44 protein-coding genes, 1 tRNA gene and 1 pseudogene are annotated in these 45,809 nt (G+C 61.5%); 34 read left to right on the top strand and 12 right to left on the bottom strand.

What is annotated here, in order from left to right; translation table 11 throughout:
• Positions 1-67 precede the first annotated feature (67 nt).
• The 20 genes from P0D71_RS33665 (at position 68) to P0D71_RS33570 (ending at position 18,790) form a co-directional block, all read left to right on the top strand.
• Complete coding sequence (locus tag P0D71_RS33665; RefSeq protein WP_091800672.1) at positions 68-1,084, top strand: NAD(P)H-quinone oxidoreductase; 1,017 nt, start codon at positions 68-70, stop codon at positions 1,082-1,084.
• A gap of 121 nt (positions 1,085-1,205) precedes the next feature.
• Positions 1,206-1,985 carry a triose-phosphate isomerase gene (gene tpiA / locus P0D71_RS33660; RefSeq protein WP_408483669.1) on the top strand — a complete coding sequence of 260 codons (780 nt, stop codon included), beginning with the start codon at positions 1,206-1,208 and terminating at the stop codon, positions 1,983-1,985.
• Between the two features lie 82 nt (positions 1,986-2,067).
• Positions 2,068-2,445: a preprotein translocase subunit SecG gene (secG, locus tag P0D71_RS33655; RefSeq protein WP_091795823.1), complete on the top strand. Its 378-nt coding sequence runs from the start codon at positions 2,068-2,070 to the stop codon at positions 2,443-2,445.
• 112 nt (positions 2,446-2,557) lie between these two features.
• Positions 2,558-2,642, top strand: a tRNA-Leu gene (locus P0D71_RS33650).
• A 163-nt stretch (positions 2,643-2,805) separates the two neighbouring features.
• Positions 2,806-3,165, top strand: coding sequence for an NADH-quinone oxidoreductase subunit A (locus P0D71_RS33645; protein WP_013339872.1), 360 nt, complete (start codon positions 2,806-2,808; stop codon positions 3,163-3,165).
• Positions 3,166-3,228: 63 nt separating this feature from the next.
• A complete protein-coding gene (locus P0D71_RS33640) occupies positions 3,229-3,708 on the top strand; it encodes a NuoB/complex I 20 kDa subunit family protein (RefSeq protein ID WP_006052903.1) in 480 nt (159 codons plus the stop codon).
• 21 nt (positions 3,709-3,729) lie between these two features.
• Entirely contained in the window at positions 3,730-4,332 is a 603-nt protein-coding gene (locus tag P0D71_RS33635; RefSeq protein WP_091795820.1) for an NADH-quinone oxidoreductase subunit C, read from the top strand.
• Positions 4,333-4,341: 9 nt separating this feature from the next.
• Entirely contained in the window at positions 4,342-5,595 is a 1,254-nt protein-coding gene (locus P0D71_RS33630; protein WP_091795817.1) for an NADH-quinone oxidoreductase subunit D, read from the top strand.
• Positions 5,596-5,725: 130 nt separating this feature from the next.
• Positions 5,726-6,211, top strand: coding sequence for an NADH-quinone oxidoreductase subunit NuoE (nuoE, locus tag P0D71_RS33625; RefSeq protein WP_007175612.1), 486 nt, complete (start codon positions 5,726-5,728; stop codon positions 6,209-6,211).
• Positions 6,208-7,536: an NADH-quinone oxidoreductase subunit NuoF gene (gene nuoF, locus P0D71_RS33620; RefSeq protein ID WP_408483668.1), complete on the top strand. Its 1,329-nt coding sequence runs from the start codon at positions 6,208-6,210 to the stop codon at positions 7,534-7,536. The genes nuoE and nuoF overlap by 4 nt, the downstream gene beginning before the upstream one ends.
• 132 nt (positions 7,537-7,668) lie before the next feature.
• Positions 7,669-10,002, top strand: coding sequence for an NADH-quinone oxidoreductase subunit NuoG (gene nuoG, locus P0D71_RS33615; protein WP_408483667.1), 2,334 nt, complete (start codon positions 7,669-7,671; stop codon positions 10,000-10,002).
• Positions 10,003-11,067: an NADH-quinone oxidoreductase subunit NuoH gene (gene nuoH, locus P0D71_RS33610; RefSeq protein WP_091795808.1), complete on the top strand. Its 1,065-nt coding sequence runs from the start codon at positions 10,003-10,005 to the stop codon at positions 11,065-11,067.
• A 15-nt stretch (positions 11,068-11,082) separates the two neighbouring features.
• Positions 11,083-11,571: an NADH-quinone oxidoreductase subunit NuoI gene (nuoI, locus tag P0D71_RS33605; protein WP_007175608.1), complete on the top strand. Its 489-nt coding sequence runs from the start codon at positions 11,083-11,085 to the stop codon at positions 11,569-11,571.
• Between the two features lie 171 nt (positions 11,572-11,742).
• Positions 11,743-12,432, top strand: a complete 690-nt coding sequence (locus tag P0D71_RS33600; protein ID WP_091795805.1) for an NADH-quinone oxidoreductase subunit J — start codon at positions 11,743-11,745, stop codon at positions 12,430-12,432.
• 20 nt (positions 12,433-12,452) lie between these two features.
• Entirely contained in the window at positions 12,453-12,758 is a 306-nt protein-coding gene (gene nuoK, locus P0D71_RS33595) for an NADH-quinone oxidoreductase subunit NuoK (RefSeq protein WP_006052894.1), read from the top strand.
• A 17-nt stretch (positions 12,759-12,775) separates the two neighbouring features.
• Positions 12,776-14,863 (top strand): NADH-quinone oxidoreductase subunit L, encoded by a 2,088-nt coding sequence (gene nuoL / locus P0D71_RS33590; protein ID WP_408483666.1) that lies wholly within the window; start codon positions 12,776-12,778, stop codon positions 14,861-14,863.
• A gap of 14 nt (positions 14,864-14,877) precedes the next feature.
• Positions 14,878-16,368, top strand: a complete 1,491-nt coding sequence (locus P0D71_RS33585; RefSeq protein ID WP_408483665.1) for an NADH-quinone oxidoreductase subunit M — start codon at positions 14,878-14,880, stop codon at positions 16,366-16,368.
• Positions 16,369-16,392: 24 nt separating this feature from the next.
• Complete coding sequence (nuoN, locus tag P0D71_RS33580) at positions 16,393-17,865, top strand: NADH-quinone oxidoreductase subunit NuoN (protein ID WP_091795795.1); 1,473 nt, start codon at positions 16,393-16,395, stop codon at positions 17,863-17,865.
• On the top strand, positions 17,865-18,161 hold the full coding sequence (locus P0D71_RS33575) for a DUF2818 family protein (protein ID WP_091795792.1): 297 nt from the start codon (positions 17,865-17,867) through the stop codon (positions 18,159-18,161). The genes nuoN and P0D71_RS33575 overlap by 1 nt, the downstream gene beginning before the upstream one ends.
• A gap of 44 nt (positions 18,162-18,205) precedes the next feature.
• Complete coding sequence (locus P0D71_RS33570; protein ID WP_408183490.1) at positions 18,206-18,790, top strand: NUDIX domain-containing protein; 585 nt, start codon at positions 18,206-18,208, stop codon at positions 18,788-18,790.
• Positions 18,791-19,055: 265 nt separating this feature from the next.
• Here the strand turns inward: P0D71_RS33570 and P0D71_RS33565 are convergent, their stop codons facing one another.
• Positions 19,056-20,231 carry a winged helix-turn-helix domain-containing protein gene (locus tag P0D71_RS33565; RefSeq protein ID WP_408483664.1) on the bottom strand — a complete coding sequence of 392 codons (1,176 nt, stop codon included), beginning with the start codon at positions 20,229-20,231 and terminating at the stop codon, positions 19,056-19,058.
• 285 nt (positions 20,232-20,516) lie between these two features.
• Here P0D71_RS33565 and P0D71_RS33560 point away from each other — a divergent pair, with 285 nt between their 5' ends.
• The 10 genes and pseudogenes from P0D71_RS33560 to P0D71_RS33515 all read left to right on the top strand — a co-directional run bounded on the left by P0D71_RS33560 (position 20,517) and on the right by P0D71_RS33515 (position 29,627).
• Positions 20,517-21,320 (top strand): N-acetylmuramidase domain-containing protein, encoded by an 804-nt coding sequence (locus P0D71_RS33560; protein ID WP_408468201.1) that lies wholly within the window; start codon positions 20,517-20,519, stop codon positions 21,318-21,320.
• A 164-nt stretch (positions 21,321-21,484) separates the two neighbouring features.
• Positions 21,485-24,070, top strand: coding sequence for a glycoside hydrolase family 18 protein (locus P0D71_RS33555; RefSeq protein ID WP_408483663.1), 2,586 nt, complete (start codon positions 21,485-21,487; stop codon positions 24,068-24,070).
• A gap of 109 nt (positions 24,071-24,179) precedes the next feature.
• Entirely contained in the window at positions 24,180-24,569 is a 390-nt protein-coding gene (locus tag P0D71_RS33550) for a putative holin (protein WP_408483662.1), read from the top strand.
• Positions 24,570-24,803: 234 nt separating this feature from the next.
• Positions 24,804-25,050, top strand: a pseudogene (locus tag P0D71_RS33545) (hypothetical protein).
• A gap of 53 nt (positions 25,051-25,103) precedes the next feature.
• The gene (locus P0D71_RS33540; protein WP_408183503.1) at positions 25,104-25,628 is read left to right on the top strand and encodes a helix-turn-helix transcriptional regulator; all 525 of its coding nucleotides are present in this window, start codon (positions 25,104-25,106) and stop codon (positions 25,626-25,628) included.
• A gap of 223 nt (positions 25,629-25,851) precedes the next feature.
• The gene (locus P0D71_RS33535; RefSeq protein WP_408183506.1) at positions 25,852-26,277 is read left to right on the top strand and encodes a DUF1178 family protein; all 426 of its coding nucleotides are present in this window, start codon (positions 25,852-25,854) and stop codon (positions 26,275-26,277) included.
• Positions 26,278-26,325: 48 nt separating this feature from the next.
• Entirely contained in the window at positions 26,326-27,522 is a 1,197-nt protein-coding gene (locus P0D71_RS33530) for an acyl-CoA dehydrogenase family protein (RefSeq protein WP_408183510.1), read from the top strand.
• A gap of 10 nt (positions 27,523-27,532) precedes the next feature.
• Complete coding sequence (locus tag P0D71_RS33525) at positions 27,533-28,660, top strand: acyl-CoA dehydrogenase family protein (RefSeq protein ID WP_408483661.1); 1,128 nt, start codon at positions 27,533-27,535, stop codon at positions 28,658-28,660.
• Between the two features lie 35 nt (positions 28,661-28,695).
• Positions 28,696-29,154, top strand: a complete 459-nt coding sequence (locus tag P0D71_RS33520; RefSeq protein WP_408183513.1) for a MaoC family dehydratase — start codon at positions 28,696-28,698, stop codon at positions 29,152-29,154.
• Positions 29,151-29,627, top strand: coding sequence for a MaoC family dehydratase (locus P0D71_RS33515; RefSeq protein WP_408183516.1), 477 nt, complete (start codon positions 29,151-29,153; stop codon positions 29,625-29,627). Before P0D71_RS33520 ends, P0D71_RS33515 begins: the two co-directional genes overlap by 4 nt.
• 133 nt (positions 29,628-29,760) lie before the next feature.
• Here P0D71_RS33515 and P0D71_RS33510 read toward each other — a convergent pair whose 3' ends face one another.
• The 5 genes from P0D71_RS33510 to P0D71_RS33490 all read right to left on the bottom strand — a co-directional run bounded on the left by P0D71_RS33510 (position 29,761) and on the right by P0D71_RS33490 (position 35,357).
• Positions 29,761-31,020, bottom strand: coding sequence for an acyl-CoA dehydrogenase family protein (locus tag P0D71_RS33510; protein WP_408483660.1), 1,260 nt, complete (start codon positions 31,018-31,020; stop codon positions 29,761-29,763).
• A 127-nt stretch (positions 31,021-31,147) separates the two neighbouring features.
• Positions 31,148-32,254, bottom strand: coding sequence for a phosphotransferase (locus tag P0D71_RS33505; protein WP_408483659.1), 1,107 nt, complete (start codon positions 32,252-32,254; stop codon positions 31,148-31,150).
• Positions 32,255-32,274: 20 nt separating this feature from the next.
• A complete protein-coding gene (locus tag P0D71_RS33500; RefSeq protein WP_408483658.1) occupies positions 32,275-32,991 on the bottom strand; it encodes a histidine phosphatase family protein in 717 nt (238 codons plus the stop codon).
• A 21-nt stretch (positions 32,992-33,012) separates the two neighbouring features.
• On the bottom strand, positions 33,013-33,801 hold the full coding sequence (locus tag P0D71_RS33495) for an oxepin-CoA hydrolase, alternative type (protein WP_408183524.1): 789 nt from the start codon (positions 33,799-33,801) through the stop codon (positions 33,013-33,015).
• Positions 33,798-35,357 (bottom strand): 3-hydroxyacyl-CoA dehydrogenase, encoded by a 1,560-nt coding sequence (locus P0D71_RS33490; RefSeq protein ID WP_408483657.1) that lies wholly within the window; start codon positions 35,355-35,357, stop codon positions 33,798-33,800. Before P0D71_RS33490 ends, P0D71_RS33495 begins: the two co-directional genes overlap by 4 nt.
• A gap of 138 nt (positions 35,358-35,495) precedes the next feature.
• On the opposite strand from P0D71_RS33490, the gene P0D71_RS33485 reads away from it, so the two are divergent.
• Positions 35,496-36,143 carry a glutathione S-transferase family protein gene (locus P0D71_RS33485; RefSeq protein WP_408483656.1) on the top strand — a complete coding sequence of 216 codons (648 nt, stop codon included), beginning with the start codon at positions 35,496-35,498 and terminating at the stop codon, positions 36,141-36,143.
• A 106-nt stretch (positions 36,144-36,249) separates the two neighbouring features.
• Here P0D71_RS33485 and P0D71_RS33480 read toward each other — a convergent pair whose 3' ends face one another.
• The gene (locus P0D71_RS33480; RefSeq protein WP_091795737.1) at positions 36,250-37,422 is read right to left on the bottom strand and encodes a pyridoxal phosphate-dependent aminotransferase; all 1,173 of its coding nucleotides are present in this window, start codon (positions 37,420-37,422) and stop codon (positions 36,250-36,252) included.
• Positions 37,423-37,564: 142 nt separating this feature from the next.
• Positions 37,565-38,062, bottom strand: a complete 498-nt coding sequence (locus tag P0D71_RS33475) for a putative toxin-antitoxin system toxin component, PIN family (protein WP_091795734.1) — start codon at positions 38,060-38,062, stop codon at positions 37,565-37,567.
• Between the two features lie 57 nt (positions 38,063-38,119).
• Between P0D71_RS33475 and yaaA the strand changes: the two genes are divergently transcribed.
• Together yaaA and P0D71_RS33465 are read left to right on the top strand one after the other, a co-directional pair.
• Complete coding sequence (yaaA, locus tag P0D71_RS33470; protein ID WP_408483655.1) at positions 38,120-38,902, top strand: peroxide stress protein YaaA; 783 nt, start codon at positions 38,120-38,122, stop codon at positions 38,900-38,902.
• Positions 38,903-38,938: 36 nt separating this feature from the next.
• On the top strand, positions 38,939-40,093 hold the full coding sequence (locus tag P0D71_RS33465) for a M14 family metallopeptidase (protein WP_408483654.1): 1,155 nt from the start codon (positions 38,939-38,941) through the stop codon (positions 40,091-40,093).
• A gap of 124 nt (positions 40,094-40,217) precedes the next feature.
• Here the strand turns inward: P0D71_RS33465 and P0D71_RS33460 are convergent, their stop codons facing one another.
• The 4 genes from P0D71_RS33460 to P0D71_RS33445 all read right to left on the bottom strand — a co-directional run bounded on the left by P0D71_RS33460 (position 40,218) and on the right by P0D71_RS33445 (position 44,157).
• Positions 40,218-40,874, bottom strand: a complete 657-nt coding sequence (locus tag P0D71_RS33460; protein ID WP_091795724.1) for a BspC domain-containing protein — start codon at positions 40,872-40,874, stop codon at positions 40,218-40,220.
• Between the two features lie 168 nt (positions 40,875-41,042).
• Entirely contained in the window at positions 41,043-41,717 is a 675-nt protein-coding gene (locus tag P0D71_RS33455; protein ID WP_091795721.1) for an energy-coupling factor ABC transporter permease, read from the bottom strand.
• A 112-nt stretch (positions 41,718-41,829) separates the two neighbouring features.
• Positions 41,830-42,708 (bottom strand): response regulator transcription factor, encoded by an 879-nt coding sequence (locus P0D71_RS33450; RefSeq protein WP_408483653.1) that lies wholly within the window; start codon positions 42,706-42,708, stop codon positions 41,830-41,832.
• A gap of 234 nt (positions 42,709-42,942) precedes the next feature.
• The gene (locus P0D71_RS33445) at positions 42,943-44,157 is read right to left on the bottom strand and encodes a DUF2863 family protein (protein WP_091795714.1); all 1,215 of its coding nucleotides are present in this window, start codon (positions 44,155-44,157) and stop codon (positions 42,943-42,945) included.
• 269 nt (positions 44,158-44,426) lie between these two features.
• On the opposite strand from P0D71_RS33445, the gene P0D71_RS33440 reads away from it, so the two are divergent.
• On the top strand, positions 44,427-45,542 hold the full coding sequence (locus tag P0D71_RS33440) for an AI-2E family transporter (protein WP_408183548.1): 1,116 nt from the start codon (positions 44,427-44,429) through the stop codon (positions 45,540-45,542).
• Positions 45,543-45,809 lie beyond the last annotated feature (267 nt).

The following is a 45,809-nucleotide window of genomic DNA, read 5'->3' as shown; positions in this document are numbered from 1 at the left end:
ATGAGAAACGGGTACTCTAGTTGTTCATCCCGGCATGCAACGCAATCCAATCTTGGAGTTGACGCAGATGAAAGCGATCGAAATCACCGAATTCGGTGCACCGGATGTTCTGAAACTGGCGGAGCGGCCCACGCCGCAACCGGCCGCGGGCGAGGTGCTGATCAAGGTGGCCGCATCCGGCATCAACCGTCCTGACGTGTTCCAGCGCAAGGGCGGCTATGCGCCGCCGCCGGGCGCGTCGGATCTGCCGGGGCTGGAAGTGGCGGGCGAAATCGTCGGCGGTACGATCGACGAGAAGAACAATCCGTTTGGCCTGAAGGTGGGTGATCGCGTGTGTGCGTTGCTGGCTGGTGGCGGCTACGCGGAATACGCGGTCGCGCCGTTGCTGCAGTGCCTGCCGGTGCCGGCCGGTTTGTCTGACGTCGAGGCGGCTTCGCTGCCGGAAACGTTTTTCACGGTGTGGAGCAATGTGTTCGACCGTGCGCAACTCGGTAAGGGCGAAGGCGCGCCGAACGAAACGCTGCTCGTGCAGGGTGGTTCCAGCGGCATCGGCGTGACGGCGATCCAGATTGCGCATGCGCTGGGTTTCCGCGTGTTCGCGACCGCCGGTTCGGACGAGAAGTGCCGTGCGTGTGAAGCGTTGGGCGCCGAACGGGCGATCAACTACAAGACCGAAGATTTCGTCGAAGTGATCAAGTCGTTGACGAACGACCGCGGCGTCGACGTGGTGCTCGACATGGTGGCGGGCAGTTACGTATCGCGCGAGTTGACGGCCTTGGCCGACGGCGGACGCATCGTGCTGATCGCGTTGCTGGGTGGCGCGAAAGCGGAGCTGAATCTGAACGAAGTGCTGCGCCGCCGTTTGACGTTGACCGGTTCGACGCTGCGTCCGCGGTCGATCGAATTCAAGGCGAAGATTGCCGCGCAACTCAAAGAACGCGTGTGGCCGCATCTCGAAGACGGGCGCATCAAGCCCGTGGTGCATCGCGTGTTTCCGGCCGCGCAGGCCGCCGACGCGCACACGCTGATGGAAAGCAGCACGCACGTCGGCAAGATCGTACTGTCTTGGGGTCAGGACGCTTGACACGGTCAGTTTGACCCGATCCACCCCACGCAGTAAAATTGCGCGTTTTGCGCACGCCGCATGAATCCGAAAGGCGGACTGTAAGCGCAAACGAAGTCCGCCGCCAAGACAAGACGAGACGATGTCGAAACAACGAGCCAAACTGGTAGTCGGTAACTGGAAGATGCACGGGCGCCTCGCTGAGAATGCCACGCTGTTGCAGGCGGTGGCGCAAGGCGCGGGCGAATTGCCGGCCGACGTGCGCGTCGGCGTCTGCGTGCCGAGTCCGTATCTCGCGCAGTCTCAATCGTTGCTGGAAGGCAGCCGGGTCGTGTGGGGCGTGCAGGACGTGTCAGCGTTCACGCATGGCGCCTATACCGGCGAAGTGGCCGCGCCTATGGCGGTGGAGTTCGGCGCCACGCTCGCGATCGTCGGGCACTCGGAGCGCCGTGCCTATCATCGCGAAAGCGCAGAACTGGTCGCAGTGAAAACACAGCGCGCGCTGGAGGCCGGTTTGACGCCGATCGTCTGCGTTGGTGAAACGCTTGAAGAGCGCGAAGCCGGTTCGACCGAGCAGGTGGTCGGCATGCAGCTGGACGAAGTGCTGGCGAAATTGTCGGTGCAAGAGGCGGCGCGGATCGTCGTTGCTTATGAGCCGGTCTGGGCGATCGGCACCGGCAAGAGCGCGAGTTCGGAGCAGGCGCAGGCGGTTCATGCGTTCCTGCGTGCGCGTCTGGCGGCAAAGGGTGCGGCGGTGGCGGATGTGCCGCTGCTGTACGGTGGCAGTGTAAAGCCGGAAAACGCGGAAGAATTGTTCCGCCAGCCGGATATCGACGGTGGCCTGATCGGCGGCGCGTCGTTGAAAGACCAGGATTTCCTGGCGATCTGCAAGGCGGCAGCCGCAACGAGCGTCGCCGGTTGAGCAGGGCGCCTTGGCGAGGATGACCCCATCCCGTGCAACACGTAGTGTGTCGCGCGGTTAAATAAAGACTCAGGTGAGTGTGATGCTGTATTTGAAAACATTGATTATCGTCGTTCAGCTGTTGTCGGCACTCGGGGTGATTGGCCTCGTCTTGCTGCAACACGGCAAAGGCGCCGATATGGGCGCGGCTTTTGGTAGCGGAGCGTCGGGCAGTCTGTTCGGTGCGACCGGTTCGGCAAACTTTTTGTCACGTACAACGGCGGTTCTCGCCGCGGTGTTTTTTGTCACCACGCTGACGCTCACGTACCTTGGTGCATATCGGGCGAAACCTTCCGCAGGCTTGCTGGGCGCGGCGGTGACTGCGCCGGTCGCGGCTTCGGCTGCTTCGGCACCGGCAGGTGGCTCGGCTGTTTTGCCGGCATCGGCTGCATCCGTTCCTGCGACTGATGTACCGAAATAAATTTTCGTTCAAAGTGCTTTTGTGCGTTGAACAAACTGTTTAGACCAGTTATAATTCAAGTCTTGAAGCGATTCGCGGGTTTTATAAGTTGTTTTCCCGGATTGCATGCAGTGCCGACGTGGTGAAATTGGTAGACACGCTATCTTGAGGGGGTAGTGGCGAAAGCTGTGCGAGTTCGAGTCTCGCCGTCGGCACCAAAATGTTATCTAAATGCCAGCCGCTTGCTTCGCTTCGGCTGGCATTTTCACTTCTGGCGTGCGGCTTGCGTTGGGCTTGCGACATGTGCGTTTCGGAAGTGATTTCGCGTCAGGAGTGCTATGCTCCTGACGGCACTCAGAACCCAACCGATTGAGGACTGTCTTGAACCTCGCAGCCTATTTCCCCGTCTTGTTGTTCCTCGTTGTGGGCACTGGTTTAGGCGTGGCGCTGGTCAGTATCGGCAAGATCCTCGGTCCCAATAAGCCTGATACCGAGAAAAACGCACCGTACGAGTGCGGCTTCGAAGCATTCGAAGATGCGCGCATGAAGTTCGATGTGCGCTATTACCTCGTCGCCATTCTGTTCATCATTTTCGACCTTGAAACCGCGTTCTTGTTCCCGTGGGGCGTTGCCCTGCGCGACATCGGCTGGCCGGGCTTCATGGCGATGATGATTTTCCTGCTCGAATTCCTGCTGGGCTTCGCCTACATCTGGAAAAAAGGCGGCCTCGACTGGGAATGATGGATTAATCGCCGGTTTGCGCGGGTGGCCAAGGCTTGCCACCCCGTCTGGAGTGGAAAGCAAATGAGTATCGAAGGGGTCTTGAAGGAAGGGTTTGTCACCACCACAGCTGACAAACTGATCAACTGGACGCGCACCGGCTCGCTGTGGCCGATGACGTTTGGTCTTGCGTGCTGTGCGGTCGAGATGATGCATGCGGGTGCCGCCCGTTATGACCTCGACCGTTTTGGCGTGGTGTTTCGTCCGAGTCCGCGTCAGTCGGACGTGATGATCGTCGCCGGCACGCTGTGCAACAAGATGGCGCCGGCTCTGCGCAAGGTCTATGACCAGATGGCCGAGCCGCGCTGGGTGATTTCGATGGGTTCGTGCGCGAACGGTGGTGGCTATTACCACTACTCGTATTCGGTGGTGCGCGGCTGCGATCGGATCGTGCCGGTCGACGTTTATGTGCCCGGTTGCCCGCCCACGGCGGAAGCGCTGGTGTACGGCGTGATCCAGTTGCAGGCCAAGATTCGCCGCACCAACACAATCGCCCGTCAATAAGGCCAAAGCCTCCCCCACAATATGGCAAGCAAACTCGAGACCCTGAAAGCGAACCTCGAGGCGGCCTTTGGCGGCCTCCTGCAGAGCACTACCGAGGCAATCGGTGAGTTGACGATCGTCGTGAAGGCTGGCGACTACCTCAATGTGGCAACCCGTCTGCGCGACGACCGCTCGCTCGGTTTCGAGCAATGCGTGGATCTGTGCGGCGTCGACTATCAGACCTACGCCGAAGGCGCTTATGACGGTCCGCGTTTCGCGGCCGTTCTGCATTTGTTGTCGGTGCAGAACAACTGGCGTTTGCGTCTGCGCGTGTTCGCACCGGACGACGAAGTGCCGATCCTGCCGTCCGTCGTCGAAATCTGGAATTCGGTCAACTGGTACGAGCGCGAGGCATTCGACCTGTACGGCATCGTCTTCGAAGGCCACCCGGACCTGCGCCGTATCCTCACCGATTACGGTTTCATCGGTCACCCGTTCCGTAAAGATTTTCCTGTCTCCGGTTACGTCGAAATGCGTTACGACCCGGAAGAAAAGCGCGTCGTCTATCAGCCTGTGACGATCGAGCCGCGGGAAATCACGCCGCGCGTGATCCGCGAAGATCGCTATGGCGGTCTGAAACACTAAGAGAACGCCATGGCAGAGATCAAGAACTACACGCTCAACTTCGGCCCTCAGCACCCGGCAGCGCACGGTGTACTGCGCCTCGTGCTCGAACTCGACGGCGAAGTCATCCAGCGCGCCGATCCGCACATCGGCCTGCTGCATCGCGCGACTGAAAAGCTCGCCGAAACCAAAACATTCATTCAGTCGGTGCCGTACATGGACCGTCTCGACTACGTGTCGATGATGGTCAACGAGCACGGCTACGTGATGGCGATCGAAAAGCTGCTCGGCATCGAGGTGCCGATCCGCGCGCAATACATTCGCGTCATGTTCGACGAAGTCACGCGCGTGCTGAACCACCTGATGTGGATCGGCGCGCACGCACTCGACGTCGGCGCCATGGCGGTGTTCCTGTATGCGTTCCGCGAACGTGAAGACCTGATGGACGTGTATGAAGCGGTGTCCGGCGCACGGATGCACGCAGCTTACTATCGGCCGGGCGGCGTCTATCGCGATCTGCCTGACGCAATGCCGCAATACAAGGCATCGAAAATTCGCAATGCGAAGGCATTGTCGAAGATGAACGAGAACCGCCAGGGTTCGCTGCTCGACTTCATCGACGATTTCTTCACGCGTTTCCCGAAGTGCGTCGACGAATACGAAACGCTGCTCACCGACAACCGGATCTGGAAGCAACGTCTGGTCGGTATCGGCGTGGTGAGTCCGGAGCGCGCGCTGAACCTCGGTATGACCGGCGCCATGCTGCGCGGCTCGGGTATCGAGTGGGATCTGCGCAAGAAGCAGCCGTACGAAGTCTACGACAAGCTCGATTTCGACATTCCGGTCGGTGTGAATGGCGATTGCTACGACCGCTATCTGGTTCGCGTCGAAGAAATGCGCCAATCCACGCGCATCGTGAAACAGTGCATTGAGTGGCTGCGTAAGAATCCCGGCCCCGTGATGATCGACAATCACAAGGTTGCGCCGCCGTCGCGCGTGGGCATGAAGTCGAACATGGAAGAGTTGATTCACCACTTCAAGCTCTTCACGGAAGGCTTCCACGTACCGGAAGGCGAGGCGTACGCCGCTGTCGAGCATCCGAAGGGCGAGTTCGGCATCTACCTGATCTCGGACGGCGCCAACAAGCCGTATCGCCTGAAGATCCGCGCGCCGGGCTATGCCCACCTGTCCACGCTCGATGAAATGGCGCGCGGTCACATGATCGCCGACGCCGTGACGATCATCGGCACGCAGGACATCGTGTTCGGCGAAGTGGATCGCTAGGACGTATTCATCGGCGCGCGTCTTCAGGTTGCACTGAAGCGCGCGTCAAGCAAGGAACGCCGGGTCTGTCGCAGCATGATGTGAGCGACGGGTTTTCGTTCGGTAGGAATTGAAAGAGTCGTGTCTGAAAATGATCTCAGCTGAAGGCCTGAAAGAAATCGATCGTGCGATCGCGAAGTATCCCGCCGATCAGAAACAGTCCGCCGTGATGTCGGCGTTGGCCACTGCTCAGGAAGAGCATGGCTGGCTGTCGCCCGAACTCATGCAGTTCGTCGCGGACTATCTCGGCATGCCGGCAGTCGCCGTGCAGGAGGTGGCTACCTTCTACACGATGTACGAGACCTCGCCTGTCGGCAAGTACAAGATCACGCTCTGCACGAACCTGCCGTGTCAGCTTGGCCCGGACGGCGGCTCGGACAGCGCGGCTGAATATCTGAAGCAGAAGCTCGGCATCGATTTCGGCGAAACCACGCCCGACGGCAAATTCACCCTGAAAGAAGGTGAGTGCATGGGCTCGTGCGGCGACGCGCCGGTGATGCTGGTGAACAACCATCGCATGTGCAGCTTCATGAGCCGCGCGAAGATCGACCAGCTGCTCGAGGAACTTTCGAAATGACGTGTTTACACGATCGTCACATCAAACCGCTGATTCTCGCCGGCCTGAACGGCGATAACTGGCATCTCGAAGACTATGTGGCGCGCGGCGGTTATGCCCAGCTGCGCCGTATTCTGGAAGAGAAGATTCCGCCCGAGCAGGTGATTGCCGACGTCAAGGCGTCGGGTCTGCGTGGCCGAGGCGGTGCAGGCTTCCCGACCGGCCTGAAGTGGAGCTTCATGCCGCGTCAGTTCCCCGGCCAGAAGTACCTCGTCTGCAATTCGGACGAAGGCGAACCGGGTACGTTCAAAGACCGCGACATCCTGCGCTTCAATCCGCATGCGCTGATCGAAGGCATGGCCATCGGCGCGTACGCGATGGGCATTACGGTCGGCTACAACTATATCCACGGCGAAATCTGGGAAGTCTACAAACGCTTTGAACAAGCGTTGGACGAAGCTCGCCGCGCCGGGTTCCTCGGCGAAAACATCATGGGTTCGGGTTTCTCGTTCGAACTGCATGCGCACCACGGTTACGGCGCCTATATCTGCGGCGAAGAAACCGCGCTGCTCGAATCGCTGGAAGGCAAGAAAGGCCAGCCGCGCTTCAAGCCGCCGTTCCCGGCGAGCTTCGGCGTGTATGGCAAGCCGACCACGATCAACAACACCGAGACATTTGCCGCAGTGCCGTTCCTGCTCGCAATCGGTCCGCAGAATTACCTCGAGATCGGCAAGCCGAATAACGGCGGCACGAAGATCTTTTCGATCGCGGGCGACGTCGAGCGTCCGGGCAATTATGAAATTCCGCTCGGCACGCCGTTCTCCGCGCTGATGGAACTGGCCGGCGGTATGCGCGGCGGTAAGAAGATCAAGGCCGTGATTCCTGGCGGCTCGTCGGCACCGGTCATTCCGGGCGACATCATGATGCAGACCGACATGGACTACGACTCGATCGCCAAGCAGGGGTCGATGCTGGGTTCGGGCGCGGTCATTGTCATGGACGAGACGCGTTGCATGGTGCGCTCGCTGTTGCGCCTGTCTTATTTCTACTACGAAGAGTCGTGCGGTCAATGCACGCCTTGCCGCGAAGGCACGGGCTGGCTGTATCGCGTCGTGCATCGTATCGAGCATGGGCTTGGCCGTCCGGAAGATCTGGATCTGCTGAACTCGGTCGCCGAAAACATCATGGGCCGCACGATTTGCGCGCTCGGCGATGCGGCGGCCATGCCGGTTCGCGGCATGCTCAAGCACTACTGGAACGAGTTCGAATATCACGTCGCCCACAAGCATTGCCTCGTCGGCGGTCACGCCGGCGCAGCAGCGGCGTCGGAAACAGTGGCGGCTTGAGCGCAGACAAGCACACGTAAGTGCGCTGAACAGGCACGCACCAGAACACGTCAACCGCGGGATTCATCGCCTGAAACGGGCGATGAACAGGCGAACGATTGAGCGGTAACAGGTTAAGGAAGATTGACCATCATGGTTGAACTTGAAATAGACGGCAAGAAAGTAGAGGTGCCTGAAGGCAGCATGGTGATCCAGGCTGCGCATAAGGTCGACACGTACATTCCTCACTTCTGCTATCACAAGAAGCTGTCGATTGCGGCCAACTGCCGGATGTGTCTGGTCGATGTCGAAAAGATGCCGAAGGCGGTGCCCGCATGCGCCACGCCGGTATCGGCCGGCATGATCGTGCGCACCAAGTCGGACAAGGCGGTGAAGGGTCAGCAAGCCGTGATGGAATTCCTGCTGATCAACCACCCGCTGGATTGCCCGATTTGCGACCAGGGTGGCGAGTGTCAGTTGCAGGATCTGGCCGTGGGTTACGGCAAGTCGGCATCGCGCTATAGCGAAGAAAAGCGCGTGGTGTTCCACAAGAACGTCGGCCCGCTGATCTCCATGGAAGAAATGTCGCGTTGCATCCACTGCACGCGTTGTGTCCGTTTCGGCCAGGAAGTGGCCGGCGTGATGGAACTCGGCATGCTGGGCCGCGGCGAGCATTCGGAAATCACGTCGTTTGTCGGCAAGACGGTGGATTCCGAGCTGTCGGGCAACATGATCGATCTGTGCCCGGTCGGCGCGCTCACCAGCAAGCCGTTCCGTTACAGCGCCCGCACGTGGGAACTGTCGCGCCGCAAGTCGGTGAGCCCGCACGATTCCGTCGGCGCGAACCTCGTGGTGCAAGTGAAGAGCAATCGCGTGATGCGCGTGCTGCCGTTCGAAAACGAATCCATCAACGAATGCTGGATTTCGGACAAGGACCGCTTCTCGTACGAAGGGCTGAACAGCCCCGAGCGTCTGACGCAGCCGATGCTCAAGCAAGGCGGCAAGTGGGTCGAGACCGACTGGCAAACCGCGCTCGAATACGTGGTGAAGGGTTTGAAGGGTATCAAGGGCGACCACGGCGCGAACGCGCTGGCCGCGCTCGGCAGCGCCCACAGCACGGTCGAAGAACTCTTCCTGTTGAAGCAACTGGCGCAAGCGGTGGGCACGCCTAACGTCGACTTCCGTCTGCGTCAGTCGGATTTCTCCGCGCCGGTCAATGGCGCGCCGTGGCTCGGCACCGCCATCGCCGATCTGTCGAACGTCGACGCCGCGCTGGTGATCGGCTCGGATCTGCGCCGCGACCATCCGCTGTTCGCCGCGCGTTTGCGTCAAGCTGCCAAGGGCGGCGCGAAGCTCACGCTGGTGCAGTCCACGAATGACGACGCGCTGATTCCGCAAGCGGAGCGCGTGGTTGCCGCGCCGTCCGCATGGCTCGACGCGCTGGCTGGCATTGCCGGCGCAGTGTCGGAAGCCAATGGCGTCGCGCTGCCGGAAGCTTTCGCCGGCACGCAGCCTACGGATGCGGACAAGCAGGTCGCCAAGTCGCTCGCTTCGGGCGAACGCCGCCTCGTGTTGCTGGGCAACGGTGCGGTCCGTCATCCGGATTTCGCGCTCATCCACGCCGCAGCGCAATGGATCGCGGACGCGACCGGCGCGACGCTGGGCTTCCTCACGGAAGCGGCCAACACGGTTGGTGCGCATCTGGTGAACGCATTGCCGGGTGAGGGCGGTCTGAACGCTCGCGACGTGTTCGAGCAGCCGCGCAAGGGTTATGTGTTGCTGAACGTCGAGCCGGAATTCGACACGGCCAATCCGGCGCAGGCTTTGGCCGCGCTGAAGCAGGCTGAAATGGTGGTCGTGCTGTCGCCGTTCCAGACCGGCGCCGAATACGCCGACGTGCTGCTGCCGATCGCGCCGTTCACGGAAACCGCCGGTACGTTCGTGAATGCCGAAGGTACGGTGCAGACGTTCAACGGCGTGGTACGCCCGCTCGGCGACACGCGTCCGGCATGGAAGGTGTTGCGTGTGCTGGGCAGCCTGCTGGGCGTGCCGGGCTTCGAATTCGATACGTCGGAGGAAGTGCGTACGGCCGCTCTCGGCGACGGCGAACTGAACTCGCGTCTGTCGAACAAGACGGGCGTCGCAGTTGCGCGCGGCAAGGCGGCTAAGGCGGCGGAAGGCAAGTTCGAGCGCATTGCGAACGTGCCGATCTATCACGCCGACGCGCTGGTGCGTCGCGCGGAGTCGCTGCATCTGACCGCAGCGGCACGCGCAGCGAACACAGTCGGTCTGCCGGCTGCGCTGTTCGACAAACTGGGTTTGAAGGAAGGCGACGCAGTGCGCGTGCGCCAGGGCGAGCAATCGGTGCAGTTGCCGGCCGTGCGCGACGCGAATCTTGCGGAGACGGTCGTCCGCGTATCGGCGGCTACGCCGGCCGGTGCAGCGCTGGGCAGCCTGTTCGGTGAACTGGTGGTGGAGAAGGCGTAAATGAGCTTGTTCGATACGATCAACTCGGGCGGCACCCAGCTTCTCGGTGTGGCATGGCCCACGGTGTGGGCACTGGTGCGCATCCTGGTGGTGGCCGTCGTGATCCTGCTGTGCGTGGCTTACCTGATTCTGTGGGAACGGAAGCTGATCGGCTGGATGCACGTGCGTCTCGGCCCGAACCGCGTCGGCCCCGCAGGTCTTCTGCAGCCGATCGCCGACGTGCTTAAGCTGCTGCTGAAAGAAGTGATTCAGCCCGCGCAAGCCAGCCGCTGGATCTACATGATCGCGCCGATCATGGTGGTGGTGCCGGCCTTCGCGGTCTGGGCGGTGATTCCGTTCCAGGCGGGCGCGGTGCTCGGCGACATCAACGCCGGTCTGTTGTACGCGATGGCGGTTTCGTCGATCGGCGTGTACGGCGTGATCCTGGCCGGCTGGGCGTCGAACTCGAAGTACGCGTTTCTCGGCGCCATGCGCGCCGCGGCGCAGATGGTGTCGTACGAAATCTCGATGGGCTTCGCGCTCGTCGTCGTGCTGATGACCGCTGGCACGCTGAATCTGTCGGGCATCGTCGCTTCGCAGGAACATGGCATCTTCGCCTCATACGGCTTGAACTTCCTGTCGTGGAACTGGCTTCCGCTGCTGCCGATGTTCGTCGTGTACTTCATCTCGGGCATCGCCGAAACGAACCGTCACCCGTTCGACGTGGTGGAAGGGGAGTCGGAAATCGTCGCGGGCCACATGATCGATTACTCGGGTATGGCGTTCGCGCTGTTCTTCCTCGCCGAGTACATCAACATGATCGTGATCTCGGCATTGGCCGCAACACTGTTCCTCGGCGGCTGGAGCGCACCGTTCGGGTTCCTGTCGTTTATCCCGGGCATCTTCTGGCTTGTGCTGAAGGTTTTCTTGCTGTTGTCGGTGTTCATCTGGGCGCGTGCCACATTCCCTCGCTACCGCTATGACCAGATCATGCGTCTGGGCTGGAAGATTTTCATTCCGGTTTGCGTGGTGTGGCTCATCGTGGTCGGCTTCTGGATCATGTCGCCGTTGAACATCTGGAAATAAAGGGCGGATGAACCTATGACCGCAATCCAAAACTTTTTCAAGACCTTCTTCCTCACGGAGCTGCTCAAAGGCCTCGCGCTGACCGGACGTTATACGTTCCAGCGCAAAGTCACCGTGCAATTCCCGGAAGAGAAGACCCCGATCTCGCCGCGTTTCCGCGGCCTGCACGCGCTGCGCCGTTATGAAAACGGTGAAGAACGATGCATAGCCTGCAAGCTGTGTGAAGCGGTGTGCCCGGCGCTCGCCATTACGATCGAGTCGGAAACGCGTGCGGACAACACCCGCCGCACCACGCGTTATGACATCGACCTGACCAAGTGCATCTTCTGCGGTTTCTGCGAAGAGAGCTGCCCGGTCGATTCGATCGTCGAAACGCACATTCTCGAATACCACGGCGAAAAGCGTGGCGACCTGTACTTCACGAAAGACATGCTGCTGGCTGTGGGCGATCGCTATGAAACGGAGATCGCTGCGAACAAGGCAGCCGACGCACCGTATCGTTGAAGCGTTTCAGTTGAAAAAGCAGTAATTGCAGCAATCACGGCCTGTTGTCGGGCCGGGCGCCGCGGCCCGAACGCCGCGGCACGGCGCACCTGTGCGGCTGTTCTGGCGCTATGCCAGTCACACGTGCCAAAGAACAATGCCTGACGATGGCCTAACGATGAACCGGTAATCATGGAATTCACGACCGTACTGTTCTACATCTTCGCGCTGCTCCTGGTGGTTTCAGGGCTGAAGGTGATCACCTCGCGCAACCCGGTGTCGTCCGCACTGTTTCTGGTGCTGGCGTTCTTCAATGCAGCCGCGATCTGGATGCTGCTGGAGGCCGAGTTCCTTGCAATCCTGCTGGTGCTGGTCTACGTCGGTGCGGTGATGGTGCTGTTCCTGTTCGTCGTGATGATGCTGGACATCAATATCGACGTGCTGCGCAAAGACTTCAAACGCTTCGTGCCGATGGCCACCCTGGTGGGCGCGATCATCGTGATCGAAACCGCGCTGATCCTGTGGCACGGCTATGGCGCGACCGCCACGGCGCTGCGCGACACCACGGCCGCCGCTAACGGTATGGGCGACTGGTCGAACACCCGCCTGATCGGCAAGGTCATCTACACGGACTACATCTTCGCGTTCGAAGTGGCCGGTCTGGTGCTGCTGGTGGCGATCATCGCGGCGATTGCGCTGACCACGAGTCACAAGAAAGACAGCAAACGTCAGAACGTCAGCGAGCAGGTCAAGGTACGCGCTCAAGACCGCGTGCGCGTCGTGAAGATGAAATCGGAAAAGACCGCGGCTACCGTCGCGGCGGAAGAAGCCGCGGCAGCGGCAGCAGCAGCGGCCGACTCGGCACCAGCCAAGAACAGCTGAGCGGACAGGAGATAGAAATCATGTTGACCCTTGCCCATTACCTTGTCCTCGGCGCGATCCTGTTTGCGATCAGCATCGTCGGCATTTTCCTGAACCGTCGCAACGTCATCATCATCCTGATGGCGATCGAGCTGATGCTGCTCGCGGTGAACACCAATTTCGTCGCGTTCTCGCATTACCTCGGCGACGTGCATGGCCAGATCTTCGTCTTCTTCGTGCTGACGGTTGCCGCAGCCGAAGCGGCAATCGGCCTCGCGATTCTGGTGACCCTGTTCCGTAGCCTCGACACGATCAATGTCGAGGATCTCGATCAGCTCAAAGGTTAATTTCAGGAAAAGCGGTTATGTCCACGATACTCAATGAAAACCTGCTGCTGGCGATCCCGCTGGCACCGCTGGCCGGCTGTCTGGTTGCCGGGCTGTTCGGAAAAGCGGTAGGGCGAGCCGGTGCGCATTCGGTCACGATCCTCGGCGTCGCGATCTCGTTCATCCTGTCGGCCATCGTCTTCTTCCAGGTGCTGAACGGCGCGAGCTTTAACGCGACCATCTACGAATGGATGTCGATCGGCAAGACGAAGTTCGAGATCGGCTTCCTGGTCGACTCGCTGACAGCCATGATGATGTGCGTGGTGACCTTCGTGTCGCTCATGGTGCACATCTACACGATCGGCTACATGGCCGACGAAGACGGCTACCAGCGCTTCTTCTCGTACATCTCGCTGTTCACGTTCTCGATGTTGATGCTCGTGATGAGCAACAACTTCCTGCAACTGTTCTTCGGCTGGGAAGCGGTGGGTCTGGTGTCGTACCTGCTGATCGGTTTCTACTTCACGCGTCCGACGGCGATCTACGCGAACATGAAGGCGTTCATCGTGAACCGCATCGGCGACTTCGGCTTTCTGCTGGGTATCGGCCTGCTGTTCGCGTTCGCCGGTTCGATGAACTACGGCGACGTGTTCGCGAAGCGCACCGAACTCGCGGCCTTGACCTTCCCGGGCACGGACTGGGGTCTGCTGACGGTGGCCTGTATTTGCCTCTTCATCGGCGCGATGGGTAAGTCGGCACAGTTCCCGCTGCACGTGTGGCTGCCGGATTCGATGGAAGGCCCGACGCCGATCTCCGCACTGATTCACGCGGCAACCATGGTGACGGCCGGCATTTTCATGGTCACGCGCATGTCGCCGCTGTTCGAACTGTCGGATACGGCGCTCTCGTTCGTCATGATCATCGGTGCGATTACCGCGCTGTTCATGGGCTTCCTCGGGATCATCCAGAACGACATCAAGCGCGTGGTGGCGTATTCCACGCTGTCGCAGCTGGGTTACATGACGGTCGCGCTGGGCGCCTCGGCCTACTCGGTCGCCGTGTTCCACCTGATGACACACGCGTTCTTCAAGGCGCTGCTGTTCCTCGGCGCGGGTTCGGTGATCATCGGCATGCACCACGATCAGGACATCCGCAACATGGGCGGCCTGCGCAAGTACATGCCGATCACGTGGATCACGTCGCTGGTCGGTTCGCTGGCGCTGATCGGCACGCCGTTCTTCTCGGGCTTCTACTCGAAAGACTCGATCATCGACGCGGTGAAGCTGTCGCATCTGCCGGGCTCGGGCTTCGCGTACTTCGCCGTGGTGGCGAGCGTGTTCGTCACCGCGCTGTATTCGTTCCGTATGTACTTCCTGGTGTTCCACGGCGAGGAGCGCTTCCGCGGTCCGAAGCATCCGGAATCGCCGATGGGCATCGAAGCCGCGGCGCATGCACATGACGCTCACGGTCACGATTCGCACGCTCATGGTCACGACGCGCACGGCCACGGTCATGACGACCACGCTCACGAGCCGCATGAAACGCCGTGGGTGGTATGGCTGCCGCTGGTGCTGCTGGCGATTCCGTCGGTGGTGATCGGCGCGATCGGTATCGGCCCGATGCTGTTCGGCGACTTCTTCCAGCACGGCGTGGCGTTCGACAAGGTGATCTTCATCGGCGAGAACCATCCTGCGCTGCATGAGATGGCTGAAGAATTCCAGGGCTGGGCGTCGATGGGTCTGCACTCGGTCGCGGGCCTGCCGGTCTGGCTGGCGCTGGCGGGTGTGGTGGTCGCGTGGTTCCTGTACCTGGTGCGTCCGGACTTGCCGGCTGTCATCAAGCGCGCGTTCGGTCCGATCTACACGTTGCTCGATAACAAGTACTACATGGACAAGATCAACGATGTCGTGTTTGCGCGGGGCGCCGTGGCAATTGGCCGTGGTCTCTGGAAGGAAGGCGACGTCGTGGTGATCGACGGCATCGTCAACGGCAGCGCACGCTTTATCGGCTGGTTCGCCGGCGTGATCCGCTTCCTCCAATCCGGCTACATCTACCACTACGCGTTCGCCATGATTATCGGCATGTTGGGGCTCCTGACCCTGTTTGTAACGCTCGGCGGCAAATAAGGCGAGGGACACTAATGCACGCTTATCCGATTCTCAGTATCGCGATCTGGTTACCGATCCTCGTCGGCCTTCTGGTTCTGGCTATCGGTTCCGACCGGAACCCGGGTCCCGCTCGCTGGATCGCGCTCATCGGCTCGGTCGTCAGCTTCCTCGTGACGATCCCGCTGATTACCGGTTTTGACTCGAGTACCGCCGATCTGCAGTTCGTCGAAAAGGCGAACTGGATCGAGCGCTTCAACATTACTTACCACCTCGGTGTTGACGGCATCTCGATGTGGTTCGTCGTGTTGACGGCCCTGATTACGGTGATCGTCGTGATCGCCGCGTGGGAAGTGATCACGAAGAACGTGGCGCAGTACCTCGCCGCATTCCTGATCCTGTCGGGCATCATGGTCGGCGTGTTCAGCTCGGCCGACGGCATGCTGTTCTACGTGTTCTTCGAAGCGACGCTGATTCCGATGTACATCATCATCGGCGTGTGGGGTGGGGCGAACCGCGTGTACGCGGCGTTCAAGTTCTTCCTGTACACGCTGATGGGCTCGCTGCTGATGCTGGTCGCGTTGCTGTACCTGTACACCCAGACCGGCACGTTCGACCTCGCCACCTGGCAGCATGCGCAGATCGCCATGACACCTCAGGTGTTGCTGTTCATAGCGTTCTTCATGGCCTTCGCCGTGAAGGTGCCGATGTGGCCGGTTCACACGTGGTTGCCTGACGCCCACGTGGAAGCGCCGACCGGCGGCTCGGTCGTGCTGGCCGCGATCATGCTGAAGCTGGGCGCATACGGTTTCCTGCGCTTCTCGCTGCCGATCACGCCGGATGCCAGCCACTTTCTGGCACCGGTCGTCATCACGCTGTCGCTGATCGCCGTGATCTACATCGGCCTGGTTGCGATGGTGCAGACGGACATGAAGAAGCTGGTCGCGTATTCGTCGATCGCGCACATGGGTTTCGTGACGCTCGGCTTCTTCATCTTCAACCAGCTCGGCGTGGAAGGCGCGATCGTGCAGATGATCTCGCACGGCTTCGTGTCGGGCGCGATGTTCCTGAGCATCGGCGTGTTGTATGACCGTATGCATTCGCGTCAGATCGCCGATTACGGCGGTGTCGTCAACGTGATGCCGAAGTTCGCGGCGTTCGCGATGCTGTTCTCCATGGCGAATTGCGGCTTGCCGGGTACTTCCGGTTTCGTCGGCGAGTTCATGGTGATTCTGGCGGCAGTCCAGTACAACTTCTGGATCGCCGGCGGCGCGGCAGTCACGCTGATTCTCGGCGCGGCCTACACGCTGTGGATGTACAAGCGCGTGTACTTCGGCGCGATCGCCAACGATCACGTGAAGAGCCTGCTCGACATCAACCGTCGCGAATTTTTCATGCTGGCAGTGCTCGCCGCACTGACGCTGTTCATGGGCCTGTATCCGAAGCCCTTTACCGATGTGATGCACGTATCCGTGGAAAACCTCCTCTCCCACGTTGCGCAATCAAAGCTGCCGTTGCCTCAGTAACGCAGAGCGGAGGAATTAAAGACCATGCAAAACGCCCCTATGACTGCTCTGTTGCCTGACGCGCTGGTGATGCTCGCCGTTGTCGTCGCGTGGCTCAACGACACGTTCGTCGGCCAGGCCGGTCGCCGTACCACGTACTTCATCGCGTTCTTCTCGACGCTCGTCGCCGGCATCTGGTTCGCGATGAACGCGTTCGACCCGCAAGTGCGCTATTACTTCGGCCATATGTATGTGGTGGACTCGTTCGCCAACGTGATGAAAGCGGTGGTGACGCTCGGCTATGCCGTGTCGATCGTCTATTCGCGCCGCTACCTCGAGGATCGCGGTCTGTTCCGCGGCGAGTTCTTCCTGCTGGGCATGTTCTCGTTGCTCGGCCAGCTCGTCATGATCTCCGGCAACAACTTCCTGACGCTGTATCTCGGCCTGGAACTGATGTCGCTGTCGCTGTACGGTGCGATCGCGCTGCGTCGCGACGCGGCGCCGTCGAACGAGGCGGCCATGAAGTACTACGTGCTCGGCGCGCTGGCTTCCGGCTTTCTGCTGTACGGCATCTCCATGCTGTACGGCGCGACCGGTTCGCTCGACCTGAACGAAGTGTTCAAGGCGATCGGCACGAGCCACTACGATCCGAGCGTGCTGCTGTTCGGCGTGATCTTCATCGTGGCGGGCGTGGCGTTCAAGATGGGCGCGGTGCCGTTCCACATGTGGGTGCCCGACGTGTATCAGGGCGCACCGACGGCGATGACGCTGATGGTTGGCGGCGGTCCGAAGGTTGCCGCGTTCGCATGGGGTTTGCGTTTCCTCGTGATGGGTCTGTTGCCGCTGGCAGTCGAATGGCAGCAAATGCTGGTGATTCTCGCGGCGCTGTCGCTGATCGTCGGCAATATCACCGGTATCGTGCAACGCAACGTGAAGCGGATGCTCGCGTACTCGGCGATCTCGAACATGGGCTTCGTGCTGCTGGGCCTCTTGGCAGGCGTGGTCGACAACAAGACCTCGGGCGCCGCCAACGCGTACGGCTCGGCCATGTACTACAGCATCGTCTACCTGATCACGACGATGGGTACGTTCGGCGTCATCATGCTGCTGGCTCGCCGCGATTTCGAAGCGGACACGCTCGAAGACTTCAAGGGCCTGAATCAGCGTAGCCCGGTGTTCGCGTTCGTGATGATGGTCATGATGTTCTCGCTCGCCGGCATTCCGCCCGCAGTCGGCTTCTACGCGAAGCTCGCGGTGCTGCAGGCGACCATGAACGCCGGCCTGACCTGGCTGACGGTGCTGGCCGTGATCACCTCGCTGTTTGGCGCGTTCTACTACCTGCGTATCGTCAAGCTGATGTATTTCGACGATCCGCAAGACAAGTCGCCGATTCTCGCCGACACCAGCACGCGTGCGTTGCTGGCACTGAATGGCGTGGCCGTACTGGTGCTCGGTATCGTGCCGGATCCGTTGTTGAAGGCCTGCCTGCAGGCTATCCAGCACACTCTGCTGCTCTGATGTCGGCTGCGGGTTGGTTTATCGTGCTGTTGGCGCTGGTCGGCGCCAACCTGCCGTTCCTGAATCAGCGCCTCTTCGCCGCCGTGCCGCTGAAGGCGGCGAAGAAGAGCGGCTGGATCCGGATTGCCGAATTGATCGTGCTGTACTTTGTGGTTGGCGCGCTCGGTTTTCTGCTGGAAGCGCGCGCGGGCAACCGCTTCGAACAGGGATGGCAGTTTTACGCGATCACATTCGCGCTATTCGTGGTGTTCGCATTCCCCGGCTTCACCTTCCAGTATCTCGTCAAACGCCGCTGACGGCGTCTCGCCGTCGGCGCACCCAGTTGTCCTGAGGTCCGCATATGGCTGAACTTCCCGATCACGACGCCGCGCTCACCGAGACCTGTCTCGAGAGCAAAACGATGCATCAGGGTCCGTTTCTGACGCTCAAGTGCGACACCGTTCGCCTGCCGGACGGCAAGCACGCCACGCGCGAATACGTTCAGCACCCGGGTGCCGTGATGGTCATTCCACTATTCGACGACGGCCGCGTGTTGCTGGAAAGCCAGTATCGCTATCCGATGGGCAAGGTCATGGTCGAGTATCCGGCGGGTAAGCTCGACCCCAACGAGGGCGCGCTCGCGTGTGCCATTCGTGAACTGCGCGAAGAGACGGGTTACACCGCGCGTGAATACGTCTATCTGACGCGCATTCACCCGATCATTTCCTATTCGACCGAATTCATCGACATCTACCTCGCGCGTGGTTTGACTGCGGGTGAGCGCAAGCTCGACGAAGGCGAATTTCTCGAACTGTTCACGGCAAGTGTGGCCGAGGTGTCCGAGTGGGTACGCACCGGCAAGATCACTGACGTCAAGACGGTGATCGGCACGTTCTGGCTGGAGAAGGTCTTGTCGGGCGCGTGGCCGCTGGCGGAACCGCAATAGCGTCGCCAGTTCGGCGTGCGCGCCGATCGTCCGGTCGCTGCAAACGCCGAGGGCCGATGGACGAGCCGGCATCGAGGGCTGCGGTCCACGGCGCCAACCCAACTGCGATGCAAATCGCGACGAGTGACGCCAGGCCCCACCCACCCGCTTTCGCGCGTGGGCAGCGCCGTGGGACCTATGTCGCGGACCATTCCATATAGGGTGTCGCAGCAAAAGGGCAGCGCGTCAGCCTGCCCACAGACGCCTCGCCGATCCGCACTGGACGTTACGAAGGAGCGGAAGGCGCCACGCTACGGCAGCCCGCCGCGCGCAAATCCACCACAATCCGCTTCCACGCGTTGTCCACGGTAGCCGGCACGGTTGGGGAACTCGACGCCGCCACTGAGTCGACCACGTCGCGAATGAACACGTGATGAACATAATCCGCGCTACAGGTGGTCGGAATGGCGCTTCCATTGTGCCTTGCGGTAACAGGCCGGCCGAGGCGGCTCCCGTTACCGAGGTCCGCCGGCATCGCAAGCGCGGCGGTGAGCGTAAGCAACGCCACGCCGATCAGCACGACAGTGCGCCGCGACGCGAACCACGGCGCGATCCACTTGAGCGCGGCATCCACGCCCGACACCGACGGATGCGCGGCGGTTGCTGATGGCAGCGAGCCGCTTTCGACTTCGCCGATGTCAGCGGGCGTAGGCGGCACGGTCCGGCAGAATCTATATCCGATACAAGGTATGTAGAGCAGTTGCTGGTCGAGTCCGAGCGGCTGCAACGAACGCCGCAAGCGCGACACCAGGCGCGTCAGGCGATTGACGTCGACGTCTTCTTCATCACCCCAGATCCGTGAGATCAACTCGTGACGCTTGAGCGTGACATCGGGCTGGTCGACGAACGCCTGTAGCAAGGCGCGTTCGAAACCAGTTAGATGAACGGTCGCGCCGGCATGAGTGACCAGTCCCTCATCGGTGTGAATCGCGGGCAGGCCGATCGATTCGGACGATGCCCGCCGATACGAAACGTTGTCGCGCAACCGCGCAAGCCAGTTGCGAAGGCCGGCGCGGCGCGGTGGCGGTTCATCCGTGGAGAGAGCGTCAAGCGGCGTCGGCGTGTCATCCGGCGAGGCTTCTTCGGTATGGATCCGAAGTCCTTCCGGGTCGAACCGATAACCCGCACGCGGCATCGTCACGATATGACCGCCGAGACCTAGCGGCCTCAACGACTTGCGCAAGCGGTAGACCAGTTGCGTCAGATAGAGCTCGTCCATATGGATCGCACGCTCGCCCCACACGACGCCCATCAATGCTTCACGGTCGCATACTTGTCCTGCGCTCTCCACCATCAGGCGGAGCACTTCCTTTTCCTGTCCCGCGACGCGCACGGCGATATGGCCGACGGATACACGGTCATGCCGCCAGTCGAAACGAACGATGCAACTGTTTTTACTCACGAATTACTCCAGCGCCTTTAATACGCATAACGTAGCATCGGTAAATGGTCGCAGCCAATGGAGGAACCCGGACGGGTACGCGGTGTAACGGACATATCCTCGAGCCAGATGGAGTATCGCGCCTTCCATGTGGCAGACAGCAGGACCTGAGCCGGCAAGGCAGGCGAGGCGCGAATGTTCGCCATCTTCTATGGCGGACGCGGACCGGAGGAAAAAGAATCACGTCGCGGCAGCAGTTAGCTTTCCTATCTGCCGCGACTTTTTCCAACCTCACGGATACCGATCATGAACGCATCAATGACTCGCGGCACGAGCGTCGTCTTTTTACAGCGGGCGCTTGCGCAGGAAAATCCACGCCTGGAAGTGGACGGTTTGCCGGGCCCCAATACGCAAAGCGCGCTACGGCGATTTCAGCAGCGACGTGGCTTGCCGGACACAGGCGTCGTATGCGAGCAGACTCGCGCGCTGCTCACGCAAACGTCGCGCGATGCGGGATTGCTGTTCGAAGCCGACGTGGCCGAGGCCAGCGACGCGCTAGGTGTCGCACCAGCGCGGCTTCTTGCACTGGTCGAGGTCGAGAGCGCGGGCTTTGGCTTTCTGCCGGACGGCCGCGCGAAGATCCTGTTCGAACGCCATGTGATGTATCGGCGGCTGGTTGCCGCGGCGCTGCCCGCGCAACGCTGGCGCAGCGAATTTCCCGAGATCGTCAATACGACACCCGGCGGTTATCTGGGTGGCGTGCAGGAATACGAACGTTTCGATGCGGCCAGTGGGCTCGATCGTGATTGCGCGATCGAAGCCTGCAGCTGGGGGCTATTCCAGATCATGGGTCTTCATTGGCTGTACCTGGATTATGCCAGCGCCGCCGACTTTGCCGCGTCGATGACGATCGATGAGCGAAGCCAGCTGGACGCATTCGTTCGTTTCGTCGAGCGCGACGCCGCCATGCTGCGCGCGCTGCAACAGGGTAGATGGGACGACTTTGCGCGACGGTACAACGGTCCGGCTTATCACACACATGCGTACGACACGCGACTTGCTTCGGCGGTCGCGCATTTCGACGCCGTGACGTGTGGAGGATCGGCGTAGGCGAGATGACTCAGCCAATCGCCTACGTCGCCGGCTGGCGGACCGCGAATTTTCGATGGATTTTCCATGTTGTTCGTCGATGAGCCGCCCGAACATGAACAGGTCGATCAGGCAACGCCACCGTGCGTAGCCTTCGACATCCACTTTTCATGAACGAGGTTCTTATGACGCAAACGAACAATCCCACGTCTGCAAGCGGCTCCGTCCAGCAAGGACGCCAGAACAGCAAGCTGGTGTACAACGGCGATCCGGGCGACAAGTCCGGCGCCAAGGGTGCGACGGAAAAGAAGTATCAGATGAACGGCTACAAGCCGGCGACCGAAGTCGAGAAGTTCAGCTACACGTCCGGCCGCGTGGCGAAGCGCGTGTACAACGGCTACAAGCCGAATGACTCGAAGGTGTTCGGCTATTACACGGACTGGTCGCAATACGACGGACGCTACGACGGCTCGTTCGCCGACGACCAGTGTGGCCGCGGCATCGACCTGATGCTGCTCGACGCGAATGCGTATGACAAGCTCGTGCTCGGCTTTGCCGGCATTATCGGCGACAACGGCGAGAAGCAGTACACCATCAACCGGGCCGCGCAGGATTTCGGCCGCAAGAAAGACGAGGCGACTTTCGTCGATGCATGGGGCGATGTCGCTTCGTATCGCAACTGTGGCTTCCCGGGCTGGGTGAGCAACGACTATCAGGCGCTGTTCCGTCAGGAAACCGCGCAAGGCGTGTTGGGCGGCCTGCGTAAGTTGAAGGCAAAGAATCCCGATCTGGTGCTGTCGTTCAGTATCGGCGGCTGGACGATGAGCGAGGCGTTTCACTGGGTGGTTGCCGACCCGGCGCGGCGCAAGACACTGATCAACAGCATCCTCGATCTGTTCAAGCGCTTCCCGATGTTCGCGGCGATCGATCTCGACTGGGAGTATCCGGCAGCAGAGGGTAACGACGGCAATACCTATTCCGATAGCGACACGCCGAACTTCCAGGCATTGGTGCGCGAACTCAGGCAGGCGTTCGACGGCGCCGGGCGCAAGGATGTGATGATCAGCATCGCCGCATCCGCCGCCTTGTCGAAGATGAAAAAGGCCGGCCTGAAGGGCATGATCGACGCCGGCGTGCACGGCATCAACCTGATGACCTACGATTTCTTCGGCACGCCGTGGGCGCCGAAGCTCGCGCATCATACGAACCTGCATCCGAGCCATCCGGGTGACCCGAACGAATTCAGCATTGATGCGGCGATCGACTATCTGGAGCAGATCGGCGTGCCGTTGAGCCGTGTGGCAATCGGCTATGCCGGGTATAGCCGCAGCGCGCGCAATGCGAACATCACGAGCCTGTCGCCGCTCGAAGGTAGCTACAACGCGGGCACGGGTACGACCACCGGCAGCTTCGAATCGGGCACGACCGAATGGTACGACCTGATTTACAACTACCTCGATCTGGAAAACCAGCGCGGCATCAACGGCTACGACGTCTATACCGACGAAGTTGCCGACGCCGACTACCTGTACAGCAAAGACTCGAAACTCTTCATTTCGGTCGATACGCCGCGCACGGTGAAGGCCAAGGGCGAATACGTGCGCAAGCGCGGTCTTGCGGGCCTGTTCACCTGGACCATCGAAATGGATGGCGGTGTGCTCGTCAATGCCGCGCGCGAAGGGCTCGGCAACGAGATCACGAAGCAGACGATCGACATGTCGCCGTTCTACTTCAAAGGCATCAACGTGAAGGGCGGCAACCGGCCGCCGGTGGCCGCGATCGACGGTCCGCTGGAAGCTTTCGCAGGGGACCCGGTTCACTTCAGCGGCAAGCGCTCGAACGATCCGGATGGCGATGCGCTGACCTACCGGTGGTCGGCGCCTGGACTGCCGTTCGACGGCGCGACCACTGTCGAGGTCGACGGCGTCGTGCCGGCGGCAGGCGCCACGAGCTACGCGGTGAAGCTGACGGTCGACGATGGCCATGGCAACACGAATACCGCGCAGGTCACGCTGACCGTGAAATCGAAGTCCGGTCAGCCGCCGGTGGCCCGAATGACGGTGCAACTCGCGTCGGGGACGGCGTTCCAGCTGTCGGGTACCGCGTCGTTCGATCCGGATGGCGATCCGCTCACCTACGCGTGGCAGGCGCCGCAGTTGCCGTTCGACGGCTCGCGCAAGGCGGTCGTGAGTGGGGTCGTGCCGAGCGTGGACAAGACGACCGACTACTTGATCCAGCTGTCCGTGAGCGATGGCACGACAACGTCGAGCGAGGCGATCTATCTGGAAGCCACGCCGGCGTCTGGTGGCTCCGTGCAGGCAGTGATCACTGGTAAGACGAAGGTGGAGAGCGGCGCGCCGCTGTCGCTTTCGGCTGCGGATTCGACCGGCCCGGCGCCGCTCGTCTACAAGTGGAGCGCTCCGGGGCTCTCGTTCGACGGCTCCAACCAGGCGAGCGTGACCGTGACCGCGCCGACGCTCACCTCGACCACCGAGTATCCGGTGCGACTGACGGTGACCGGGCACGGCGGCGATGGCGCGCAATCGATCGCGTCGGTCAACGTGACGGTCGTCGCGGGCCAGAGCACCGGCACGTGGAAGCCGCAGGATTATCCGGGCGGTTCGGTGGTGACGCACGACTATCACGGTCAGGGGCTGCGCAAATACTGTTCGTCGTGGTGGGCAAACCGCTCCGACGAGCCGGGCGATCCCAATTGCACGAGCCAGAAGCAGTACGACGGCAAGGTCTGGCAGGACCTCGGCAGCGCGTGATCACCGTTTGCGGCTGATCCCGCACTGATCACGAAGTGCGGCGGCGCTCCAGTGGGCGCCGTCGCACGCAACCCGGTCGACTTCTGCACTTCTGGCGTTGGATACCCTCATGGCTACTTATCCTGTTGCTTGTCTCGCCGCTCCGGTATTGATTGGAAGCTTGAAGGGCGGTGTCGCCTTCGTCGCGTCGCACATGCTCAACGACTTCGAACGGGTATTGGGCGTTGCCTGCGGAGCGCTCCTGTATCTGACGCGTTCGCATGAGACCACGACGTGGCGCAAGGCGATCTATTTCGTCGTGTCGCTCCTGGGCGGCAATTTTCTCGCGCGGCGCATCGTCTTCAACTGGCCGCAGGTCGAACCGTGGCTAGCCGGGTTCGTTGCGAGCGCGGCGCTCGTGACGTTCACGATTCTCGCGCTCGACTGGAGTGAGCGCCACGTCGAGCCGACTCTGGACCGTTTGTACGCGTGGGTCGTCAAACGGCTTCTCAAAGGATGACTCAGCTTGCACGAAAGGCACAAAGAAGGCGGGCGGCGATAGCCCGCCTTCTTATGACTTCCGGCAGTCTCGCTACACGGCCTTTATCCCTCTAGTATGGACCTTCGATAAAAAGCATTGAGCGTCTCATTTAATTGGGATGCCGAAGCTTGTGAGAAATGTTCGATTCAGGGTGGATCAAGTCAAGTTGTCACTTGACAACCCGACTCCCACTCATTAAATTGGAGGGCGTAGATGGTTCGAGGAACCCATCTCTAAGAAAGAGGTCGAGGCAGCATTGGCGTATGCCGAAAAAAACGGTTGGCGTGTTCAGGGCGGTGGCAAAGGCCACGCGTGGGGAAAAATGTATTGTCCCGACAACGACGCGGACTGTCGGTGCGGTGAGTTCTGCATATCGAGCATCTGGAGCACACCCAAGTGCCCTGGCAACCATGCCAGGCATCTGCGGAGAATCGTCGACAACTGCACGGCTCGCCGGTAGCGAAAGCGCGCTGTTGGCGAAAGCCTTGGACCGAATAAAGGCAGGAGTAAATCATGGAATATGTGTTCACGTTGAAGTACCGCCTCGCAGCGGAAGATTGCGATCTTGACGCGATCGTCGAGCGGCTGGGCGAAGCGGGGTGCGATGACGCCACCGTTGGCATCGGGCAACCGGGCCGCATCGCGCTGTTTTTCACTCGCGAAGGCACGTCTGCATTCGCTGCGCTGGTCAGCGCGCTTCAGGACGTCAAACGGGCGGTGCCGTCCGCACGGCTGGTCGAGGCAGGCCCCGATTTCGTCGGCCTCACCGACGTGGCCGAAGTCGCAGGCGTGTCGAGGCAAAACATGCGCAAGCTGATGCTCAATCACGCAATCGACTTTCCGGCGGCGGTCCACGAGGGCAGCGCGTCGGTGTGGCATCTGTCGGACATCCTTGATTGGCTCATTGCGCGCGGCGGTTATGAAATCAAGGCAGACGTGTTCGACGTCGCAAAATCGGCCAAGCAGATCAACCTCGCCAAAGAAGCACGCGAGATCGAGCCGCGTCTTAACCGTCAACTCGAGTGTCTGGTGGCATAGAAGCAGGCACGGCCAGCGTGCGAATTCGCGCGGCCATGTAGTCGGCATGCGCATTGGCCTTTCGGGCCACCTTCGGCAGGCCTTGGCGCAAAGCGTTAAAATCGCCCACCACGTCCGATTTGTCAGCAGCGTCAGACGTCGGCGTGTTGTCCGTAAAAATTTACGAACGACCGTTCACAAATTTACGTTTTGCGCTAAACTGGCACGCAAGCCCTGATTCCACATGAAGGTCCTCGATTTACAGTGTCCGCATGGCCATCGGTTCGAAGGCTGGTTCGCTTCGGCTGATGACTTCGAATCGCAGCAGTCCCGCAAGCTCGTTGAATGTCCGATCTGCGGTGCGAACGAGGTGAGCCGTTTACCGTCGGCGCCGCGCCTGAACCTGTCGGGTGCGACAGAGACGAAAGCGCCAGCGGGTGCAGGCGACATGCAGGGGCGCGTGATGCGCGCCTTACGCGAGGTACTGGAGAAGACCGAGAACGTGGGCGACCGCTTCGCCGAGGAAGCACGGCGCATTCACTACAATGAAGCGCCCGCACGCAATATTCGCGGTGTCACGACACCGGAAGACGCGAAAGCCTTGGTCGAGGAAGGCATCGAAGTGATGCCGCTGCCGGTCCCGGCTGCCTTGAAGGAACCGCTGCAATAGCGCAGTGGCTCGCTGGCGGCGGGTGGTAGCGGCCAGGAGACACTACGCATGAATCTGGACTATTCCCCCGCTGAGAGCGCGTTCCGCGCCGATATCCGCGCCTGGCTCGAGGCGAACCTGCCTCGCGATCTGAGCGACAAAGTACTCAATCACAAGCGGCTCTCCCGCGAAGACTTCGCAGACTGGCATAAGCTGCTCGGCACGCGCGGCTGGTCGGCGATCGCATGGCCGAAAGAATACGGTGGCCCGGGCTGGGATGCGACCCAGCGGCACATCTGGGACGAAGAGTGCGCGCGTATCGGCGCGCCGTCCGTGCTGCCTTTCGGCGTCTCCATGGTGGCGCCCGTGTTGATGAAATACGGCAACGAGGCACAGAAGCGTCACTATTTGCCACGCATTCTCGACGGTACGGACTGGTGGTGCCAAGGCTACTCAGAGCCCGGCTCGGGTTCGGATCTGGCCTCGCTGCGCACGCGCGCCGAGCGCGCCGGCGACCATTACGTGGTCAACGGTCAGAAAACGTGGACCACGCTCGGTCAGTACGCCGACATGATGTTCTGCCTTGTACGCACGGACAGCGGTGCCAAAAAGCAGGAGGGCATCTCGTTCCTGCTGATCGACATGAAAACGCCGGGCATCACCGTGCGGCCGATCATTACGCTCGACGAAGACCACGAAGTCAACGAAGTGTTTTTCGAAGACGTGAAGGTGCCGGTCGAAAACCTGGTGGGTGAAGAGAATCGCGGCTGGACTTACGCGAAGTATCTGCTCGGCCACGAACGTACCGGTATCGCGCGGGTCGGCCAGTCGAAGCGCGAACTCGTTTTCCTGAAACGCCTTGCACTGAATCAGAAGAAGAACGGCAAACCGCTGCTGCAGGATCCGGTCTTCGGCGCAAAAGTCGCGAGCCTCGAGATCGAGTTGATGGCGCTCGAAGTCACCGTGCAGCGCGTGGTCGCCAATGAAACGGGCGGGCGCGGGCCGGGGCCGGAAGCGTCGATGCTGAAGATCAAGGGCACTGAAGTTCAGCAAGCGCTGACCGAACTGATGTTCGAAGCGATCGGGCCGCTCGCCGCGCCGTTCGACGTGCCATTCCTCGAAGGCGAACGCGCACATAGCCTGGCCGGCGACGACGATGCCGCGCCGCTGGCCGCGTACTACTTCAACTTCCGCAAGACGTCGATTTACGGCGGCTCGAACGAAATTCAAAAGAACATCATCGCGCAGATGATTCTCGGACTTTGAGGAGCGGCGCATGGACTTCACATTCAACGACGAACAACAGCAATTCGCCGACGCGTTGCGCCGCTATCTGGACAAGAGCTACGGGTTCGAAGCGCGCCAGGCGATCGTGCGATCGGAAACCGGCGTGTCGGACGCGCATTGGGCCGCGTTTGCCGAGTTGGGTCTGACGGCACTTCCTGTGCCGGAAGCGCACGGCGGTTTCAATGGCGGCCCGATCGATATGCTGGTGGTCATGCAGGAACTCGGCCGCGCGCTGGTCGTCGAGCCTTATTGGGCGACCGCGGTCGGCGTCGAGGCATTGCGCCTCGCGGGTAGTGAAGAGGGCGAAGACGCGTCGTTACTCGAACGTGCGGCCCAAGGCGAGATCAAACTGGCGGTGGCATTTCACGAACCGCACGCACGCTACGATCTTTTTTCGATCGAGACGACCGCAAGCGGGCAGGGCGGGCAGCAGACCTTGACCGGCACGAAGTCGGTTGTGCTGCACGGCGCGCAAGCGGATCACTGGATCGTGCCGGCCCGGCTGAACGGCGAGATAGCACTCTTCGTCGTGGCGCGCAATGCAGGCGGCGTCAAAGTTACGGACTACCGCACGATCGACGGTCAACGTGCCGCCACACTCGAATTCAACAGCACGCCGGCGCGCCAATTGGCAGGCAACCACGCCGGCGCGGCTGCGCTCGAACATATTGCGGACTACGGCACGGTGCTGTTGTGCGCCGAGGCAATCGGCGCGCTAGACGCCTTGAATCTCGCCACCGTCGACTACACGAAAACGCGCCAGCAGTTCGGCCAGCCGATCGCGCGTTTTCAGGCCTTGCAGCATCGCATGGTCGAGATGCTGATTCACGCCGAGCAGGCGCGTTCGGTCACGTACCTGGCTGCCATGCGCTACACGAGCACGGATGCCGACGAACGTCGCCGCGCGGTTTCCGCTGCGAAGGCACGGGTGGGTCAGGCCGCGCGCTTTGTCGGTCAGCAGGCGGTTCAGTTGCATGGCGGCATGGGCGTGACGAACGAAGTGGCCGCGGCGCATCTGTTCAAACGCCTTGCTATTATCGAAACCACATTGGGCGACGTCGATCACCATCTCGCGCGGTTCGCCGCGCTGCCCGGCTTCGTCACGGCAGAAGCCTGATCCGCCGCTCGAATCGAATAAAAGGAGGTGTGACGATGGGTTTGAGTTACGAGGACTTGATAGTCGGCACGAGCATCGAAATCGGCAAGCACACGTTCACGCATGACGAGATCGTCGAGTTTGCGCAGAAGTTCGATCCGCAGCCGTTCCACGTGGATGAAGCCGCGGCCGCCGAATCGCCGTTCCGCGGATTGGTCGCGAGTGGCTGGCATACCTGCTCCGTCATGATGGGCATGCTGGTGCGCAATGCGTTCGCGGGTTCCACGTCGATGGGCTCGCCGGGTATCGACGAAATCCGCTGGTTGAAGCCGGTGCGGGTCGGCGACACGATCACCATGATGAACGCCGTGCTCGACAAGCGTATCTCGGAGAGCAAGCCGGATCGCGGCATCGTATCGACGCAGTGGGAAGGCATCAATCAGCATGGCGAAACGGTCATCACGGTGCGCTCGAAGGGATTGTTCGGGCTGCGCAATCCTGGTGCCGCTTCATGACGGGCAGCGCGGCACCTGCCGCAACGTTCGGCAGCGCCGCCGCCTTGCGCGCGTTGGTGGGCGCCGAGCCGCTCGTTAGCGAATGGCTGGAGGTGGATCAGGCGAGCGTCGATCGGTTTGCCGAAGCGACCGGCGATCATCAGTGGATTCATGTCGACCCGGAACGGGCGCGGCGCGAGTCACCGTTCGGCGGTCCGGTAGCGCACGGTTTTCTGACGCTTTCGTTGATCCCTGCATTGCTCAGTGAGACGGTGGTGCTCGAGCAGCGCATGGGCGTCAATTACGGGTTGAACCGCGTGCGTTTTACATCCCCGGTGCCGGTCGGCTCGCGGTTGCGCGCGAAGTTTGCGGTCGAATCCGTAGCCGAAGTAGATAACAACGGCGTGCAAGTGATATGGAATGTGACGCTTGAGCGGCAGGGCAGTGAGCGGCCGGTATGCGTTGCCGAGTTCATCACGCGGCATTATTTCTAGCGTTTCGACGCATGCTTGTTAAAAAGCGCGAGCGACAGTGATGCCGGCTCGCGCTTTTTTTCTAATGCATATTCAGACGCCGCGGTGCGATCAAGGTTTAGCGTAGTGCGCCGCGTCGAATGTCTGGCCGATCTCAAACTCGTGTAATCGGGGTCTCCACGCGAGCTGCCGCGCCCGCATCCATGTAACGTGCGAGTTCGAGTTTGGCGATCGCGTTGCGATGAACTTCGTCGGGACCGTCGGCGAAACGCAGTGTTCGCGCAGACGCATAGGCATACGCGAGCGGGAAGTCGTCGCAGACACCACCGCCACCGTGCGCCTGAATCGCCCAGTCGATCACCTGACACGCCATGTTCGGCGCGACGACCTTGATCATCGCGATCTCGCCGCGTGCCCCCTTGTTGCCGACCGTGTCCATCATGTAGGCCGTTTTCAGCGTGAGCAGACGCGCCTGTTCGATCATGCAGCGGGCTTCCGCGATACGCTCCTGCGTGACGCCTTGCGCGGCAACCGGCTTGCCGAACGCGACACGTTGCAGCGAGCGTTTCGACATTAATTCGAGGGCGCGTTCAGCGAGACCGATCAGACGCATGCAGTGATGAATGCGTCCCGGTCCGAGTCGGCCTTGCGCGATCTCGAAGCCACGTCCTTCACCGAGCAGCATGTTGGTGGCGGGTACGCGCACATTCTCGAGCGTGATTTCCATGTGACCGTGCGGCGCGTCGTCGTAGCCGAACACGGTGAGCGGACGGTGCACGGTGATGCCGGTGGCGTCGGCGGGAACCAGAATCATCGACTGCTGCTGATGGCGCGGCGCTTCAGGATCTGTCTTGCCCATCACGATATAGATCTTGCAGCGCGGATCACCCGCGCCCGACGACCACCATTTGTGGCCGTTGATCACGTAGTAGTCGCCGTCTCGCACGATGCTGGTCTGGATATTGGTCGCATCCGACGACGCCACTTCAGGTTCGGTCATCAGAAACGCCGAGCGGATCTGGCCTTGCAGCAGCGGTTCGAGCCATTCGCGCTTGTTGTCGTCGCTGCCGTAGCGCTCGATCGTTTCCATGTTGCCGGTGTCGGGCGCGTTGCAGTTGAACACTTCGGGCGCCCAAGGTACGCGGCCCATGATTTCGCATAGCGGCGCGTATTCGAGGTTCGTCAAGCCGGCGCCGCGCACGGATTCAGGCAGAAACAGATTCCACAAGCCGGCGTCGCGCGCCTTCTGCTTGAGTTGTTCGATCAGTTCGGTGGGTAGCCACGCGTTGCCGTTCTGGCGATTGCGCGCAATCTCAGCGTAGAACGCCTGCTCGTTCGGATAGATATGCTCGTCGAAGAATGCGAGCAGTTTCTCGCGCAATGCCTGAACCTTCGGGGTGTAATCGAAATTCATGTAAGACCTCGCGGATAACGGGTAACGGACGACGTTTGTTCGGAGCGCAACCAGATGCGTGAATCGGTCGCACGACTCAATGCGTTTTGGCGTGCCACCGAGCGCACGAACCAGCGCACGACTTCGGTCAGCGCACTTTCTGCGCGTAGCGCCAGGCGAGTTCGGCCATCGGCTTCGCACGGCGGCCAGCATCGAGAGCCTGAGCGCTGGCCGCGGTGCCGTCGACGACGCGTTTCATAATCCCTTGCAGGATCGCGGCGATGCGAAACATGTTGTACGCCAGGTAGAAATTCCAGTCGCCGTGAATCTCGAAGCCGGTGCGCTGGCAATAGCGCGCGACGTACTGGCTTTCGTCGGGAATGCCCAAGGCGGCCCAATCGAGTCCCGCGATCCCCCGGAACTGCGCCGGGTCGACGTGCCACGCCATGCAGTGATAGGCGAAGTCGGCGAGTGGATCGCCGAGCGTCGACAACTCCCAGTCGAGCACGGCGAGCACGCGCGGTTCCGAAGGATGAAAGATCAGATTGTCGAGCCGGTAGTCGCCATGCACGATCGAAGCGCGCTCGCCCGTTTCGGCCGGCATATGTTGCGGCAGCCATTCGATCAGGCGCTGCATGGCGTCGATCGGTTCGGTCTCGGAGGCGATGTACTGTTTGCTCCAGCGACCAATCTGACGCGCGAAGTAATTGCCCGGCTTGCCATAATCGGCGAGACCCAGCGCCGCGACGTCGACGCTGTGCAGCGCCGCGATCACACGGTTCATCTCGTCGTAAATGGCGGCGCGTTCGGCGGGCGTCATGCCGGGCAACGACTGGTCCCACAGCACGCGGCCTTCAACGAACTCCATCACATAGAACGCGCGGCCGATCACGCTTTCGTCTTCGCACAAGGCGAGCATTTTCGCGACCGGCACATCGGTGTCGGCGAGCGCATGCATGACGCGATATTCACGTTCGACGGCGTGCGCGGACGGTAGCAACTTCGCCGCCGGCCCGGGTTTGGCGCGCATCACATACGAGCGTGACGGCGTGAGCAGCTTGAAGGTCGGATTGGACTGCCCGCCGGCGAATTGCTCCAGCGTGAGCGGTCCCGAAAATCCGTCGACGTGCCGGGTCAGCCACGCGGCGAGCGCGTCGCTGTCGAAGCGTTGCCGCTCGCTGACCGGGCGCGTGCCCTCGAAGTCCGAATAATCCGGCTGGTGTTCTGGTTCGCCGGTCTGTGTGGCTTGCACCATCTGTCTCCTCCAGTTCAGGTTCAGCTACGCTTGTATTGAATGAATTGCGCGTAGAGCATTTCCATCGTGGTATTGCGGACACCGCGGTGAAGCGGCGAGGGCGGTGAATAGTTGATCGTGCGCAGCACCCAGTCGCGTGGCGCGGCGCCCACGTCGAGCGCGTTGATGCAACCGGTGGCTTGCGCCAGATGCCCGAAGAACGTGCGGCCACCGGCCGTGATCGCATGCGACAGGATGGCGCGATTCACGCCGCCGTGCAGGACGAGCAGCACGGTGTCCCACGATGTGTCCTCGCGCAACGCAGCGAGCGCGGGCAGCACGCGATCGAATAACTCGCCAATGGTCTCGCCGTCGAGAAAGCGCGTGCTTTCCGGCACGATGCCGTCGAACACGCCGAGAAACGCGGCCTCCATATCGTGCAGCGGAATATTGCCGAGCTTGCCGCCGCGAATCTCTCCCCAGGCGGGCTCGATTTCCAGTTCGATCTGCTGGCCGGTTTCGGCAAGCACGCGCCGTGCGGTTTCGATCGTGCGCGGCAAACCGCTGACGATCACCCGGTCGAAAGTGATCTGCTGCGCGGCGAACTCGCGGCCCGCCGCGCTGGCCTGTTCGCGGCCGTTCTCGTTCAGGGGCACGGTCTCGGGATCGATCGCGCGGCCGGAGTCGTCGAAATAGGTGACGTCGCCGTGACGCATCAGAAAGATGCGGCGGCGTTTGGGCAGTTGATAGTCAGACATGGTCCTGTCGTTCACTCACGTTCACTTATACACCGGAGCGCGTTTTTCGAGGAACGCGGAAATCCCTTCAAGACTGTCCCGATGATGCAGCGACGCGACAAAGTTGTCGCGCTCCGCCACCAGATGATCAGGGAGCGGTTGCGCGCCGGCCGCGCCGATCAGCCCCTTGATGCGCGCGACTGAATTGGGCGAAATCTTGCCGAGTTCGTCGGCCCATGCAACCGCGGCGTCGCGCACGGCGCCGGTCCTGGCCAGTTTGTTGACGACACCGAGTTCATGCAAACGCGTGGCGCCGATCGGTTTGCCTTCGATCAGTACCTCGGTGGCCAACTGACGCGGCAGCGCTTGTGCGAGGAACCACGAACCGCCGCCGTCGGGCGTCAGGCCGACGCGTGCATACGACATGACGAATTTGGCCGTGTCCGCGGCAACGATCAGGTCGCACGCGAGCGCGAGCGAGAATCCCGCGCCGGCGGCGGCCCCGTCCACGGCGGCGATCACCGGCTTCGACGAAAGGCGCAGCGCCGAGATCCATTCGCCGAGCAGGTCGATGCTCTGAGCTTGCACGGACGGATCTTTCGCGCGGTTTTCCAGCAGGCGGTTCAGATTGCCGCCCGCGCAGAAGAAGTTGTCAGCGCCGGTGATCACGACGGCGCGGATCGACGGATCGCGCTCCACCGAGTCGAGCGCTTCGATCCCTGCGGCGTACATGTCCGGGTGCAGCGCGTTGCGCGCGCCGGGGTTCGACAGCGTGAGAACCAGTGTCGATTCGCTTTCGGTCGGGCGCGAGGTCAGCAGTTCGGCGCTCATTGTTGTGTCTCCGTGGTGTCTGTATCGGTTGCGTCGCGTTGGGTCAGCGAAAGGCCAAGCTGGGCTCGCCGCGCGAGCCAGGGTGAAGGACGATAGCGCGGGTCGCCGAGCACACTGAACATATTGCGCAGGATCGCGAGAATGGTGGTCGAACCGAGCGCGTCGCCGAGCGCCAGCGGGCCGCGTGGGTAGCCGAGGCCGAGCGTCACGGCGAGATCGATATCGTCAGGCGTGGCGATCTGTTTTTGAGCGATGTCGCAACCGATATTGACGATAGTCGCCACCACGCGTTGCGCAACGAAGCCGGTCGAGTCGCGGATCACGGTGACGGGCACGCCGTCGGCGGCGAAGAGCGCATGCGCCGTATCACGCGCGGTGCGAGTCGTGGCGGGCGTTGTCATCAGCGTGCGGCGTTGTGCGCCGACGAGCGGAAAGAGCGCGTCGACGGCGACGACACGGCTCGCGTCGAGCGCTTCGTCGACTGCGGCTGTGGTCGCGTCGTGACCGAACGGCGTGACGACGATCAACGAGTTTGCTTCGGGCGTCGCGCCGTCGTCGAGTTTCACGCCGGCTTTCTCGATGAGTTGCACGACGGCGTCGTGCGCCTGCGGATAACGCTTGCTGACCCACACGCTAGCCGGCAGTCCAGTCGGCGCGGGCGCTTCGGCAGGCACTTGCTGCTTGCCGTCTTCGTAGCGGTAAAAGCCTTCACCCGTCTTGCGGCCGATCAATCCGCCCGCGAGCCGTGTGCCGGTGATGGGCGACGGCGTGAAGCGCGGTTCCTCATAGAACTGGTGATAGATCGACTCCATCACCGGATGCGAGACGTCCAGCGCCGTCAGGTCGAGCAACTCGAACGGCCCGAGGCGAAAACCCGCCTGCTCGCGCATGATACGGTCGATGTCGGCGAAGCTGGCCACGCCTTCACCCGCTACGCGCAAGCCCTCGGTGTTCATGCCGCGGCCCGCGTGATTCACGATGAAGCCGGGCATATCTTTCGCGCGCACCGGCGTGTGACCCATGCGGTGCGCGAGTTCCATCAGCGCGTCGCCTGCGGCGGGGTCGCTGCGCAGACCGTCGATCACTTCGACGACCTTCATCAACGGCACCGGATTGAAGAAGTGATAACCGACCACACGCGACGGCTCGCTACAGCCGGCGGCAATCGCCGTGATGGACAGCGAAGACGTATTGGATGCCAGCACGCAACGGCCGCTCACCACGGTCTCGAGCTCGCGGAACAGCGCCTGCTTCACGTCGAGTTTTTCGACGATCGCCTCGACGACCAGATCGCAACCGGCCAGATCGCCAATGGCCTGCGCGCCGCTGACATTCGCGAGCGCTGCAAGAGAGCGGGCCTGGTCGAGCTTGCCTTTCGCGGTCAACCTGGCGAAAGTCTCGGCGAGATAGTCGCGCGCGGCGCCGATTGCAGCAGGATTGGTGTCGTACAGACGCACGATGAAACCGGCCAGTGCGGCAATCTGCGCGATGCCGCGGCCCATTGCTCCGGTTCCGACAATGCCGATAGTCTCGATGCTGAAATTGCGAGAGGTCATTGTGATGCTCAACTCCATGGTTATTTTAGAATAGCACGATCGTGCAATTTACTGGATGATTGATGGACGACCGCTGCTTTGACTTTGATTTCGATGAGCACGAGCGGTCGCATACAACCCTAAGGAAGGAGACACCCGATGATCAAGCTGTGCGGTTTCGCGCTCTCTAACTATTACAACAAAGTGAAGTTCGTGCTGCTCGAACACGGTATTCCGTTCGAGGAGGTGTCGGTGTTGCCGAGTCAGGACGAGGCGATGCTGGAGCATTCGCCGCTCGGCAAGGTGCCTTATCTGCAGACCGAAGAGGGCGATCTGTGCGAATCGCAATGCATCGTCGAGTATCTTGCTGCGCGCTTTCCCGACAATGCGATCTTCTCCGCTGACCCTTGGGAAGCGGCAAAGGAGCGCGAGCTGATCATGTTCGTCGACGTGCATCTCGAACTGACCGCGCGCAATCTCTACAAGGAAGCGTTCTTCGGCGGCACGGTGACCGAGGCGACTAAAGGGCGTGTCGAGAAACTTCTCCAGCATCACATTGCCGGCTTCAGGCGGATCGCGAAGTTCGGGCCGTACCTGAGCGGCGAGCGCTTCAGTGTTGCGGATACGGCGGGGTATGTGAGCTTGCCGCTGGTGGGCATGGCGACGCAGGCAATCTACGGTCGCGATTTCTTGCTGGACGCCGGCTTGGATTGGAAGAGCTACGTGAAAGTGATCAACGCCCGGCCGGCGGCGCAACGCGTGACCGAAGATCGCAAAGCGTACATCGCGGCTTCGCGCCGGGTTTGACGGGCGCTGCCCGGCCTTAAGCGAACACGCGCGAGGCGCGCACGCCGGGACCATTGCGCGCGATAGCAGGGAACGGAGGTTCGTTCGCAGCATCGCGCGGGTCATGTCAGAGCCGCGCCAGCCGCTCGAGCGCTGTGGCGAGCGTACTTTCCTGCTTGGCAAAGCAGAAGCGCACCACGCCCGATTCATGCGCCTCGTGATAGAACGCCGAGACCGGAATGGCCGCCACGCCGATTTCGCCGGTCAGCCATTGCGCGAATTCGGCTTCGGGCAGATCGCTGATCGCCGAATAGTCGACGCACTGAAAGTAAGTGCCCGTGCAAGGCAATAGCTTGAAGCGCGAATTCGCGAGGCCGGCGCGGAAGAAGTCGCGCTTCTTCTGATAGAACGCCGGCAGGTCGAGATACGGTGCCGGATCTTTCATGTAGTCGGCAAGGCCGATCTGCATCGGCGTATTGACCGTGAACACGTTGAACTGGTGCACCTTGCGGAACTCGGCGGTGAGCGCGGCGGGTGCGGCGACATAGCCGACTTTCCAGCCCGTCACATGGTAGGTCTTGCCGAAGCTCGACACCACGAAACTGCGCTGCGCCAGTTCTGGGTAGCGGGCCACGCTTTCGTGCGGCGCGCCGTCATAGACCATGTGTTCATACACTTCGTCGGAAAGAATCAGCACGTTGGTGCCGCGCACGATCTCTTCGAGCTTGCGCATGTCTTGCTCGCGCCAGACCGTGCCGGTCGGATTGTGCGGTGTATTGATCAGCAGGAGCCGCGTTTTCGGCGTGATCGCGGCAGCGAGCTTGTCGAACGGAATGGCGTAGTCGGGTGCCTCGAGCGTGACGAAGACCGGCTTGCCGCCGGCCAGTTCGATGGACGGCAGATAGCTGTCGTAGGTCGGCTCGACCACGATCACTTCGTCGCCCGGGTGGACGGTGCAGAGAATCGCGGTGAGCAACGCCTGTGTCGCGCCCGCGGTCACGGTGATTTCGGTCGTGGCGTCGTAGCGGCGCCCGTACAGGTTCGCGATCTTGTCCGAAATGGCCTGGCGCAGCGGCGCGGCGCCCGCCATGGGCGGGTACTGGTTGTGGCCGTCGCGCATGGCGTTCGCGACCGCGTCGACAATGCGTGGATCGCAGTTGAAATCGGGAAAGCCCTGACCCAAATTTACCGCGCCTTTTTCTGCGGCGAGCGCGCTCATCACGGTGAAGATCGTCGTGCCGACATTCGGCAGGCGAGACGGAAACGTGGGACTCGTGGGCGTGTCGTGCGGTGCATTCATGGCGCTGTCCGGAGCGTGGGCAAGTGGGTTAGACAAAGGCGTCGCGTGAAATGGACGAAGCCTGATTGTAGGGAATCGCGGCGCGGTGTGCGTGCCGCGAAGTGCACGTTAGCCGTCCGGCCAGGGCTGTACGCCTGGAGGATCATGCGGTTGCGGTCTCGCCGGTGACGCTCAGGGACGCGCCAATGGCGGCGACGAAGGGCGCCGGCTGGGCGATCTGAAAGCCGAAGTCGCGTGCAATCCGTTTGGCCAGCTTCAACACCGCGCGATCTTTCGAGACCAGCCAGTCAGCCTGCGCGGCGTGCGCGAGTTCGAGAAACTTCTGGTCGTCGCGGTCTTTGCATTTGGGCAAGGGTCTCGTATCTTCCGTTTGCGCAACGGGGTCGACCCGTTGCGCGAGCCGTGCGACGACCGCTAGCGCGGCGGCCTTGTCCACGTTCCGATGCACGAACTGCGGGTAGTCGAGCACGTAGGTGAGTTCGGCGAGGCAGCGCGCGTCGATCAGCGCGGCCAGCGCACCACTTTCGAGCGCGGCCGCGATCGGCCGCGTGTGCGGGTCGTCGAACACGAGAATGTCGATCCAGACATTGGAATCGAGGACGACGCGCAAAGCGCCGCGTGAGACATGGGAACCGGGCATTCGTTACAATCTGGCTTTCGTCTTTGACCGCCAGGCACGGCGTGCCTGCAAGCCTCTATGATAATCGTTCTGTCGCCGGCGAAATCGCTCGACTACGAAACCCCGCCTCACGTCAAAAAGCACACGATCCCCGATTTTGTCGACGACGCGGCCGAATTGATCGGCGGATTGCGCCGCTTGTCGCCGCAGCAGATCGCCTCCTTGATGGATATTTCGGATCAGCTCGCGCACCTCAATTTCCAGCGCTACGCAGAATGGTCGCCCAAATTCGGCACGCACAACGCCAAGCAGGCGGTGCTGGCGTTCAATGGCGACGTGTACGAGGGTTTCAACGCGAAAACGTTGTCGGCGGCGGATCTCGACTACGCGCAGAATCACGTGCGCGTGTTGTCCGGCCTGTACGGATTGCTGCGTCCGCTCGATCTGCTGCAACCTTACCGGCTGGAAATGGGTACGCGTTTCGCTAACCCGCGCGGCAAGGATCTGTACGCGTTCTGGGGCGAGCGGATCACGCAGGCCTTGAATGCACAGTTCAAGAAAAATGCCGCGGCGTCCCGCGTGCTGGTCAATTGCGCGTCGGGCGAATACTTCAAGTCCGTCAAGCCGAAGCTGCTCGAAGCGCCGGTCATTACGCCCGTTTTCGAGGACTGGAAGGGCGGTCGCTACAAGATCATCAGCTTCCATGCAAAACGGGCGCGTGGCCTGATGGCGCGCTATGCCGTGGAGAACCGTCTCGACAAGCCCGAGCAGTTGAAGGAATTCGACGCCGAAGGCTATGCGTTCGACGCCGAAGCGTCGAATGATTCCACTTACGTATTCCGCCGCCGCGTTGCTGAATAAGCGTTTCGCCGCGCGTACAAGCAGGGAAAAACCATCATGACGTTATCCATTACGAGCAACTTCGACGCAGGCGCGATTGAAGTGCTGTCCTGCGAAGAAGCGGGCAATATCCGTTTGCGCGTGCGGCCGGACAGCCATGCCGAGTTCGCGCAGTGGTTTTACTTCCGCTTGTCCGGCGCGGCGGGCGAGCGCTGCGTGATGACCTTCGAGAATGCGGCCGCCTGCGCTTTTGCCGAAGGCTGGCGCGATTATCAGGCGGTGGCGAGCTATGACCGGGTGAACTGGTTCCGCGTACCCACGTCGTACGACGGCCGCGTGCTGACGATCGACCATACGCCGGACTTCGACCGCATTTACTACGCGTATTTCGAGCCGTATAGCGAGGAGCGTCATGCGGAGTTTCTGGGCGCGGTGCAGCAGATGCCGCAGGCGACGCTCACGGAATTGGGCAAGAGCGTCGAAGGTCGGCCCATTTCGCTGCTCACGCTCGGCACGCCGCAAACCGGCGATACACCCAGGAAGAAAATCTGGCTGATCGCGCGCCAGCATCCTGGTGAGACGATGGCCGAATGGTTTATCGAGGGTCTCGTGAAGCGGCTCGCGGGTTGGGGCGATTGGGCGGGCGACCCGGTGGCGCGCAAGCTCTACGATCATGCGGTCTTCTACATCGTGCCGAATATGAATCCGGACGGCAGCGTGCACGGCAATCTGCGCACCAATGCGGCCGGTGCGAATCTGAATCGCGAGTGGATGGAGCCCGATGCCGCGCGCAGTCCCGAAGTGCTGGTGGTGCGCGACGCGATTCACGCCACTGGCTGCGACCTGTTCTTCGATATCCACGGTGACGAGGCGCTGCCCTACGTGTTCGTGGCCGGCTCCGAAATGCTGCCGGGCTTTACCGAGCGGCAGCGGGAAGAGCAGCACGCGTTCATCGAAGCGTTCAAGCACGCGAGCCCTGATTTCCAGGACAAGCACGGCTACGCGGCGAGCAAATATCGTGAGGACGCGCTAAAGCTGGCGTCGAAGTACATCGGCAACGAATTTGGCTGCCTGTCGCTCACGCTGGAGATGCCGTTCAAGGACAACGCGAATCTGCCTGACGAACGGGTGGGCTGGAACGGCGAGCGTAGCGCGTCGCTCGGTGCCGCGATGCTTCAGGCGATCCTGCGGCACATGGAGACGTTTGCTTAAAGCGAACTCGGCATAAAAAACGAGGCACACACTTCACGGTGTGTGCCTCGTTTTCATTGGGGCGGCTGATTGACTCTTGGCCGGTGACTCTCGGCCGACGGGGCGATGCCGCAAGCGCGAACCGCTACTGAGTTTTCTTCTTCGCCGGTGTCTTCTTCGCGGTTGCTTTGTTCGAGTTCGTTCTCGACGACTTGCCCGAGTTCGGTTTGGAAGACTTCGTAGTCGCTTTCTTCGTGGTTTTGCCGCTCGCCGAGTGCTTGCCTTTGGCGCTCTTATGCTTGCCCGACGCCGCTCGCGATCCCGAGGGTTCCGAGGCGCGCGCACGGGCCGGTGGCACCGGATCGTTCCAGCTGAACGCCAGCATCTGCGCACCGACATAGCCGCAGCGGAACTTCAGATCGGCGGGGTCGCCTTCGCCGCTTTGGCGCACGCCGAGCCCTTCGACGGTGACGATGTTGTCTACCTTGACGCGCTGCTTGCCCTCGTCGAACGAATCGTTCCACGGCGTGACCGACGCATGCGCGCTATCGAACGAGCTAGGTGGAAATTCGACATGGTCGAAGGCAGTTGACGTGCTGGCGACAAAGTTGCCATGAGCAGCGCAGTCCGCAACGAGCGGGTCTGCATGCATTTCATTGACAAATCTATTGACGAGATCGTTGTGCTGTTCGAGTTGGTCGGCGAGCGCGGAAGTGGAACAGATGAGCGAGAGACTCGCCGCATATGTTGCCAACCGGCCGACCAACCGCAGCATTCGGCGCGGTACGTTGGTGCGATCCATCTAGTTGTTAGACGCTAATGAGACATGAGGCACGTAAGATGCCCCGCGAGAGGGTGGAGTTCAATCCTGGCACAAATATTTTGTCCTGTCGTGGTGCGCGGGCACGAGCAGCTCGATGTAGCCGAGGCTCCCATTGCCGCAGCTACACGTTCAATGGTCGTGCGAGTGTCAGGTGCGCGGTCCGCCCAATCGATATCTGCGTACGTCATAAGTGGTGACCCACGCAGGACGATAGACCGCGATCAATGCCGTCGACATGCCGGTGAACCAGGCTTCCCCTGTGGCAAGTAGAAGCACGCTGAGCGCGTAGCCTGCGGGGATCACGGTCATGGAGCCGTCGGCGAGCGCGATATGCACGCCGAGAGCCGCGGCCGCCGTAAGCGACACGGCAATGGCCGGCGACACAAACCCCTGGCCGAAGATGAACATGAAGAGATTGCGCGGCAACCACGCAATGCTGATGCGTTGGACCAGAGTAGAAATGCCGACTGGCAATGCACCATAGACGAGGAAGGTTAGCGCGATACCCTGCCAGGGAGCATCGAAGACGACAGCGGCCAGACCGGTGACCACCGCCATGGCGATCAGCGCCAGCGCCCAGTCGAACAACGTGACGACTAGCGTGGCGCCGAGCAGATGCATGACGGTGCCGTCGTCGAGCCATGCGTTGGTGGCCCACAGCACCGACACTGCGACGATGATCGCAAGCCAGACATGCTGCAGGGTGCCGTCTTGAAGTCGTTTGAAAGGATTTTTCCACAGCGCGAGCGCGACCACTATCGCAGTGACGATCCAGCCACCGACAGCGACCCAGAACGGAAGCGGTGTGTAGAGGAAACCCATGTGTCTCATATTACTCGTTGGACGAGAAAAGGTGTGAGCGGATTCCATGCCAGCAGGCGCAAACGCTGTTAGAAAGTAGCCGCCCGAATGCTGACGCGTGCCCCGGCGACGCTCACGCAGGGCCTGGCGCAAGTGGGTCCGTTGCCGGTCCGCCGGGCGGCGCGTCGCCGTACTGTGCGCCCGGTTCGGCTGCCATCGGCAGCAGGGCGGCCGTGTCGTTAGCAGGCAACGGATAGTGGAAGCGCCGTCGCGTGCGGCGACGCAAAGGCACCACGCCGGCTTGCCCCATGATCGGGCGAACCGGGCCGTCGGCATCATTGCGCAGTACTTGCAGATGGTTCGATAGCCAGCCGTTGTAAAGCGCGACCGCGGCAGCGCGATTCGGCGCCCCGAGTTGCTGGAATATGCTGGTCAGATGGATCTTGACGGTGCCTTCGCTAATGCCGAGGGTGCGCGCGATCATCTTGTTGGTGCTGCCCATGTGAACGCAGCGCATGATTTGCTGCTGGCGGGGTGATAGCCCGTTGGCCAGTTTGGCGCGGCGCGGTGGAGGGCTCTTTTCGTCGAACGGCCGGATGGCGGTATCCGGCGGCAGCGGAGGATCGAGCGCCAGCGCGCCGGGCGGCACGTAGTGACCGCCCAGCAGCACCATTTCAAATGCGCGCACGATCAGACAAGGATCGGTGTCGCGCGGCACGACGCCAAGCACACCCTCGTCCATGAGTTCCCGCACGGCGACCGGCGAGATCTGGTCCGTCAGCACTGCAATGCGCAGATCGGGGTAGTGACTGAGCAGATGGCGCGTATCGGCGATCGACATCCAGTCTTGCCAATCGATTACGAGCAGGTCGGGTCGCTGACGTTTGAGCGTGCGTTCGACCTGACGCCAATCCTGGGCTTCGTTAAAACGCGCCAGCCGGTCAATTTGCCGCAGAAGTGCTTTGAGTCCATCACGTCGTTCCGCGTCTGAGTTGAGTATCGAGAATCGCATGCATGTCTCCAGATGAATCGGGCGAAGTGGCGCGATGCAGACGCGCGGCTAGTGAGAGCCGGATGCGTTGCGATGCGTCGCCGTTCCTATGATGACAAATTCCCTTCAATTTGACGGCCTGTCCAAAAGGCATAAGAGGAATGACGTAAGAACGTAGAGGCACAAAAAAAGCCCCGCGCTCGGCGGGGCTTTGTCATGTCGTATGCAGCGCCCGAAATGCGCCTGCGACCATGTTCAATGGAAGTGCGGCTGCGCGGGCTCCGCGTCCTCCGGCATTTCGGCGTGGACGATTTCGCCGAGCGGGTCGGCATAGAGCGGCACGCCGCAATCGTCGCAATATTCCGGCTCGAAGCGGCCGGCGTGCCGGCGCACCTCGGTCACACCGGTCTCCTTGAGCAGCGCGACGATTTCCTCGAGCGGGTCGTCCGACGCGGCGGTTTCCTGCGGCTCTTCGTCGATGCCCGGCTCGCCGTTCTCACGGCCGTAAAGCGGCCACACGACGCCATAGATCACGTCATTGCTGCCCCGGCGCGTGAAGCCGACACGGTATTCGTCGATGCGGCGTTCGCCGAAGCCCGCGACGACCGCGCGCAATTCCTGAGGCGCAGCACCGATCGTGTCGAACAGATAGCGCACGGCGGTGCGCACGGTGTGAGGGCGCACGCTCTCGTCGGCATCGCGGCAGGCAGAGTAATAGGCGTCCGGCAACAGGCACTCGAATTCGCAGCCGGGCAGCACCAGCGACAAATTGGCGCCGCCTTGCGTAGCCCATTGTTCAAGGCATTGCCCGCGCTCGATCCGGCTGCCGTGCTCTTCTTCCTGCCAGCGGAACGTCGGCTCGCCTACCGGGGCCGCGACCACGGCCAGCAGGAAGCGCGGGTCGGCCAGAATCGGTGAGGTTTCTGGCAACTCGCCGAAATTCAGTTTGACGTTGCCACCGGTCATGGCCGCCTGAGCGAGCTGCTGGGCAATGCGCCAGGTTTCGACATGATGACGCGGCAGCTGATCGATGCTGTACAGGAAAGGCGCCATGGCGACCCGCGTATTCGCTGCGAGCACATGTGCCTGGAGGTGCGCGCGCAGGGCGTCGGCGGCGTCGGCCTTGAGCGGGCCGGACGGAATCATGTAGCGGGTCCAGGCGAGCACGGGCGCGGCGATCAGCAGCGCCTCATGAGGCACGCCTTCGTGTTCGATGATGAACGACTCGCTGTGCGTTTCCGCCATGTCGGCGAGCGCGCCGTAGGCGTCGGGATGATTTTGCTGCAGATGATCGAGCGCGGCGTCCAGCGTAGTCTGGTTGGCGTTGCGAACGATCTTGGCGAGCAGCGCGTCGAGTTTCGCTTCCCAGAAGCGGTCCTCGGTGCGGCTGCCCGACGCGAAAAGCGCGAGCGAAAGACCGACCAGCTTGTCGGCATCGGGTGGGAGACGTTTGGCGATTCGCGAGCGCATAAATCCGGAAATTGGGGTGTACAACCTTATATTCTAGTCTTTTCTATGCCGCCATATTATTTGGTCCGCAATGCCGGATGAATTGGGACGTTTCCGCGCGAAAAATCAGCCTGTCGAGCGCGACTTCGAGACCGTTGCGCAGCGGCTTGGCCCGATGATATAAGACGCCCCCGGACGCGTGGCTCGCTTCTATACTGAGCGCTTTCAGCGAACGCCTGACAAAAGTATGTCCATTCGTCGCCGGGGATTGGCGCAACAGGAGATTCATCATGAAATCGGACCAACTGATCGAACGGCTTGCCGCTGTGTTCGCGCTGATTATCCTGGTGGGCGGATCGCTGCTGGTGCTGGCGCCTTTCACGACCGCGCTACTATGGGGCGCCATTCTCAGCTATAGCTCATGGGGCTTGTACCGGAGGCTGACCGCGGCCGTCGGCGGGCGGCGCAAGTGGGCCGCCACGTTGATCGTGTTGATCATTCTGATTGTGGTGCTTGGACCGTTCGTCTATGCGGGCTTTGCTTTCGGGGCGCACGTACACGATATCGTCGCGCTGGTTCAGCGGCTCTTTGAAGCCGGCTTGCCGGATTTGCCGCCGTGGGTTGCCCGGATTCCGCTGGTGGGTTCCAGCATCGAGGCATTCTGGGAGCGTGTCACAAGCAATAATTCCGAACTGATCGCGCAATTGCGTACGCTCGCTGCACCCGCGGGCAAGTGGATTCTGGCGGCTGCAATTGCGGTTACGCATGGCCTCGGTCTGTTGGCGTTGAGCATCGTGCTCGCTTTCTTCTTTTATACGGGGGGAGAGGGCGCAGCGGCCTGGCTGAACGCCGGCATGCGGCGTATTGCCGGCGAGCGCGCCGACTATCTGCTGGCACTTGCTGGCAGCACGGTGAAGGGCGTGGTCTATGGGATTCTCGGCACGGCCCTCGTGCAGGGGATTCTGGCGGGATTCGGATGCTGGATCGCCGGCGTGCCTGCCCCGGCGCTACTCGGGCTGGCGACGTTCTTTCTGTCGGTGATACCGGGTGGGCCGGTGGTTGTCTGGTTGCCGGCGGCGATCTGGCTGTACCACGGCGGCGCGACTGGCTGGGCAATCTTCCTGGTGGTGTGGGGGGTGCTGGTCGTCGGCATGTCAGACAACGTCATCAAGCCGATCCTGATCGGGAAGAATAGCGACATGCCTTTGATTCTGGTGATGCTAGGTATCTTGGGCGGTGCATTCGCTTTTGGCTTCCTCGGCGTTTTCATCGGCCCGACTTTGCTGGCGGTCGCGTACACCGTGCTCCACGATTGGACCATTGGCGCGCCGGCTGCACGTGCTTTGGCGCCCGATATGAAAGTGCCTGTCGTCGATGAGCCGAGCCGCATAAAAAAGGCGCCTTGAATAAATTTCAGATAATGCTTGCAAGGCGCTGGCCGGCTCGCTAGAATCTCGCTCTTTCGTGCTTCGGACAACGGAGCGCGGGAGGCGGGAGAGCCAGCAGTGGCAAGGCTTTCAGCGGGGTGGGCGGGTTGGGAAAGTTAGAAAAACCTGTTGACGACGTAGTGAAAGTTCTTCATAATCTCGTTTCTCTGCTGCTGATGCAGCGACGCAGAACGAAGCGGTGCCGGGTGTTGCGAGGTTGGCGATACGGTGCTGGTTCGGTAGTGG

This window comes from Paraburkholderia sp. RL17-383-BIF-A, assembly GCF_046028015.1.
GTDB lineage: Bacteria > Pseudomonadota > Gammaproteobacteria > Burkholderiales > Burkholderiaceae > Paraburkholderia.
The sequence above is the reverse complement of the archived record's forward strand: the minus strand, read 5'-3'. Positions and strand labels throughout refer to the sequence as shown.

What these genes read in the sequence shown, in the direction of transcription:
- P0D71_RS33550 (WP_408483662.1), top strand. Translation starts at nt 24,180, where the DNA reads ATGGCTACTTATCCTGTTGCTTGTCTCGCCGCTCCGGTATTGATTGGA.
- P0D71_RS33515 (WP_408183516.1), top strand. Translation starts at nt 29,151, where the DNA reads ATGACGGGCAGCGCGGCACCTGCCGCAACGTTCGGCAGCGCCGCCGCC.
- P0D71_RS33585 (WP_408483665.1), top strand. Translation starts at nt 14,878, where the DNA reads ATGCACGCTTATCCGATTCTCAGTATCGCGATCTGGTTACCGATCCTC.
- nuoH (WP_091795808.1), top strand. Translation starts at nt 10,003, where the DNA reads ATGAGCTTGTTCGATACGATCAACTCGGGCGGCACCCAGCTTCTCGGT.
- P0D71_RS33510 (WP_408483660.1), bottom strand. Translation starts at nt 31,020, where the DNA reads ATGAATTTCGATTACACCCCGAAGGTTCAGGCATTGCGCGAGAAACTG.
- P0D71_RS33640 (WP_006052903.1), top strand. Translation starts at nt 3,229, where the DNA reads ATGAGTATCGAAGGGGTCTTGAAGGAAGGGTTTGTCACCACCACAGCT.
- P0D71_RS33665 (WP_091800672.1), top strand. Translation starts at nt 68, where the DNA reads ATGAAAGCGATCGAAATCACCGAATTCGGTGCACCGGATGTTCTGAAA.
- P0D71_RS33560 (WP_408468201.1), top strand. Translation starts at nt 20,517, where the DNA reads ATGAACGCATCAATGACTCGCGGCACGAGCGTCGTCTTTTTACAGCGG.
- nuoF (WP_408483668.1), top strand. Translation starts at nt 6,208, where the DNA reads ATGACGTGTTTACACGATCGTCACATCAAACCGCTGATTCTCGCCGGC.
- P0D71_RS33600 (WP_091795805.1), top strand. Translation starts at nt 11,743, where the DNA reads ATGGAATTCACGACCGTACTGTTCTACATCTTCGCGCTGCTCCTGGTG.
- P0D71_RS33500 (WP_408483658.1), bottom strand. Translation starts at nt 32,991, where the DNA reads ATGTCTGACTATCAACTGCCCAAACGCCGCCGCATCTTTCTGATGCGT.
- nuoN (WP_091795795.1), top strand. Translation starts at nt 16,393, where the DNA reads ATGCAAAACGCCCCTATGACTGCTCTGTTGCCTGACGCGCTGGTGATG.
- tpiA (WP_408483669.1), top strand. Translation starts at nt 1,206, where the DNA reads ATGTCGAAACAACGAGCCAAACTGGTAGTCGGTAACTGGAAGATGCAC.
- P0D71_RS33495 (WP_408183524.1), bottom strand. Translation starts at nt 33,801, where the DNA reads ATGAGCGCCGAACTGCTGACCTCGCGCCCGACCGAAAGCGAATCGACA.
- P0D71_RS33570 (WP_408183490.1), top strand. Translation starts at nt 18,206, where the DNA reads ATGGCTGAACTTCCCGATCACGACGCCGCGCTCACCGAGACCTGTCTC.
- P0D71_RS33540 (WP_408183503.1), top strand. Translation starts at nt 25,104, where the DNA reads ATGGAATATGTGTTCACGTTGAAGTACCGCCTCGCAGCGGAAGATTGC.
- P0D71_RS33530 (WP_408183510.1), top strand. Translation starts at nt 26,326, where the DNA reads ATGAATCTGGACTATTCCCCCGCTGAGAGCGCGTTCCGCGCCGATATC.
- P0D71_RS33535 (WP_408183506.1), top strand. Translation starts at nt 25,852, where the DNA reads ATGAAGGTCCTCGATTTACAGTGTCCGCATGGCCATCGGTTCGAAGGC.
- P0D71_RS33555 (WP_408483663.1), top strand. Translation starts at nt 21,485, where the DNA reads ATGACGCAAACGAACAATCCCACGTCTGCAAGCGGCTCCGTCCAGCAA.
- nuoK (WP_006052894.1), top strand. Translation starts at nt 12,453, where the DNA reads ATGTTGACCCTTGCCCATTACCTTGTCCTCGGCGCGATCCTGTTTGCG.
- P0D71_RS33465 (WP_408483654.1), top strand. Translation starts at nt 38,939, where the DNA reads ATGACGTTATCCATTACGAGCAACTTCGACGCAGGCGCGATTGAAGTG.
- P0D71_RS33480 (WP_091795737.1), bottom strand. Translation starts at nt 37,422, where the DNA reads ATGAATGCACCGCACGACACGCCCACGAGTCCCACGTTTCCGTCTCGC.
- P0D71_RS33475 (WP_091795734.1), bottom strand. Translation starts at nt 38,062, where the DNA reads ATGCCCGGTTCCCATGTCTCACGCGGCGCTTTGCGCGTCGTCCTCGAT.
- P0D71_RS33460 (WP_091795724.1), bottom strand. Translation starts at nt 40,874, where the DNA reads ATGGATCGCACCAACGTACCGCGCCGAATGCTGCGGTTGGTCGGCCGG.
- P0D71_RS33505 (WP_408483659.1), bottom strand. Translation starts at nt 32,254, where the DNA reads ATGGTGCAAGCCACACAGACCGGCGAACCAGAACACCAGCCGGATTAT.
- P0D71_RS33445 (WP_091795714.1), bottom strand. Translation starts at nt 44,157, where the DNA reads ATGCGCTCGCGAATCGCCAAACGTCTCCCACCCGATGCCGACAAGCTG.
- P0D71_RS33490 (WP_408483657.1), bottom strand. Translation starts at nt 35,357, where the DNA reads ATGACCTCTCGCAATTTCAGCATCGAGACTATCGGCATTGTCGGAACC.
- P0D71_RS33520 (WP_408183513.1), top strand. Translation starts at nt 28,696, where the DNA reads ATGGGTTTGAGTTACGAGGACTTGATAGTCGGCACGAGCATCGAAATC.
- P0D71_RS33455 (WP_091795721.1), bottom strand. Translation starts at nt 41,717, where the DNA reads ATGGGTTTCCTCTACACACCGCTTCCGTTCTGGGTCGCTGTCGGTGGC.
- nuoI (WP_007175608.1), top strand. Translation starts at nt 11,083, where the DNA reads ATGACCGCAATCCAAAACTTTTTCAAGACCTTCTTCCTCACGGAGCTG.
- yaaA (WP_408483655.1), top strand. Translation starts at nt 38,120, where the DNA reads ATGATAATCGTTCTGTCGCCGGCGAAATCGCTCGACTACGAAACCCCG.
- nuoL (WP_408483666.1), top strand. Translation starts at nt 12,776, where the DNA reads ATGTCCACGATACTCAATGAAAACCTGCTGCTGGCGATCCCGCTGGCA.
- secG (WP_091795823.1), top strand. Translation starts at nt 2,068, where the DNA reads ATGCTGTATTTGAAAACATTGATTATCGTCGTTCAGCTGTTGTCGGCA.
- P0D71_RS33485 (WP_408483656.1), top strand. Translation starts at nt 35,496, where the DNA reads ATGATCAAGCTGTGCGGTTTCGCGCTCTCTAACTATTACAACAAAGTG.
- P0D71_RS33575 (WP_091795792.1), top strand. Translation starts at nt 17,865, where the DNA reads ATGTCGGCTGCGGGTTGGTTTATCGTGCTGTTGGCGCTGGTCGGCGCC.
- P0D71_RS33525 (WP_408483661.1), top strand. Translation starts at nt 27,533, where the DNA reads ATGGACTTCACATTCAACGACGAACAACAGCAATTCGCCGACGCGTTG.
- P0D71_RS33450 (WP_408483653.1), bottom strand. Translation starts at nt 42,708, where the DNA reads ATGCGATTCTCGATACTCAACTCAGACGCGGAACGACGTGATGGACTC.
- P0D71_RS33630 (WP_091795817.1), top strand. Translation starts at nt 4,342, where the DNA reads ATGGCAGAGATCAAGAACTACACGCTCAACTTCGGCCCTCAGCACCCG.
- P0D71_RS33440 (WP_408183548.1), top strand. Translation starts at nt 44,427, where the DNA reads ATGAAATCGGACCAACTGATCGAACGGCTTGCCGCTGTGTTCGCGCTG.
- nuoG (WP_408483667.1), top strand. Translation starts at nt 7,669, where the DNA reads ATGGTTGAACTTGAAATAGACGGCAAGAAAGTAGAGGTGCCTGAAGGC.
- nuoE (WP_007175612.1), top strand. Translation starts at nt 5,726, where the DNA reads ATGATCTCAGCTGAAGGCCTGAAAGAAATCGATCGTGCGATCGCGAAG.
- P0D71_RS33635 (WP_091795820.1), top strand. Translation starts at nt 3,730, where the DNA reads ATGGCAAGCAAACTCGAGACCCTGAAAGCGAACCTCGAGGCGGCCTTT.